Here is a 56815-nt window from a genome sequence, read left to right on the forward strand (position 1 = left end):
TGCTCAAGCAGGTGAAGGCCGATGCCAAGGGCAATGTCGACCTGGCCTGCGACAAGTTCGCCGTGGCTGTGGGCGCGGGCATTCTCAAGGTCATCCCGGGGCGCATCTCCACTGAGGTGGACGCGCGCCTGTCGTTCGATGAGCCGGCCCTGCTGAACAAGGCGCGCCAGCTGATTGCCCTGTACGAAGACGCAGGGGTATCGAAAGACCGCGTGCTGATCAAGCTGGCCTCCACCTGGGAAGGCATCCGCGCCGCCGAGAAGCTGGAAAAAGAAGGCATCCAGACCAATCTGACCTTGCTGTTCTCCTTCGCCCAGGCCCAGGCTTGCGCCGATGCCGGGGTGTTCCTGATTTCGCCGTTCGTGGGCCGCATCTACGACTGGTACAAGAAGAGTACCGGCCAGGAATACGTCGGCGCCGAGGACCCGGGCGTGCAGTCGGTCACGCGTATCTACAACTATTACAAGGCCAATGGCTACGACACAGTGGTCATGGGCGCCAGCTTCCGCAATCTCGGCCAGATCGAACAACTGGCTGGCTGCGATCGCCTGACCATCAGCCCGGACCTGCTGGACAAACTCGGCAGCGACCAGGGCGAACTGCCACGCATCCTGAAACCAGGCAATGTCGGCGAGGCCAAGCAGGTGCTGAACGAAAGCCAGTTCCGCTGGGCGATGAACGAGGATGCCATGGGCACCGAGAAGCTGGCTGAAGGTATTCGCCAGTTCGCCCGGGATCAGGAAAAACTCGAGAAGTTGATGGCTGAAAAAGCCTGATACATCTAAGGTTTGCCAGGCGGGCGGGAAATGTTCAGCATTTTCCGCCCGTTGTGTTTCTGCGGGCTGTGAACGCGTTCTGACTCCAAAGGCAAAATGACCTCATCCCCACTGCCCCTCGTACTCGCAGGCCCCGTACTGCGCCGCCTCGAACCGCAAAGGCTGGCCATCTGGCTGGTCGGCAGCCAACCTCTGCAACCCGAATTCAACGTCGACGGCACCGCCAAAGTCGATTGCCAGATCGTTGCAGTTGGCCAGCACGCCTTCATCCACCTGCTGGACATCCACTTCGCCGAGCCCCTGCCGCGCAACGTCGCCGTCGAATACGACCTGCTGATCAATGGCCAGGGCATTGCCGACTGGGCCCCGCACCTGCTTTACCCCGGCAGCCAACGCCCCAGCCTGGTGCTGCGCGAGAGCCTTGACCACCTGCTGCATGGGTCCTGCCGCAAACCCCATCACCCGGCCGCCGATGGCCTGCTCTGCGCCGACCGCCTGCTGCTGGCCTGCCAGCACCCGCAGGAACGCCCCGCCGCCCTGTTGATGACGGGCGATCAGGTTTACGCCGATGACGTCGCCGGCCCGATGCTGCGCGCCATTCATTCGCTGATCGAGCGCCTGGGGCTGTTCGACGAAGCACTGGACGGCGCGGTGGTCAGCGACAGCCAGGCGCTCTACCGCCATCCAGCCAGCTACTACCATCGCGCCGACCTGCTGCCTGCCCAGGCAGGCAACGAAACCCTGCGTGAGCGCTTCTTCGGCGGCAAGCGCAAGCCGATCTTCTCTTCCAGCAATGCCGACAACCACTTGGTGACCTTCGCCGAAGTCATGGCCATGTACCTGCTGGTGTGGTCGCCGCAGCCCTGGCGCATGATTGACCTGCACATGCCCGCAGGCCTGAACCCTCAGCACCAGCAGCGCTACCACGAGGAACTGCCGCTGATCGAGGCCTTCGCTGCCAACCTGGGCCAAGTGGCGCGGGTAATGGCCCACCTGCCCTGCCTGATGATCTTCGACGACCACGACATCACCGACGACTGGAACCTCTCGGCGCAGTGGGAGCAAACCGCCTACGGCCACCCGTTCTCGCGGCGGATCATCGGCAATGCGCTGCTCGGCTACCTGCTGTGCCAGGCCTGGGGCAATGACCCGGATACCTGCAACGGACTGGTCGGGCAGTGCCGGGCACTGCCCCGGCAGCAGGACCCGCTGATTGACGAGCTGCTGCGCTTCCAGGGCTGGCAGTACAGCCTGCCCAGCGAGCCACCGCTGCTGGTGCTGGACACCCGCACGCGCCGCTGGCGCAGCGAACGTGACCTGGGCAAGCCGTCTGGCCTGCTCGACTGGGAAGCGCTGTGCGAGCTGCAGCAGGCGCTGCTGGACCACCCTTCGGCAATCATCGTTTCACCGGCACCGATCTTCGGCGTCAAGCTGATCGAGAGCGTGCAGAAGGTGTTCAGCTGGCTGGGTTACCCATTGCTGGTGGATGCCGAGAACTGGATGGCCCACCGTGGCGCGGCCCAGGTCATCCTGAACATCTTCCGCCATTCGCGCACGCCGGGGCATTACGTGGTCCTGTCGGGTGATGTGCACTATTCGTTCGTCTACGAGGTGCTGATCCGCCATCGCCAGCGTAGCCCGCACCTCTGGCAGGTGACCAGCAGCGGCATCAAGAACGAGTTCCCACGGCGCCTGCTGGACGTGCTGGACCGGCTCAACCGCTGGCTGTACTCACCACGCTCACCGCTGAACTGGTTTACCAAGCGCAGGCAGATGGAGGTAGTACCACGTACGCCCAGCCGCAGCAGGGCTGGGGAGCGGCTCTGGAATGGGGCGGGATTGGGGCAGGTGTTCTTCGATGAACAGGGGCGGCCGGCGCGCGTGCTTCAACTGAGTGCGGATGGCGGTGAAGCGACTGAGTTTGCCCAGCGAGGGTGACAGGCCTTGTGAGTGGTGGAGGCCTTGCTGGCCTCTTCGCGGCTAAAGCCGCTCCTACAGGAATGGTGGGCCTGTAGGAGCGGCTTTAGCCGCGAAGAGGCCGGAACAGGCTGAGGGTCAGGTCCGCTCCAGCGCATTCACCAGGTCATGGAAGGCTTCGCGGTTGGAGTCGTTCAGCCCCATGAGAATCTTGTGCGCCTCCAGCACCTTGGAGCGCACCACATCCTCGTTCTGATCCTGCGATGGCAGGTCAGTCAGGCACTCAGGGCGTGGTACCGGGCGGTCGACGATGTTGAACACCTGGTCAAAGCCCATGGATTGCAGCAGGCGCGAAATATCCGGGTTGGTGGTGACCACGGTCGGCAACAGGCCCACCTTCTGCCGCGACAGGATCGACAGCTTGGCCAGCAGGCCCAGGGTGGTGCTGTCGATGCTTTCGGTTTCAGTCAGGTCGATGACAATGGTCGAGAAGTTCAGCGCGGTGAAAATCTTCTCGATCGTCGCATCCAGTGCCGAACACAGGGTCAAGCGCACTTCACCGACGAATTTCAGTACAAAGGTACCGCTCTGCTCGGCGAACTGGATTCTACCGGTACTCATTGAAGGTTCCTGCTCAACACCAATAGGGCGATATCATCCGGCATCTCCCCAAGCGTAGCCAATCCGAATCGTTGGCGCAGCCCATCCAGGCTACCACCCGCCGCCTTGACGATATCCGGCAAGGCAGCTTCTTTATCTTTGAGCGTGTGCCCCGGCAAAAGGTCCAGAATGCCATCGGACATCAGGCTCAGGCTGAACTGCGGCGGCAGCTCGATCACCAGGTCCTGGTAGCTCGCTTCGTCGAACAACCCCACCGGCAGGCCCCGGCCCTCAAGGTAGCGGGCCTCGCCTGGGGTATACAGCACCGGCAGCGGCAGATGGCCGCCCACGGCGTACGTCAGCAGGCCGGTTTCTTCGTCGATCACGCCACCCACCATGGTCACGTGCTTGCCCAGCTTGCAGTTGATCAGCCCGCGGTTGATGTGGCTGAGCACTTCCGAAGGCTTGAATTCACGCAACTTGCTGCTGCGCTTGAATTCGAACAACAGCCGCGTGGTCATGAACTTCAGCAACACCGTGACGAACGCCGAAGACGCGCCGTGCCCAGAGACATCAGCCAGATAGAAGGCAATGCGCCGCTCATCCACACGGAAGTAGTCGGCAAAGTCGCCCGACAGGTACAGCGAGGGGATGATCTGGTGCTCGAAGGTGAACTCACCGAGCTTCCACGGGCTTTCCGGCAGCATGTTCATCTGCACCTGGCGACCAGCGGTCTGATCCTCCTGCAGCAAGTGCAGGCTGGCCTCCAGTTCGCGGTTGGCCGCTTCCAGCTTGTCGCGGTAACGCTGGTTTTCCAGCACCAGGCGCGAGCGGTCGAGCGCCCGACGCACAGAGTGTTCAAGTACGGCCAAGTCTTCCAGAGGCTTGATCAGGTAATCAGCGGCACCCAGGCGCAAGGCCTCGACCGCATCGCTCATCACGCCGGCACCGGACACCACGATCACTGGCAACTGCGGCGCGCGCTCACTGATCTGGCGGATCAGTTCGAGGCCGCCCATCTGCGGCATGCGCAGATCGCAGATCACGAGGTCGGGCTGGTGTTCTTCGAAGACCTGGAGCCCCTGCTGGCCATTACTGGCCTGGAGGACGCTGAAGCCACTGTCTTCCAGATAGGCGGCGAGGCTCGCACGGACCACGTCGTCATCATCGATGATCAGCAGCGTTGCACTGATTTTCTGCATGTGGGCGAACGGCGCCGATTTGGGGTGGTGCAGGGGCGTCTGCAAGGCTGACATCCAACTGCTGGAATACTCTGTGGTAACGCTCTACTTGAGTTGTAGGCCAATAACTCGGGCCAGGCAACCGGCAGAGGCAACTCGTAAGGCGCAGACGGTACTCCCATCCGCCAGGCGTTTCAAGCATACGTCGGTCGAGTTCGCTGCTCTTTACAGGGCAAATCACCGAGAGTTATAAAAATGCCAACCAGTACAACCTATTGGGAAGGATGCAGCATGCCTCAGACGCCCTCCAATCACAGCGAGAAACGCGATTTCATCCGCATGCGCATCGACACCGAGGTCAGCCTGCTGCATGAGGGGCAGGTGATCGCCGCGGTGTGCCTGGACCTTTCCAGCGGCGGCATGCAGGTGCAGGCGCCGCAGCAATTCAAGGTCGGTGACCACCTGGAGGTGCGGATCGACTCTGATCACCCGGCACTCAGGGGCCTGCATGCCAGTACCGAGGTGGTGTGGATCGCCGACCAGCCCGCCGGGCAGCAGAAGTTGGGCCTGCGTATCCTGGCCATGCATTGAGCTGTTACAAAAACGGCGACCCTAAGGTCGCCGTTTTTTTTGCCTGCAACGATCAGAAGTCGTCTTCGACTTCGCCGTCATTCACCTTGAACTCGCGGTTCTGCAGGTAGGCATTGCGGATGAAGATGTACTTGTCACCCTGAATCAGCTTCTCGGCCGGCAACAGGCTGGCCCGTGTGTCGACCACGTTCAGGGCGAAGATCGAGTTACGCACCGGCACATCGTTGATGTAGCGGTAGGGTTCGGTGTAGCTGTCCGGGTACTTGGCCAGGCCGTCACGCACAGTACTTGGGCCGAGCAGCGGGATCACGACGTACGGACCGCTTGGTACGCCCCAGTGGCCGAGGGTCTGGCCGAAGTCTTCGTCGTTGCGCTGCAGGCCCATCTTGGTGCCGACATCGAAGAAGCCGCCAAGGCCGAACACGGTGTTGACGATCAACCGCGCAGTATCCACGCCTGCCGCATGGGGTTTGAGCTGCAGCACGTTATTGGCAAGGTTGGTCACATCGCCGACGTTGTTGAACATATTGTGGATGCCATCCTGCAAGAACTGCGGAGTAACCCACTGATAGCCCTTGGCCAATGGCTTCAGACCATAGGTGTCGATCGTATCGTTGAAACGGAAGATCGGACGGTTGACCGCTTCCCAAGGATCCTCCTCGGTGGCGGCATGGGTGGCTGCCACGGGCGCCAGCAGCAGGCTGGCGCAGACAAAGGCCTGGGTGACTCGTTCGATCACACCGGCACCGATCCTACGCATAGATGTTTCTCCATCGAATTTCTCGGCCGCAAGCGCAACGGATGCGCTGCTGTACGGCGGCATTATAGAGGCTTGCACGCTGATAATCAGCTTTACACATTTTTACTCAATAATTTGTGAACAACTGTTGCTCGTCACAGCACGGTAACAATCGTCCAATAGTCTGCGGACTATTTCAGGGACGTTACCATGCTCGCTGCACCTGCCATTACCGCTGTGCTGTTCGGCCTGCGCGGTTGCCTGGTCCAGGCCACCGACGGCAGCCCCCTGCCCGCCCCTGGCGCCCTGGATACGCTGGCCGGCCTGCGCCACGCGCAGGTGCCGTGCATCTGGCTGGACGACCTGAGCAGCCTGCAGAGCAGGCGCCTGGCCAGCGTGCTGCCGGACTGGCTGCCGGGGCACTCGGTCAACGGCGTGCGCTGGCCGGCGCCGAACGCATGCTGGCAGGCGCTGATGAGCCTGGACAGCGAACGGCTGGAAGGTTGCGTGCTGGTCAGCGGTGAGCCGAAACTGTTGCAATCAGGCCTCAATGCCGGCCTGTGGACGGTGGGCCTGGCTGGCTGCAGCCCCTCGTGCAACCTCAGCTCTGCGCAATGGCAGGCCATGACCCAGCAAGAGCAGGACCTGGCCCGTGGCAAAGCCACACTGGCCCTGTTCAGCCTGGGTGTACATTCAGTGATCGACCACCTCGAAGAGCTGGACACCTGCCTTGCGGACATCGCCCTGCGCTGCAGCAAGGGCGAAAAACCCTGATACAGCCCCATTGATGCGGATCATGCAAAGCACCAGCGAGTGGATTACGCTAGAGACAGGCGAGAACCTTTGCCGCTTCGCTGAGGTCCATGCCTTTGCCAAGCCATTGATGGAGAACAGCCAATGCCTGCCCGCGAATTGCAAGAGCGCTTGAACAGCCTGCGCGAGCAACTGGACCGCAACGTACCGCTTTCGGATGAAGAACTGGCCGCACTGCATGAAGAGGCCAGGCAGATCGAAGCGCAGTTGAAGCTCGAGGAAGCCACACCGGACAACAACGTGGTCGACGGGGTGAACCTGGCGATCGAACGTTTCGAAGCCGACCACCCGGATTTGACCGCCACTTTGCGCAGCATTGCCAACTCGCTGCACAGCATGGGGATATGAAACAGCCGGGGCCGCTTTGCGGCCCCAACTGCACAGAAATTATTGCCGAATCAGTCGCAGGTTCGCCGGGCTGATCGCGCCGGTACTGCGGTACGGGTTGATGTCCAGCCCGCCGCGACGCACATAGCGCGCATACACGGTCAGGTGCTCAGGCTGCAGCAGGTTCTTCAAGTCCAGGTAGATCCGCTCCACGCACTGCTCATGGAAGTCGGCATGCTGGCGGAAGCTGATCAGGTAAGTCAGCAGGCTGGCATGGTCCAGCGCCCTGCCCTTGTACTCCACCACCACGCTGCCCCAGTCCGGCTGGCCGGTCACCGGGCAGTTGGATTTGAGCAGGTGGCTGTGCACGGTCTCTTCGACAATACGCTCTGGGTCGCAGCTCAGCAGTTCCGGTTGCGGCTGCTCGTAGTTGTCGATCGCCACGTCCAGCGCATCAATGCACTGCCCAGGCAAGGCAACCACGCCCTGCGCCTCTACTTCCGCCAGGGTACGCACCTGCACACCCACCGGCTTGCCAGCCGCGGCCGACAGGTCTTTCACCAGGCATGCCTGCAGCTCGCCGATCGAGGCGAACACGGTCTGGTTCAACGAGTTGAGGTAGAGCTTGAACGACTTCGATTCGATGATGTTCGGCGAATCGGCCGCAATGGCGAATTCACCGATAGCCACGACCGGCTTGCCCGAAGGCAGCAGCCACGACAGTTCGAAGCAATTCCAGAAGTCCACGCCCTGCCATGGCAGGGTCTGGGCGGTCACACCCAGCTCCGCCCACTTGGCCGTGCGCGGTATCGGGAACAACAGCGAAGGCGTGTAGGTGGCAATGTATTCGCTGGACTTGCCCAGCGGGGAATGTTCGGCGGCGGGATGCATGGAAACTGACCTGAAGGTTCGAAATTGCCCCTAGTCTACCGGTTTTGCACCCCGCCTTGCAGGCCCGGTTACTCGATGGTCAGCACCCCGACCATACCGGCCTGGTAGTGCCCCGGTACATTGCAGGCGAACTCGATGGGTGCCGACTTGCGGAAGGTCCAGGTCAGCTCGGCGCGCTGGCCAGGCTGTACCAGCACGGTGTTGCCGGCATCGTGGCCATGGGCACCGTGGTCCATCGGTTTGGCAGGCGCATGGCCCATCTGCGAATGGTCCATGCCCTCATGCTGCATGGCGGCGTTGTACATCTTGCCCTGCATGGCGATCATCTCTTTCTGGTGCTCGGCATGCATGGCCTTGTCACCCAGGTTGAACTCATGGGGCAGCTTGCCTTCGTTGATGACCACGAAGCGCACGGTCTCGCCCGCCTTTACGTGCAGGCTGGTGGGCTCGAAGGCGATGTCTTTGAGCACCACTTCGACGGTGCGGCTGGCCTTGGCAGCCGGGGCCGGCTCGCCAAATGCGAAGGTTTTCGCTTCGCCTGCCAGGGTGGGCAGGCTGACCAGGGCCAGGGCGGCGGTGATGAACAGGTGTTTCATGATGACTCCGAAGATCACAGCGGGATGAGACCACTCTAGGAAGGTGCGGCTGGCGCTTGGCTGACAGGAAGATTACAACTTTGTCAGCTTGGGCGAGGCTCGAGTTAGTCACGTATCATTTCAGCCATCCCATCATCCCTGTGGGAGCGGGTTTACCCGCGAATGCTCTAGTGAACGCACCGACGCATTCGCGGGTAAACCCGCTCCTACAGGGAACCGCGTCAACCCTCTGATTGTGGATTGAGCATGAAACTGCTGATCGTCGAAGACCAGGCCCGCACCGGCCAGTACCTCAGCCAGGGCCTGAGCGAAGCCGGCTTCGCCACCGAGCTGGCCAGCGACGGCGAAACCGGCCAGTTCCTGGCCCTGACCGGCGACCACGACTTGCTGATCCTCGACGTGATGCTGCCCGGGCGTGACGGCTGGCAGATCCTGCAGGCCGTGCGCACTGCCGGGCTGGACACTCCGGTGCTGTTCCTCACCGCCCGCGACGCCGTCGAGGACCGCGTGCACGGCCTGGAACTGGGGGCCGATGATTACCTGGTCAAGCCGTTCGCCTTCTCCGAGCTGCTGGCCCGGGTGCGCAGCCTGCTGCGCCGCGGTGCCAGCCCCAACCAGGACACCACCTTGACCCTGGCCGACCTGCGCCTGGACCTGATCCGCCGCCGCGCCGAACGGGCCGGCACGCGCATCGACCTGACCGCCAAGGAGTTCGCCCTGCTCGAACTGCTGCTGCGCCGCCAGGGCGAGGTACTGCCCAAATCGCTGATTGCTTCGCAAGTGTGGGACATGAACTTCGACAGCGACACCAACGTCATCGAAGTGGCGGTGCGTCGCCTGCGCCTGAAGATCGACGACCCGCATCCGAACAAGCTGATCCACACCGTGCGCGGCATGGGCTACGTGCTCGAAGAGCGCCACGACTGATGCGCAGGCTTTCCCTCGGCACGCGCCTGGCCCTGTTGTTTGCCGCCTGTACCGCCGCCGTGTCGCTGGGCGCGGGGCTGCTGTTCAACCGTGCCAGCGAGCAGCATTTCGTCGAATTGGACCAGCAACTGCTGGAGTCGCGCCTTTCTCTGTTTCGCAGCCAGCTCGCCGGCCTGAAGAGCCCCGAGCAACTGCAAGCCCGCTTGCCAGCCCTGCGCAACGAACTGAGCCACCAGGCTGACCTGGCACTGCGCATTGATGGCCCGGACGGTGCGAACTGGTTCGCCAGCCGCGACGGCCTGCCTGGTACACCGCCGGCATCCGCGCTGACAACCCTGCACGCAGACGGCGTCGATTACCGCAGCCTGGCCGCAGCGCCAGACAACCACACCGCTGCGCGGCTGACGCTGTTTCTCGACATCACCCATCACCAGCACTTCCTTCAAGGCATGCAGCGCCTGATCTGGCTCACGGTCGGGCTGTCGGCCCTGGCCACTGCCTTGCTCGGCGCCTGGGCCGCGCGCAGCGGCCTGCGCCCCTTGCGCCAGATGGGCCGGGTGGCCGCCAGCGTGTCGGCGCGCTCACTGACCACGCGCCTGCCGGTGGCGCAGATGCCTGAAGAGCTGGCGGAACTGGCCACTACCGTCAACGCCATGCTGCAACGCCTGGACGACGCCTTCCAGCGCCTGTCGGCATTCTCCGCCGACATCGCCCACGAACTGCGCACGCCGCTGTCCAACCTGCTGACCCACACCCAGGTTACCCTCACCCGTCCGCGCAGCCTGGAGGAATACCGCGAGGCACTGCATGGCAACCTCGAGGAACTACAGTGGATGGCGCAAATGATCAACGACATGCTGTTCCTGGCCAAGGCCGACCACGGCCTGCTGGTGCCGGGGCAGACGGCGCTGGCCTTGCACGATGAAGTGGATGCATTGCTGGAGTACTACGCGCCGCTGGCCGAGGACAATGAAGTGCAGCTGCTGCGCGAGGGCCAGGCGATGTTGCAGGGCGACCGGCATATGCTGCGCCGGGCCCTGTCGAACCTGCTCGACAATGCCCTGCGCTTCACGCCGGCAGGTGGGCAGATACGGGTGACGCTGGAGCCAGGCTTGCGGATTTGCGTGGCCAATACCGGGGCGGCAATTGAAGCGGCGGCACTACCGCGGCTGTTCGATCGTTTCTATCGGGTGGACCCGGCGCGGCGGGAAGGTAGCAGCGAGCATGCGGGGCTGGGGCTGGCGATTACCCGGTCGATCGTGCAGGCCCATGGAGGGAGCATTCGGGCGCAGAGCCAGGATGGCTGGACAAGGTTTGTAATCGAACTACCTGAAACTCGGTGAAATGGGGGCTGCTGCGCAGCCCTTTCGCGACACAAGGCCGCTCCCACAGGAGTATCTCAATCCTGACGATATCGGTAATCCTGTAGGAGCGGCCTTGTGTCGCGAAAGGGGCGCAAAGCGCCCCCGGAATCTCAAACAAACATCAAACTGCCAGGCCTATCGCCGGCTGCACCTGCGACGCCCGATAAGCCGGGTAGATGGTCGCCAGGAAGCTCATCACCAGCCCCGCCGCGCAAATCATCAACACATCCCCGCCCTGCAATTCGGACGGCAAGCTGCTGATGAAGTACACATCTGAAGTGAAGATGTGTTGCCCGCTCACCCGCTCCAGCCAGCCGACGATCTGACTGACATTGAGCGCAGCGATCACCCCCAGCACACCGCCGATCAAAGTGCCGACAATGCCGATCAGGCTACCCTGGACCATGAACGTGCCCATGATCTGTGCCGGCGTGGCGCCCAGGGTACGCAGGATGGCAATGTCCGACCCCTTGTCGTTCACCACCATCACCAATGTGGCGATGATGTTGAACGCCGCCACCGCGATGATCATCAGCAGCAACAGGCCAATCATGGTCTTTTCCATCTTCATCGCGCTGAACAGGCTGCCCTGGGTGTGCGACCAGTCATCGGCGCGATAGCCATCGCCCAGGCCGGCCGCGATGGCCTTGGATACCTGCGGCGCGGCATACAGGTCATGCAGCTTAAGGCGCACGCCCTGCACCTGGCCTGGCGCCCAGCGCTGCATTTCACCGGCGTCGGCGACGTGCATGTAGGCCTGCGAGCCATCCAGCTCGGCGCCGACCTTGAAGATGCCGACCACGGTCAGGCGCTGCATGCGCGGGGTGATGCCACCGGGTTCCTTGCTGATTTCCGGCACGATCAGGGTCAGCTTGTCGCCGGTATTGAGACGGAAGCGGCGCGCGGTGAGCTCGCCGATGACCACGCCATATTCACCTGGCTGCAGGTCCTGCAGGCGGCCCTGAACGATATGCTGGCCAACGATGGACACCTTGCCCTCTTCGGCCGGGTCGATGCCGCTGACCTGGATCGGCTGCATTGCGCCTTTGTACGAGAGCATGCCTTCCATCTCGGTGATCGGCGCCGCGGCCATCACTGCCGGATTCTGCAACGCAGCGTCGGCGGCCTTGTGCCAGTCGTCCAGCGGCTGCACGCCAAGGATCGAGGCATGGGGGACCAGGCCGAGAATGCGTGAGCTCATTTCGCGCTGGAAGCCGTTCATCACCGACAGCACCACGATCATCGCCAGCACGCCCAGCGACAGGCCGATCATCGAGGTCATCGAGATGAACGAGATGAAGTGGTTGCGGCGCTTGGCCCGGGTGTAGCGCGCGCCAATGAAGATGGGCAAGGGTCTGAACATGTAGGAAACACCCAATTAAAACGGGAAAACGGGGCGACGCTGCCACCCCGTGCACTCGCTCAGATCGCCACCAGGTGGCCGTCGTCGAGCTTCAATACGCGGTCCATCTGGCGCGCCAGGTTGAGGTCGTGGGTCACCACCAGGAAGGCGGTGCGCGACGCACTGGACAACTCCTGCATCAGTTCCTGGATGCCTTGGGCGGTATGGTGGTCGAGGTTGCCGGTCGGCTCGTCGAGCATCACAAGGCCGGGGCGGTTGACCAGAGCCCGGGCGATTGCCACACGCTGGCGCTCGCCGCCGGACAATTCAGCCGGCTTGTGGTGCAGGCGATGGCCCAGGCCAACCCGCTTGAGCAGTGCCTCGGCACGCTCACGGGCCTCCGGGATGGCGGTGCGGCCGATCAGCAGCGGCATGCACACGTTCTCCATCGCGGTGAACTCTGGCAGCAGGTGGTGGAACTGGTAAACGAAGCCCAGCTCGCGGTTGCGCAGCAGGCCGCGGGCACGCTCGCCAAGGGCCGACAGCTCCTCGCCGGCCAGCCACACGCTGCCCTGGGTCGGGCGGTCGAGGCCACCGAGCAGGTTGAGCAAGGTACTTTTACCAGAGCCGGAGCTACCGACGATGGCCACGCGCTCACCGGCGTGCAGCTCCAGGTTGAGCCCGGACAGCACCTGCACCGACTCCGGGCCCTCGTCGTAGGACTTGCCCAGGTTGCGGCAACTCAGAACGGCTTTATCACTCATGCGCGACTCACTCATAACGTAGCGCCTCTGCAGGCTGGGTGCGGGCCGCACGCCAGGCCGGGTACAGGGTGGCGAAGAAACTCAGGACCAGCGCCGCACCGCAGACCATGTACACGTCCTGGGCCTGGATCTGCGACGGCAGGTAATCGATGAAATACACGTCGGCGTTGAGGAACTTGTGCCCGATCAGCTTCTCGATGCCGGCGATCACCGCACTGACGTTCAGCGCAGCGACGATCCCGACCACGGCGCCGATCAGCGTGCCGATTACCCCGATCACCGTGCCCTGGACCATGAAGATCAGCATGATCTGCCCGGGCGTGGCGCCCAGGGTACGGAGGATGGCGATGTCACCGCGCTTGTCGTTGACCACCATCACCAGGGTAGAAATGATATTGAACGCCGCCACCGCCACGATCAGCAGCAACAGCAGGCCGATCATGGCCTTCTCCATGCGGATTGCCTGGTACAGGTTGCCGTGGGTACGGGTCCAGTCGCGGCTGTAGTATTCCTGGTCGCCCAGCTGCTGGGCGATGCTCCAGGCCACTCGCGGCGCCTGGAACAAGTCGTCGAACTTCAGGCGCAGGCCCTGCACCTGGTCCGGCTTCCAGCGGTGCAGGCGGGACAGGTCGGTGATGTTGGTCAGGCCCAGGTAGCCGTCGATCTCGCCGGCGCCAACGTGGAAGGTGCCGACCACGGTGAAGCGCTTCATGCGCGGGAACATGCCGGCCGGGGTCACGCTGACCTCGGGGGCGACGAAGGTCAGCTTGTCGCCGATGGTCACGCCCAGCTTGGCTGCGGCCTTGTCGCCGATCATGATGCCCCACTCGCCCGGCGCCAGCTTGTCGAGGCTGCCCTGCTGGATGAAGTTGTCGATGATCGACACCTCGCGCTCGCGCGCCGGGTCGATGCCGTTGAGCAACACCTTCTGCACCTTGCCGTCATGGGTCAGCAGGCCCTGCATCTGCGTGTACGGGGCGACCGCCAGCACCTGCGGATTCTGCTTTACTTGTTGGGCAAGGGCAGACCAGTCGTTGATCGGCTGGCCGCTCTCCAGCGTGGCGTGAGGGATCATGCCCAGCACGCGGGTACGCATCTCGTGGTCGAAACCGTTCATGACCGAGAGCACCACGATCATCACCACCACGCCCAGGGCGAGGCCGATCATCGAAGTCAGGGAAATGAACGAGACGAAGTGGTTACGGCGCTTGGCACGGGTGTAACGCGTACCGATGAATGCGAAAAGAGGTCTGAACATGTCGGGGCTTGTTCGGATGAAAGGGAACGTCCTTGTGGCGAGGCGCCTACGGCGGCTTTACACTCGGACCACCGCCGCAACCATGGGTTCGCCATGACGACATTAGACGAAGAAGATCGCCGCGAATACTACCGCATCGAAGATCGGATCGCACTGGAAATCAGCCCCCTCAGCGCGGCCGAAGCCCTTGAGGCAGAACTGTTGCAGGATGATTCACCGCTGTTCAACCTGCTCAGCGAGCTGCACCTGTCCGACTTCGAGTCGCAGCACCTGCTGCGCCAGCTGAGTGAGAAAGACCGCACCCTGGCAGCCTTCCTGCGGGCGCAGAACAAACGCCTGGACCTGCTCAGCGCCGTGGTCGCGCAAACCCTGCTCGGTGAAATCGGCCAGCCACAGCGGGTGATCATCTCCGAAGGTGGCATCGAATTCGCGCAACGCCAGCAGATCGCCCCAGGCACCCGGGTGAAGGTGAAGATGGTGCTGATGCCACGCGCCCACGGCCTGCTGCTGCGCGGCAAGGTCACCCACTGCGACCCGCGCCCGGGCGGCGAATTCGAGGTCGGCACGGAATTCACCGACATGACCGATGCCCAACGGCAACTGCTGGCCCGTTACATCCTGCAACGCCAACAGCAGCAACGGCGCCAGCAGCTGGAACAAGACGGCCCCGCCTCCTGAGCCCTACCACCCTGATTTGAAGGAACGAACGTGACCCTGATCTATGGCCACCGCGGCGCCAAGGGCGAAGCCCCCGAAAATACCCTGAAGAGTTTTCAGCAGTGCCTGTCCCACGGCGTGAACCGCTGCGAACTGGACCTGCACCTGTCGGCCGACAACGAGCTGATGGTGATCCACGACCCTACCCTCAAGCGCACCACCGGCCGGCGCGGCAAGGTGGTCGAGCACCCGGCCGCCGACCTGATCCGCATTGATGCCCGCAAGGGCGGCCCCGGGCACGTGCAGCCCTGCCCCATTCCGAAGCTGGAAGAACTGTTCGAGAAGTGCGCCTTCGAGCATTGGCAACTGGAGGTCAAGAGCGCCTCGCGCACCCGTGCCGCCACCACCGTGCTGGCGATTCGCGAACTGGCGCAACAGTACGGCCTGCTGGACAAGGTGACCATCACTTCGAGCTCACGCGAAGTGCTGGGCGCTGCCCTGGAGCTGGTACCGGATGTGAAGCGTGGGCTGGTTGCCGAATACGCCTGGCTCGACCCGTTGAAGGTCGCGCAGAACTACGACTGCGAGCTGCTGGCGTTGAACTGGACACTGTGCACCCCCGAGCGCCTGCTCAAGGCGCAGGGCCAGGGGTTGCATGTGTCGGTGTGGACGGTCAACGAACCGGCACTGATGCGCCGGCTCGCTGACTTTGGCGTGGACAGCCTGATTACAGACTTTCCCGGTTTGGCCAAGACCACCCTCGGGTAGGGCTGAAATCGGTCTCCCCGACCGGCTCAGGCCACCGGCCGGAGCCGCTTAAAAAAGCCGGTTCAGGCCGTCGTAGGCAGCTACCCGATAGGCTTCGGCCATGGTCGGGTAGTTGAATGTGGTGTTGACGAAGTACTTCAGATTGTTCTGCTCGCCCGGCTGGTTCATGATCGCCTGGCCGATGTGAACGATTTCCGAAGCCTGGTAGCCGAAGCAGTGCACGCCGAGGATTTCCAGGGTTTCGCGGTGGAACAGGATCTTCAGCATGCCCTGTGGCTCGCCAGCGATCTGCGCGCGCGCCATGCTCTTGAAGAACGCCTTGCCCACTTCGTACGGCACCTTGGCCTGGGTCAGCTCCTGCTCGTTCTTGCCGATCGAGCTGATCTCCGGAATGGTGTAGATGCCGGTCGGCACATCGTTGACGAAGCGCCAGCTGCCGTTGTCGACGATGCTGCCAGCGGCCGAACGGCCCTGGTCATGGGCGGCACTGGCCAGGCTCGGCCAGCCGATCACGTCACCGGCACCGTAGATGTTCGGCACGGTCGTGCGGTAGGCCTCGTCGACCTCGATCTGGCCACGGCTGTTGACCTTGATGCCGATATTTTCCAGGCCCAGCTTGTCGGTGTTGCCGGTACGGCCGTTACACCACAGCAAGGCGTCGGCCTTGATCTTCTTGCCCGACTTCAGGTGCAGGATCACACCATTGTCCAGGCCCTCGACCCGCTCGTACTCCTCGTTGTGGCGTACGGTGATGTTGTTGTTGCTGAAGTGGTAGCTCAGCGCCTGGGAAATTTCCGAATCCAGGAAGCTCAGCAGCTGGCCGCGGTTGTCGACCAGTTCTACCAGCACGCCCAGGCCGCTGAAGATCGAGGCGTACTCACAACCGATAACGCCAGCGCCGTAGACGATCAGTTTGCGCGGGGTGTGGCTGAGGCTGAGGATGGTGTCGCTGTCGTAGACGCGCGGGTGGTGGAAGTCGATGTCGGCCGGGCGGTAAGGGCGCGAGCCGGTGGCGATGATGATGTGCTTGGCATTGAGTTTTTCGACCACGCCATTGGGGCAGACCACTTCGACGGTCTGCTCGTCGGCGAAGCTGCCGGTGCCGACGAACACATCGACGCGGTTACGGGCGTAGTAGCCGGTACGCGAGGCGACCTGCTTGGCGATGACCTTCTCGGCACTCTTGAGCACGTCCGGGAAGGAGAACCAGCGCGGCTCGCCGATGGCACGGAACATCGGGTTGGTGTTGAACTGCATGATCTGCCGCACCGAATGACGCAGCGCCTTGGACGGGATGGTGCCCAGGTGAGTGCAGTTGCCGCCGACCTGACGGCGGCTGTCGACCATTGCCACCTTGCGCCCCGCTTTGGCGGCGTTCATTGCCGCGCCTTCACCGGCCGGGCCGGAACCCAGCACCACTACGTCGTAGTTGTAGACAGCCATGCGTACTCCTTCAGAACTGGCCCGGGGTTACGGTTACCCGCGGGACTCGATCATGTCGCCGGGGCGCCATGAGAAAATTCGGGTGCAGTCTAATCAAGCGTGAACGCCGCGCACATTAACCCTTGGTCGCGTCGTAGGCCAATTTTGCCTGCACTACATGTCATTCACCGATCCCTGGAGGCGATCATCCCTGCCAACGCTTTCAATCGCCTTTCACCGCCCGTTCGAATGCGGGGGTAGCTCGGGAGACGAAGCCAGCCTCGGCCCGAGTCACCAAAACCGCAGCCAGATCATGGGCCACGGCAAAATCCCAGCCGCGCTCCGGCCCCAGGATCAGCAACAAGGTCGAATAACCATCAGCCTGCAGCGCCGAGGCATCGAGCACGGTGACCGCGGCCAGGTCGTGGTCGACCGGGCGCCCCAGGCGGGCATCGAAGGTATGTGAATAGCGCCGGCCATTCTCCTCGAAATAGTGGCGATAGTCACCCGAGGTCGATACCCCCAGGCCATTGACCGGGATGATCTGGCGGGCGATCTGGCGGTCTTCGCGGGGCAGCTCCAAGGCGATGCGCCAGGGGCTGCCGTCGGGCTTGCGGCCTACGGCCTTGAGCTCGCCGGTGGCTTCAGCGACAAAACTGGCCACCTCCATGGCGCGCAGGCGTTCGGCGATCAGGTCGACCGCGTGGCCGGCAGCGATGCTGTTGAAGTCCAGTTGCACTGGGGCATCCTTGCACAGCGCCTGGCCGTCGATGCGCAGGTGGCGGTAGCCGACGCGCTGGCGAGCCTGGGCCAGCGCCTGTGGGTCGGGCACGTGCTCGTGACGGGCCTGCGGGCCGAAGCCCCAGAGGTCAAGCAGGGGCTCGACGGTAAGGTCGTAGGCGCCATCGCTGAGTGCGGCCAGGTGCTGGCCGAAGGCGACCAGTTCGAGCATATCGGGCGGCAAGGCCATGCACTGGTTGGGGGGCAGCCGGTTGAACTGGCTGACAGTGGAGTCGCCGCGGTAGGTCGAGTAATGCTGATCGATGCCGTTGAGAAGGGTCTCGACCGCCGCCTGGACCTGGGCCGGTGCCGGGCCGCCGGGTTCGCGGACGTACTGGACACTGTAGCTGCTGCCCATGGTCGGGCCGCCCAGGCGTTCCAAGGTCGGGCCTTGGTTGCAGGCAGTGAGAAGCATCAGGATGATCAGTAAGGCTGTGCGCAATCGGGATTTCTCGGTTCTGCATACCTGCAAAGTCATTGTAGGAGCGGCCTTGTGTCGCGAAAGGGGCGCACAGCGGCCCCAGGATTCCAGTGTCACATCCGAAAATGCCGGGGCTGCTGCGCAGCCCATTCGCGACACAAGGCCGCGCCTACAATGACCGCGCCAGCACGGAAAATGCCAGGCAAAAAAAACGGGAACCCGAAGGTTCCCGTTTTTTCATGCGCTTACAAGCGGATCAGCGTGGAAACGCTGGCGGGTTCACACCCGACATCTCTTCCATCACGCGAACCACCTGGCAGCTGTAACCGAATTCGTTGTCGTACCAGACGTACAGAACAACGCGGTTGTCGTTGGCAATGGTCGCCTCGGCATCCACCACACCGGCGTGGCGGGAACCTACGAAGTCGGTCGAAACCACTTCCTGCGAGCTGACGTAGTCGATCTGCTTGTGCAGCTCCGAGTGCATGGCGGTCTGGCGCAGGTACTCGTTGATTTCGTCACGGCTGGTTGGCTTCTCAAGGTTCAGGTTGAGAATGGCCATCGAAACGTTCGGCGTCGGAACGCGAATGGCGTTACCGGTCAGCTTGCCTTTCAGCACTGGCAGCGCCTTGGCGGCAGCAGTGGCGGCGCCGGTTTCGGTGATGACCATGTTCAGCGGCGCGGCACGACCACGGCGGCTGCCCTTGTGGAAGTTGTCGATCAGGTTCTGGTCGTTGGTGAACGAGTGAACGGTCTCGACGTGACCATTGACGATGCCGTACTGGTCGTTGATGGCCTTGAGCACCGGCACGATGGCGTTGGTGGTGCAGGAAGCTGCCGAGATGATCTTGTCATCGGCAGTGATGTCACCGTGGTTGATGCCGTGCACGATGTTCTTCAGCGCGCCCTTGCCAGGTGCGGTGAGGATCACGCGGGCAGCGCCCGGGCAGGCCAGGTGCTGGCCCAGGCCGTCGGCGTCACGCCATACGCCGGTGTTGTCGACGATCAGCGCGTTGTCGATGCCGTACTGGGTGTAGTCGACTTCACTCGGGCTCTTGGCGTAGATGATCTGGATCAGGTTGCCGTTGGCGGTGAGGGTGTTGTTGGCTTCGTCGATGGTGATGGTGCCATCGAACGGGCCATGCACCGAGTCACGGCGCAGCAGGCTGGCACGCTTGACCAGGTCGTTCTCGGCGCCTTTGCGCACGACGATGGCGCGCAGGCGCAGGCCGTCGCCACCACCAGTCTTCTCGATCAGGATGCGCGCCAGCAGGCGGCCGATGCGGCCGAAGCCGTACAGGACGACATCGGTACCCTTGCGGGCCGAAGCGTTCTGCTGGCCAACCACGTCGGCCAGCTCTTCACGGACGAACTGCTCGGCGGTGCGGCCGTTGCCTTCCTGCTTGAACTTGTTTGCCAGCTTGCCCAGGTCGACCGAAGCGGCGCCCAGTTTCAGCTCGCTCATGGCTTTGAGCAGGGGGAATGTCTCGTGTACGGACAGTTCGGTCTCGTCGGTCTGACGGTGACGCGCAAAGCGATGGGCTTTGAGGATCGAGATAACCGAACGGTTGATCAGGCTACGGCCATAAATCGAGCTCACCACATTGTTGTTGCGGTAGAGCTGACCGATAAGCGGGATCATCGCTTCAGCCAGAGCTTCACGATCGATCCACTCACCAAGACACTGGTCGGGCTTCTGAGTCACGGGAACCTTCCACATGTAGGGACAGAAAAAAGGGGCTACATTATGACGCCCCTGCGCGTAACCGGCAATGAGCGCCTGTCGCCGATGGCAAAGCCCGCTGTTCATGGCCTGTCGAGCCTGACAGCAGGCACTGTCACCGGTACAATCGACGTCTTTGCCGCAACGCTTGGAGTGCAATCTCCCGTGTCAGTTCTGCGCCTTCCGCAAATGTCGGCCACGGCCGGCAAACAAACCTGGGGCAACCTGCCCGGTGCCGCCCTCAGCCTGGCCATCGCCGAGGCTGCCAGCAGCGCAGGCCGCTTCACCCTGCTGCTGACCGCCGACAGCCAGGCGGCCGATCGTCTGGAACAGGAGCTTCGCTTCTTTGCCCCGGGCCTGCCGGTGCTGCCGTTTCCCGATTGGGAAACCCTGCCCTACGACCTGTTCTCGCCGCACCAGGACATCATTTCCCAGCGCATCGCCAGCCTCTACCGGCTGCCGGAGCTGAGCCATGGCATTCTTGTGGTGCCGATCACCACTGCCCTGCACCGCCTGGCACCGACGCGCTTCCTGCTCGGCAGCAGCCTGGTGCTTGACGTGGGCCAGACCATCGACGTCGAGCAGATGCGCACGCGCCTGGAAGCCACAGGCTACCGCTGCGTCGACACGGTCTACGAGCATGGTGAATTCGCCGTGCGCGGCGCACTGATCGACCTGTTCCCGATGGGCAGCAAGCTGCCTTATCGCATCGACCTGTTCGATGACGAGATCGAAACCCTGCGCACCTTCGACCCGGAGACCCAGCGTTCGATCGACAAGGTCGACTCGATCCGCCTGCTGCCGGCGCGCGAGTTCCCCATGCAGAAGGAAGAGGTGACCCGCTTCAAGGCGCGCTTCCGCGAGCGTTTCGATGTCGACTTCCGCCGCAGCGCGATCTTCCAGGACCTGGCCAGCGGCATCATCCCCGCTGGCATCGAGTACTACCTGCCGCTGTTCTTCGAAGAAACCTCGACCCTGTTCGACTACCTGCCCGCCAACACCCAGGTGTTCTCGCTGCCAGGTGTCGAACACGCTGCCGAGCACTTCTGGAACGACGTGCGCGGGCGCTATGAAGAGCGCCGTGGCGACCTGACCCGCCCATTGCTGCCGCCAGCCGAACTGTTCCTGCCCGTGGAAGACTGCTTCGCCCAGCTCAAGCAATGGCCACGGGTGGTGGTCAGCGCCGACGAAATAGAAGCCGGCGCCGGTCGTGAGCGCTTCCCCGCACGTGCCCTGCCCAACCTGGCCATCGAAGCCAAGGCCAATCAGCCGCTGGCAGCGCTGGCCGAATTCCTCGACCAGTTCAGCGGCCGCGTGCTGTTCACCGCCGAATCGGCGGGCCGCCGCGAGGTGCTGCTGGAGCTGCTCGAACGCCTCAAGCTGCGCCCGCAGACGGTCGACAGCTGGGCTGACTTCATCACCGGCCGCGAACGCCTGGCGATCACCATCGCCCCGCTGGACGACGGCCTGCTGCTGGACGACCCGGCCATCGCCCTGGTTGCCGAGAGCCCGCTGTTCGGCCAGCGCGTGATGCAGCGCCGGCGCCGTGAAAAACGCGGCGAGGCAGCCAACGACGCGGTCATCAAGAACCTCACCGAGCTGCGTGAAGGCGCGCCGGTGGTGCATATCGACCATGGCGTGGGCCGCTACCTGGGCCTGGCCACCCTGGAAATCGAAGGCCAGGCTGCCGAGTTCCTCACCCTGGAATACGCCGAAGGCGCCAAGCTCTATGTGCCGGTGGCCAACCTGCACCTGATCGCCCGCTACACCGGCAGCGATGACGCCCTGGCGCCACTGCACCGGCTGGGCTCCGAAGCCTGGCAGAAAGCCAAGCGCAAGGCCGCCGAACAGGTCCGCGACGTGGCGGCCGAGTTGCTCGACATCTATGCCCGGCGCGCGGCGCGCAAGGGCTATGCCTTTGCCGACCCGGCTGCCGATTACGCCACCTTCAGCGCAGGTTTCCCGTTCGAGGAAACACCTGACCAACAAGCGGCCATCGAGGCGGTGCGAGTCGACATGCTGGCGCCCAAGCCAATGGACCGCCTGGTATGCGGCGACGTCGGCTTCGGCAAGACCGAAGTGGCCATGCGCGCCGCCTTCATCGCCGTGCACAGCGGCCGCCAGGTGGCAGTGCTGGTACCGACCACCCTGCTCGCCCAACAGCACTACAACAGCTTCCGCGACCGCTTCGCCGAATGGCCGGTGAAGGTCGAGGTGATGAGCCGCTTCAAGTCGGCCAAGGAAGTGGCCGCCGCCGCCGCGGACCTTGCCGAAGGCAAAATCGACATCCTCATCGGCACCCACAAGCTGCTGCAGGATGACGTGCGCTTCAAGGACCTGGGCCTGGCGATCATCGACGAGGAACACCGCTTTGGCGTGCGCCAGAAGGAGCAGCTCAAAGCCTTGCGCAGCGAAGTGGACATCCTCACCCTGACCGCTACGCCAATCCCGCGCACGCTGAACATGGCGGTGGCGGGCATGCGCGACCTGTCGATCATTGCCACCCCACCGGCGCGTCGCCTGTCGGTGCGCACCTTCGTCATGGAGCAGAACAAGAGCACGGTCAAGGAAGCACTGCTGCGTGAGCTGTTGCGCGGCGGCCAGGTGTACTACCTGCACAACGACGTGAAAACCATCGAGAAGTGCGCCGCAGAACTGGCCGAACTGGTCCCGGAAGCGCGTATCGGCATCGGCCACGGGCAGATGCGCGAGCGCGAACTGGAACAGGTGATGAGCGACTTCTACCACAAGCGCTTCAACGTACTGATCGCCTCGACCATCATCGAGACCGGCATCGACGTGCCAAGTGCCAACACCATCGTCATCGAGCGCGCCGACAAGTTCGGCCTGGCCCAGTTGCACCAGTTGCGTGGCCGTGTCGGGCGCAGCCACCACCAGGCATACGCCTACCTGTTGACACCGCAGCGGCAGAAGATCAGCGCTGACGCCGAAAAACGCCTGGAGGCCATCGCCAACACCCAGGACCTGGGTGCCGGCTTCGTGCTGGCCACCAATGACCTGGAGATCCGCGGTGCCGGCGAGCTGCTTGGCGAAGGCCAGAGCGGGCAGATCCAGGCCGTAGGCTTCACCCTGTACATGGAAATGCTCGAGCGCGCGGTCAAGGCTATCCGCAAAGGTACCCAGCCTAACCTCGAGCAGCCGCTGGGCGGCGGCCCGGAGATCAACCTGCGCCTGCCGGCACTGATCCCCGAGGACTACCTGCCCGACGTCCACGCGCGCCTGATCCTCTACAAGCGCATCGCCTCGGCGGCCGATGAAGAAGGCCTCAAGGACCTGCAAGTAGAGATGATTGATCGCTTCGGCCTGCTGCCCGAGCCGACCAAGAACCTGATGCGCCTGACCCAGCTCAAGCTGCAGGCAGAAACGCTCGGCATCAAGAAAGTCGACGCCGGCCCCAACGGCGGCAAGCTCGAATTCGAGGCCGAGACCCCAGTCGACCCACTGACCCTGATCAAGCTGATCCAGGGCCAGCCCAAACGTTACAAGTTCGAAGGCGCAACGCAGTTCCGTTTCCTGGTACCGATGGAACGCCCCGAAGAACGCTTCAATACCCTGGAGGCGCTGTTCGAGCGCCTGACCCCACAGCCTGCCTAAGGAAGATCCATGCGTGCCATCCGTTGCCTGACCCTGCTGCTCGCGCTGTTCGCGCCAGCCGCCTTCGCCGAAGGTATGTATCAGGTAGAAATGCTTCTGGTGCGGCAGAACAGCGTGCCCGCCTTCACCAGCCCGTTCGCCCCGGAAGACTGGAGCGCGGGCGCCCCACGCCTGGACAAAGGCGCCGAACGCCCACTGGCGCTGCAGGACGAGGCCACCCGGCTGGAGGCCACCGCCGACTACACCGTGCTGCTGCACAAGGCCTGGCAGCAACCGGTCGGCAGCGAGCCGAGCCTCATCGCGCTGGGTTCAGGTGCAGAGCAATTCGGGCACTTCCCGATCGAAGGCAACCTGAGCATCACCGAAGGTCGCTTCATCGCCGTGGCCGCCAACTTCTGGGTCAACCAGCTCGACAGCAACGGCAACGTTCTGCAAAGCGAGCAGTTCAAGCAGAGCAACAGCAACATGAAAAGCGGCCAACTGACCTTCCTCGATGGCGGCCACCTGGCACTGCTGCTCAAGGTCACCGCACCGGGCACCCCGAAGATGCCAGTGATGGACCCGGAGATGATGGAGCAGTGATGTGAGCGACAGCGATGCGCGGCAACTGCTGAGGGCTCACCCAGGCTGGGTCGAGCATATCCAGAGCGGTGCACTGAACCGTGGACGCGACTACGCCAGGCAAGGGCGCACGCAAGTCCTGTCGATCCATGACAAGCACATCGAAGCCACCTGCCTCGGCTCGTCCGGTGAGCACTACCAACAGGAAATCCAGTTGGTAGTGACCGGCAGCGAACTGCGGGTGTTCGGGCGCTGCAGCTGCCCGGTTGGCCACAATTGCAAGCATTGCGTCGCCGTGTTGCTGAATGTGCAGCATGGCGAAGGCAGGGCCGAGGCGCCGAGTGCGCAAAACGACGCCCTTTCACCAGCGCTTGATCAATGGGTCGAAAGCCTTCAAGCCACTGGCCAGCCTCCCGCAGATCCCGGGCCGGCGCGCAAAGGCCCGGCCTTGCATTATCAGGTTCATGCAGGCCAACAGCATTGCACGCTGGAGGCGGTCAAAGGCACGCGCCAAGCTGACGGAACATTAAAGTTCGGCAAGATCACTTCGATGCCTGAACTGATCTATTACCCGCCCCGCTACGTGACAGATAACGACGCCCGCCTGCTGCGCCTGATTGATGCCAGCAGCCGGGCAATGCGCCCCGTCGTGGATCTGCAAGGCAAGCAAGGTGCAGAAATACTCGGCTTCGCACTGGCGACCGGGCGCCTGCACGTCGAAGCCGACCCTGAGCCTTTGATCGAAGGGCCGGAGCTGCAAGGCGAGTTCCGCTGGCTCAGGCTGGAGGACGGCAGCTACCGTGGCGCCTGGTTCCATGGCGATCACTCGCAACTGCTGACATTGCCCTTGGAGCCGATGCATTACATCAACCGTGCCACCCATCAACTGGGCAAGCTACGCCATGACCTGGACCCTTTCATCGCCAGTCAGCTCGCACGCGCGCCCGTCGTTCCGGAACATCTGGTCGTACCCTTGAGCCACCGCTTGAACGCCTTGAACCGCCAAGTCCCCACACCCACTTCAGTCAGCACTGAACACATCGATGACACGCAACCCAAAGGGCACCTGACACTGGGCAGCCTGGAATTCAGCGCCTACATGCCCAAGACCGGCCGCATGCAGCGCCAGATGCAGCATCGTGCCGCGCTGTCGTTTGACTACGACGGGATGCTTGCCACTGGCAATGACGACAAGCCCCTGGCCCGCCTGGTTGGCAGCACCAGCCAGCGTATCTGCCGCCAGCCCCAGGCCGAACAGGCACTGCGCAAGGTGCTGCGCGACCTCGGTTTCAAGCCCGCCACCCGGCAGAGCAAGGCCCTGCCCGACAGCGCCGGCGATATGCTCCAGCTGCCCGACGACGAGGCCTGGCTGCGCTTCGCCCGCGATGGTCTGCCACGCTTGCGCGAAGCCGGGTGGGACATCGACATTCACCGCGACTTCGCCTTCAACCTGCAAGAGGTGGACGACTGGTACGCCAGCATTGACGAAGCCCCCGGGCATGAATGGTTCGACCTGGAGCTGGGCATCGTGGTCGAAGGCCAGCGCCACAGCCTGCTGCCGATCGTGCTGCAACTGCTGCGCAGCAACCCTGAATTGCTGCGCCCCAGCGAGCTTGCGCGGCGCAGCGATGACGAGCACCTGCTGATCGACCTCAACCGCGGCAGGCTCGACAGCCCGGCGCTGCGCGTCGCCCTGCCCTACGGCCGCATCAAGGCGGTGATGGGCACCCTCGGCGAGCTCTACCTGCACGAGGACGTGGTTGGCCCTACCCTGCGCATGGACCGTGCCGACGCCGCGCGCCTGAACGACATCGAGCACCTGCCGCTGCACTGGGAGGGCGGCGCCCACGTGCGCGACCTCGGCCGGCGCCTGCGCGATGCCCGCGACCTGCAGGTCGAAGTGCCGAGCGGGCTCAACGCCACCCTGCGCCCTTACCAGCAGCAAGGCCTGAACTGGCTGCAGGCCCTGCGCGAAATGGGCACCGGCGGCATCCTTGGCGATGACATGGGCCTGGGCAAGACCCTGCAGGCCCTGGCCCACCTGCTGCTGGAAAAACAATCCGGGCGCCTGACCGGCCCGGCACTGGCGGTGATGCCCACCAGCCTGGTGCCCAACTGGCTCGACGAAGCCCAACGCTTCGCACCCGGCCTGCGCGTGCTGGCCCTGCACGGCCCGGGCCGCAGCAAGCACTTTGCCAAGCTGCACGAATACGACCTGGTGCTCACCACCTATGCCCTGGTACCGCGCGACCTGGAACACCTGCGCGCGCAAACCTGGCATGTGCTGGTGCTGGACGAGGCACAGAACATCAAGAGCAGCACCAGCAAGGCCGCCCTCGCCGTTTGCGAACTGCAGGCCAATCAACGCCTGTGCCTGACCGGCACGCCGATGGAAAACAACCTGGGCGAGCTGTGGTCGATCTTCCACTTCCTCATGCCTGGCTGGCTGGGAGACGTGAAACGCTTCAACCAGGATTACCGTACCCCGATCGAACGCCACGCCGACAGCGAGCGCCTGGCCCACCTGGTCAGCCGGGTGCGCCCGTTCCTGCTGCGCCGCACCAAGGAACAGGTTGCCACCGAGCTGCCGGCCAAGACCGAAATGGTGCACTGGGTCGAACTCAGCGATGCCCAACGCGATACCTACGAAGCGGTACGGGTGGCCATGGACAAGAAGGTCCGCGACGAAATCGCCCGCAATGGCGCGGCGCGCAGCCAGATCGTGATCCTCGACGCCCTGCTCAAGCTGCGCCAGGTGTGCTGCGACCTGCGCCTGGTCAAAGGGGTCGAGACCAAAGGCAACCAGGCCGACAAGGGCAAGCTCGGCGCGCTGCTGGAGATGCTCGAAGAGCTGCTCAGCGAGGGGCGCCGGGTCCTGCTGTTCTCTCAGTTCACCTCGATGCTGACGCTGATCGAGCAGGAGCTGGAAAAACGCAAGATCCGCTACAGCCTGCTCACCGGCGACACCCGCGACCGGCGCACGCCGGTGCAACAGTTTCAGCAGGGCGACAGCGAGGTGTTCCTGATCAGCCTCAAGGCTGGCGGTGTAGGGCTGAACCTGACGGCAGCCGACACCGTTATCCACTTCGACCCGTGGTGGAACCCGGCCAGCGAGAACCAGGCAACCGACCGCGCCTACCGGATTGGCCAGGACAAGCCAGTATTCGTGTTCAAGCTGATTACCCGGGGGACGGTAGAAGAGAAGATTCAGGCATTGCAGCAGGAGAAAGCCGCGCTGGCAGCAAGCCTGCTTGATGGCGGGCAGGCGGGGCAGTGGCGGCTTGACGATGAAGAAATCGATGCGCTGTTTGCCCCCTTGCCTGGCAAGCGGGGGCGGTGATTGCATCGGGTGTATGGCTTTAGAGTTTGACGCCTGTGATATCGGGCGCCGCCCGCGCGGCGCATCGCGGATAAATCCGCTCCTACATTTGTTGCAACGTGCCCATGCCTGACAGGCCATGGTTGTCAGCCGGTTTGCACGGCTCAAGACATGCGCCAAGGCTGGCAACCATGGCCTGTCAGGTTCGGCACGTTGCAACAAATGTAGGAGCGGATTTATCCGCGATGCGCCGCGCGGGCGGCGCTCGATGTCAGCAGCCCCAGATAACTCAATCCCTACGCTTCAGCTCAATCAACCAACTGTGCTTCTTTCAACGCCCCCAGGGCCTCCAGCCAACGCGGCTGCTGCCGGTAATCCGTCCTGGCAAAGCCACGCCCCCGCATCCGCGCAATCCGCGGCGAAGGCTTGACCTTCAGGCGCTGCGCCGCAGTCAGCGCCAGCTCCGCCGCAGCCCGGTCATTGCACACCAGGCCCATGTCGCAACCGGCACTCAGCGCCGCCTCGATGCGATTGGCAGCATCGCCGACCACATGCGCACCAGCCATGGACAGGTCGTCACTGAAGATCACCCCATCGAAGCCCAGTTCGCCACGCAGGATGTCCTGCAGCCAGCGCCGTGAGAACCCGGCCGGCTGGTTGTCGACCTGCGGGTAGATGACATGCGCCGGCATCACCGCCGCCAGCTGCCCGCTCAGACGTGAGAATGGCACCAGGTCCGCCTGGCGAAGTTGCTCGAGACTGCGCTCGTCGGTAGGAATCGCCACATGCGAGTCCGCTTCGGCCCAGCCGTGCCCCGGGAAGTGCTTGCCGCAGGCCGCCATGCCCGCAGCATTCATGCCCCGGATAAAGGCCCCGGCCAACTGCGTGGCGCGCTGCGGGTCGCCCTCGAAGGCGCGGCTGCCTACCACCGCGCTGCGCTGGTGATCGAGGTCGAGCACCGGAGCGAAGCTGAGGTCCAAGCCGACTGCCAGCACTTCGCTAGCCATCAGCCAGCCGCACTGCTCCGCCAAGTACTCGGCATTGGCATTGTCGGCAATGGCGCGCATCGCCGGCAGGCGCACGAAGCCCTGGCGCAGGCGCTGCACCCGCCCGCCCTCCTGGTCGACTGCAAGGATCAAGTCGGGGCGGATGGCCCGGATCGAGGCGCACAGCTCGCGCACCTGGCGCGGGCTGTCGATGTTGCGGGCAAAAATGATCAGGCCGGCCACTTCCGGCTGGCGCAGAAGCTGGCGATCCTCGGCAGTCAGCCATTTACCGGCGATATCCACCATCAGGGAGCCTTGCAGGCTGGCGGTCATAGGCAATCCTTCATTGCAGATTCAGTGAAGCCCACTGGGGGCAAGCGGCCTCGTCGATGCGCACCGGGCAATGAGCCGGCACACGCTCGAACAGGACAAGCAGATCGGTGTTACGCAAACGTATGCAGCCATGGGACAGCGGCACGCCCAAGGGTTCCGTGTCGGGCGTGCCGTGCAGGTAGATGAAACGGCGAAAGGTGTCAACGCCACCCAGGCGATTGATGCCCGGCTCGCAGCCGCTGAGCCACAGGATACGGGAGAGGATCCAGTCACGCCCAGGGTGCTGCTCATGCAGCGCGGGCGACCACACCTCGCCCGTCCAGCGCCGGCCTTGCAGCACGGCATTCATCGGCAAGCCAGCGCCAATCCGCGCACGCACCTGGTGCAGCCCACGTGGCGTGCAACCCGAGCCGTTGCGCTCACCTGCGCCATTGCGAGCGGTGGATACCGCGAAACGCACGCACAAATGCCCCCGGGCAAAGCCGTAGAGGCGCTGGTCGGCAAGGGAGATGTGCAGGAAATCGAGGTCAGGCATGGGCGCTAGCTTAGCCGAAGCGCCTTGCCCCGCCCAGCCTTCAGGCCTTGGCGGTGGCGCTACCGGCCTTGCTGCGCGGGCGCAGCTGGGCGCTGGCCATGGCGTTGTCGGTGACGCCGCTGTCGGCGCGCATGCCGGCGGCCAGGAACGGCACCATCAGGCGCATGACCTGCTCGATCGAGGTGTTGATACCGAAATCCGTCTCGGCAATGGCGCGCAGCGCCTTGATGCCGGACATGCTGAACGCCGCAGCACCCAGCATGAAGTGCACGCGCCAGAACAGCTCCAGCGGCGGAATGCGCGGTGCGGCTTCATTGACCAGCAGCATGTAGCGGCGGAACACCTTGCCGTACATGTCCTCGAGATAGCGCCGCAGGTGGCCCTGGCTCTGGCTGAAGGCCAGGCCCAACAGGCGCATGAAGATCGACAGGTCGTTGTTGCTGCGCGGCTGCACGACCAACGCCTGCTCCACCAGCATTTCCAACAGTTCTTCGAGGCTGGGCTTTTGCTCGGGCTTGGCCTGACGCCGTTCCAGCTCACGTTCGAGGCTTGCGCAGAACGGCCCGAGGAAGCGCGAAAAGACCGCCTGGATCAGGGCCTTCTTCGAACCGAAATGATAGTTGACCGCTGCGAGGTTGACCCCGGCCTTGCTGGTAATCAGCCGCAATGAGGTTTCCGCAAAGCCTCTTTCCGCGAACAGCTGCTCGGCAGCATCGAGAATGCGTTCAACGGTTTCAGATTGGGCCATCACAACTCCGCCAGACAGAGACAAACAGGTGTTTGAAACATACGTTTCAGGCCTGCATCTGTCAAGGCTCGGTGACTGGGCGGTCGCCATTTAAAAGGGGCTAGCTGGAAGCTGCAAGCCACAAGAGGGTTGGCAGCTGCTTTTTCTTGCCGCTTGAAGCTTGCAGCCACCGCAGTACTGTATATAATTCCAGTCACTGTATAAAAAGACAGAGCGCCTGCCATGTTGAAACTGACGCCACGCCAAGCCGAGATCCTGGCTTTCATCAAACGCTGCCTCGAAGACAACGGCTTCCCACCGACACGTGCGGAAATCGCTCAAGAGCTGGGTTTCAAATCGCCGAACGCCGCCGAGGAGCACCTGAAGGCCCTCGCCCGCAAAGGTGCGATTGAAATGACCCCGGGCGCATCCCGTGGCATCCGCATCCCCGGCCTTGAAGCCAAGGCCGAAGAAAACGGCCTGCCGATCATCGGCCGGGTCGCCGCTGGCGCACCGATCCTCGCCGAGCAGCACATCGAGCAATCCTGCAACATCAACCCGGCCTTCTTCCACCCCCGCGCCGACTATTTGTTACGTGTGCACGGCATGAGCATGAAGGATGTCGGCATCTTCGACGGCGACCTGCTGGCAGTGCATACCTGTCGCGAGGCCCGCAACGGCCAGATCGTCGTCGCCCGCATTGGCGATGAAGTGACCGTCAAACGCTTCAAGCGTGAAGGCAGCAAGGTCTGGCTGATCGCTGAAAACCCCGAGTTCGCCCCCATCGAAGTCGACCTGAAAGAACAGGACATGGTGATCGAGGGTTTGAGTGTCGGCGTTATTCGCCGCTGATCCAGGAGGCGTCATGCAGCAGTCCATCCAAGCACATCAGCAGGTCCAGCTTCCACTGTTCGAAGCATTCCTCGCCCAGCCGGTACTGCCAGGCCTGAAGGCCAGCGAGCAGGCACGCAAAGGCATCCATCCGGAGCTGTTCAGCGAACTGTCCCTGCGTGGCGCCCCCGAACATTGCCAAAGCCTGCTGGCTCCGGTCCTGCGCGAGTTGAGTGAAGAGCAGGAAGCCCGCTGGCTGACCCTGATCGCCCCGCCTGCCAGCCTGACCCAGGCCTGGCTGCGCGATGCAGGGCTCAACCGCGAACGGATCCTGTTGCTGCATCCCCGCAGCAATCAGAGCGCACTGCAACTGGCCTGTGAAGCACTGCGCCTGGGCCTGAGCCACACCGTGGTCAGCTGGCTGGGCAGCGTCAACGCTACCTCCCGCCAACAACTGGTACGCGCAGCCAGTGCCGGAAATGCACAAAGCCTGAACATCCGCCTCGGCTGATGTCCAGGCTTTGCCTATGAAGCAGTGCAAGCCGACGCTTTAGTGCAGCACGCGCGGCCCTTCGTCGCGCTCCAGCTCACCATCCACCAGGCGACCTGCCATCTGCACACCAACGCTCAGCATGGCCTTGGCGACTTCGACATGTTGACCCTGCAGGAACGCCTTCGCGTCTTCCGAGAAATCCAGGGTTACCAGGGAGCCTTCATCCTCGGCGCGACGCAGCTCGATACGGCCATCAGGCAACTCGACAATTTCCAGAAACGACGTAGACATATAGGGCAGTTCTCCACGAAAGGCCGTTAGTGTACCAGCCACTGCAGCTGTCAGCACTCACTCAACGCGTCGCGGAAACGTCTCACCAAGCCTTTGAGGTTATTGCGCCAGCTTTCCAGCTCTTCCTTCGACAACGCAGGATGCTCAGGCTCATCAAGGTTGACGGCCTGAATCAGGGGTTGGGTGACGTCGGTTTTTGGCGTTTTTTTCGCGACCGGTGGTCGGAACAAATCGGCATAAGCAACAAGCAGTTGCGCCAACCAAGTTTCGCGCTGGCGAACCAGCTCGAGCATTTCCGCAACTTCAGGAATGGCGATGGTGTTCAGCGCATCATCGGCGAGCGCCTGCTCGACTGAAGCCACCACGGGCAGGCGGTAGAAGCCACCTATTTCATGACACAGCCCCAGCAGCGCACCGTACAGGTGAAACAGCGCCGACTCTCGCTCGGCCTGGACCAAGCCTTGAGCATTCATGGCCTGGCTCTGTTCGGCCTTGGCCATCGACTCGAGGGCAAGGCCTGCGAAGAACAGTTTCTGGTTGGTGCGAGTGTAGAGTTCCTGGGCCATTTCGAATGACCTCCCATAGGCTGCAAGGCGGATGACTGCATCATAAATGATTAGGGCCGCTTTGCCGCCCCTTCGCGGGCAAGCCCGCCCCCACAGGCATAGCACCAGCCCGCAAGGCGGTGCCGTACTTGTGGGAGCGGGCTTGCCCGCGAAGGGGCGCAAAGCGGCCCCAATTAAAGCACTGAGGGGTCAGCGCTTGTCTTCAACCTTCCACGCACCACCGTCGTAGAACGCTTTCCAGCCAGTCGGCTTGCCATCGACCTCAGACTGCACGTACTGCTCCTTGGTCTTGCGGCTGTAACGAATCACCGCTGGGCGCCCTTCCGGGTCTTTCTGTGGTGCATCGCACAGGAAGTGGTACTTCGGATCGATTTCATGCTTGTGCGGCACGATTTCCAGCACGAGCGGCGCACGGGTTTCGCGGTTTTTCGGGAACTGGCTGGCAGCCAGGAACAGCCCGGAAGCGCCATCACGCAGTACGTAGGTGTCGTCGACCTTCTCGCACTTGAGCTCCGGCATCTCCACCTTGTCCATCTTCGGTGGCGCCGCCTCACCGCTCTTGAGCAGCTTGCGGGTGTTCTTGCACGCTGGGTTGGTGCAACCGAAGAACTTGCCGAAACGGCCCGTCTTGAGCTGCATTTCGCTGCCGCACTTGTCGCACTCCAGGCTCGGCCCTTCGTAGCCCTTGATGCGGTAGCTGCCCTCTTCGATCTCGTAGCCAGCGCAATCCGGGTTATTACCGCAGATGTGTAGCTTGTGCTTCTCGTCCAACAGGTAGGCATCCATCGCCGTGGCACAGATCGGGCAGCGATGCTTGCCCAGCAGCACGCGCGACTCCGACTCACCCTCGTCGTCCGCGGCAATTTCATCGCCCGGCACCAGGTTCACGGTGGCCTTGCAGCGTTCTTTCGGCGGCAGGCTGTAACCCGAGCAACCGAGGAACACACCGGTGGAAGCGGTGCGGATCATCATCGGCCGGCCACATTCCTTGCACGGAATGTTGGTCATGGTCGGCTGGTTGGCACGCATGCCGTTTTCGGCAGACTCGGCGGTCAGCAGCTTCTTGCTGAAGTCACCGTAGAACTCATCCAGTACGTTTTTCCAGTCGCGCTCGCCCTGGGCCACGTCGTCGAGGTTCTCCTCCATGTCGGCAGTGAAGCCGTAGTCCATCAGGTTGGAGAAGCTCTCCGACAGACGCTCGGTAACGATGTCGCCCATCTTCTCGGAGTAGAAGCGGCGATTGTGCAGGGTGACGTAACCGCGGTCCTGGATGGTGGAAATGATCGCCGCATAAGTCGACGGGCGGCCGATGCCGCGCTTTTCCATTTCCTTGACCAAGCTGGCTTCGGTGAAGCGCGCTGGCGGCTTGGTGAAGTGCTGGCTCGGGTCGAGCTGAATCAGCTTGAGCGCTTCGCCCTGGGCCATTTCCGGCAGCACATCGTCTTCGCCCGGCTTGCTCTGTTGCGGCAGTACACGGGTGTAACCGTCGAACTTGAGGATGCGGCCCTTGGCACGCAGCTCGAAGTCGCCAGCGGCCACGGTGACACTGGTGGACAGGTATTGCGCTGGCGGCATCTGGCAGGCCAGGAACTGGCGCCAGATCAGCTCGTACAGACGCTCAGCGTCCCGCTCCATACCGCTGAGCTTGGTCGGGTGCGTGCTGACGTCGGAGGGGCGAATCGCCTCGTGCGCTTCCTGGGCACCTTCCTTGCTGCCATATACCAACGGGGCTTCCGGCAGGTACTGCTTGCCGAACTCGCGCTCGATGTAGCTGCGCGCCATGTCCAGGGCATCGGCCGACAGGTTGGTCGAGTCGGTACGCATGTAAGTGATGTAACCCGCTTCGTACAGGCGCTGGGCCATCATCATGGTCTTCTTCACCCCGAAGCCCAGGCGATTGCTCGCGGCCTGTTGCAAGGTGGAGGTGATGAACGGGGCCGACGGCTTGCTGCTGGTCGGGCGATCTTCGCGCTTGATCACGCTGTAGCTGGAAGCCTTGAGCTTCTCCAGCGCGGCCATGGCCTGGGCTTCGTTCAGCGGCTTGAACGCCTCGCCCTTCTCGCGCGACACCTCGAAACGTACCTTGGCGTTTTTGGCGGTACCGAGGTCAGCGTGCACTTCCCAGTACTCTTCCGGTACGAAGGCACGGATCTCGCGCTCACGCTCGACCACCAGCTTTACCGCCACCGACTGCACACGGCCGGCAGACAGGCCACGGGCGATCTTGGCCCACAGCAGCGGCGAGACCATGTAGCCCACCACGCGATCCAGGAAGCGTCGCGCCTGCTGGGCGTTGACCCGGTCGATGTCCAGCTCGCCAGGCTGCGAGAACGCTTCCTGGATCGCCTTCTTGGTAATTTCGTTGAACACCACGCGCTTGTAGCGGGTGTCGTCACCACCAATGGCTTCGCGCAGGTGCCAGGCAATGGCTTCCCCCTCGCGATCCAAGTCGGTTGCGAGATAGATGGTGTCGGCATCCTTGGCCAGGCGGCGCAGCTCTTCGATCACCTTTTCCTTGCCGGGAAGGATCTCGTACTTGGCCTTCCAGCCGTGTTCGGGGTCGACGCCCATGCGCGCCACCAGCTGGCGGCGAGCCTTCTCTTTCGGCGACAGCGCCGGAGCCTCACCCGCAGCGGCCTTGCCACGCTTGGCGGCCGGCTCTTTGCTTGCGCTGGCCGAACCGCTGGTGGGGAGGTCTCGGATATGGCCGATACTCGACTTCACCACGTACTGGTTGCCCAGGTACTTGTTGATGGTCTTGGCCTTGGCCGGGGATTCCACAATGACCAGCGATTTGCCCATGGATCGGAGTATTCCTGAATCTGAAGATGAAAAACGCGTCAGGTGCCGGACGCGGCACCGCTATATATAGTGGCGAAACAGAGAGGTCAAGCGTGGTCGATCACGCTTGCGACTTGCCAGACAGCTCAGGCAGCCCTTCTTCGGCCTTGACCAAAGCAAAGCGCGGCACCTGCTCGCCGTCAACCTCGACGGACTCCTGGAACATCGCAAGCGGCCTCACCCAGAAGCTGTAATCACCATACAGGCATTGGTAGAAGACCATCCACTCTTCGTTCTCGGAGTGCCGTGCAACACTGAAGACACGGTACTCAGGCCCTTTGTAATGCCGGTATACGCCTGGTTGTATCCGCATGTCGCCCTTCCTCTTGAAACAAACTCTGTAAAAAACAAAAACCGGGGCACAAGGCCCCGGCTGCTGTCCCACTACGCGATCAGACGCGTTCGAAGACAGTGGTGATACCTTGGCCAAGGCCGACGCACATGGTCGCCACCCCCAGGGTGCCGCCATTTTGCTTCATGACGTTGAGCAGGGTGCCGGAAATACGTGCACCGGAGCAACCGAACGGGTGGCCCAAAGCGATGGCGCCGCCGTGCAGGTTAACCTTCTCATCCATCTTGTCGAGCACTTTCAAGTCTTTGAGCACTGGCAGGGCCTGTGCGGCGAAGGCTTCGTTGAGCTCGATGAAGTCGATATCGGCCATGGTCAGGCCGGCGCGCTTGAGGGCTTTCTGGGTCGATGGCACCGGGCCGTAGCCCATGATTGCCGGGTCGACACCGGCTACCGCCATCGAACGGATTACCGCCAGTGGCTGGATGCCCAGGTCCATGGCGCGCTGGCCGGACATGACGATCATGCACGAAGCACCGTCGGTGATCTGCGACGAAGTACCGGCAGTCACGGTGCCGCCTTTCGGGTTGAATGCCGGCTTCAGCGACGCCAGGCCCTCGAGGGTGGTTTCCGGGCGAATGGTCTCGTCGAAATCAAAGACCTTCAGGAAACCATTCTCGTCATAGCCCTGCATCGGGATGATCTCGTCCTTGAACTTGCCTTCGACCGTCGCCTTGTGGGCGAGCTGGTGCGAACGCAGGCCGAACAGATCCTGCTGCTCACGGCTGATGCCATGCATCTTGCCCAGCATCTCGGCAGTCAGGCCCATCATCCCGGAGGCCTTGGCAGCGTACAGCGACATGTGCGGGTTAGGGTCGACGCCATGCATCATGCTGACGTGGCCCATGTGCTCGACGCCGCCGACCACGAACACGTCACCGTTGCCGGTCATGATTGCCTGGGCGGCGGTGTGCAGCGCGCTCATCGACGAACCGCACAGGCGGCTGACGGTCTGGGCGGCCGAAGTGTGTGGAATCTGGGTCATCAGCGACGCCATGCGGGCGATGTTCCAGCCCTGCTCCAGGGTCTGGTTGACGCAGCCCCAGATCACGTCTTCGACTTCTTTCGGGTCGACCTTGCCGTTGCGTTCCAGCAGCTTGCTGATCAGGTGCGCGGACATGTCTTCGGCGCGGGTGTTGCGGTGCATGCCACCCTTGGAGCGGCCCATGGGGGTGCGACCGAAGTCGACAATCACCACGTCTCTTGGATTCAGGCTCATATCAAATCTCTCGCTCTAGCTCGTTGACCACTCAGTTGAAGAAGCGCTGGCCGTTCTTGGCCATTTCACGCAGCTTCGCGGTCGGGTGGTACAGCGGCCCCAGGTCGGCGTACTGGTCGGCCAGGGCAACGAATTCGGCCACACCGATCGAGTCGATGTAGCGCAGCGCACCACCCCGGAATGGAGGGAACCCAATGCCATAGACCAGGCCCATGTCAGCTTCAGCAGCGGTTTCGACGATGCCGTCTTCCAGGCAACGCACGGTTTCCAGGCACAGGGGCACCATCATCCAGTTGATGATGTCTTCGTCGGTCACTTCACGCTGCTCGAAGACGATCGGCTTGAGCACATCCAGCACGGTGGCATCGAAGACTTTCTTCGGCTTGCCGCGCTTGTCAGTCTCGTAGGCGTAGAAGCCCTTGCCGTTCTTCTGGCCCAGGCGGTTGGCCTCGTACAGGGCGTCGACGGCCGAGCGGCGCTCGTCCTTCATGCGGTCCGGGAAGCCTTCGGCCATCACGTCGCGGCCGTGGTGGCCGGTGTCGATGCCGACCACGTCCATCAGGTAGGCCGGGCCCATCGGCCAGCCGAACTTCTCCATGACCTTGTCGATGCGCACGAAGTCGACACCAGCGCTGACCAGCTTGGCGAAACCGCCGAAGTACGGGAACAGCACACGGTTGACCAGGAAGCCCGGGCAGTCGTTGACCACGATCGGGTTCTTGCCCATCTTCTTGGCGTAGGCCACGGTGGTGGCGACAGCCACTTCACTGGACTTCTCGCCACGGATCACTTCCACCAGCGGCATCATGTGCACAGGGTTGAAGAAGTGCATGCCGACGAAGTTTTCCGGGCGCTTGAGCGCCTTGGCCAGCAGGTTGATGGAAATGGTCGAGGTGTTGGACGCGAGGATCGCATCTTCTTTCACCTGGCCTTCCACTTCGGCCAGCACGGCCTGCTTGACCTTCGGGTTCTCGACCACGGCTTCGACGACGATGTCGACGTTGGCGAAGTCGCCATACGACAGGGTCGGGCGAATAGCGTTGAGCGCCTCGGCCATTTTCGCCGGGGTCAGGCGGCCTTTCTCGACACGGTTGCCGAGCAGCTTGGAGGCCTCGTTCAGGCCCAGCTGGATGGCTTCCTCGCGAATGTCCTTCATCAGGATCGGGGTGCCCTTGACCGCCGACTGGTAGGCGATGCCGCCCCCCATGATGCCGGCGCCGAGCACGGCAGCCTGCTTCACGTCGTGGGCGATCTCGTCATGCGCCTTGGCCTTGCGCTTGAGTTCCTGGTCATTCAGGAACAGGCCGATCAGGCTCTCGGCTACCGAGGTCTTGGCCAGCTTGGCAAAACCTGCGGCTTCGACTTCCAGAGCCTTGTCGCGACCGAAGTTGGCGGCCTTCTGGATGCTCTTGATGGCTTCGACCGGCGCCGGGTAGTTCGGGCCGGCCTGGCCAGCGACGAAGCCCTTGGCGGTCTCGAAGGCCATCATCTGCTCGATGGCGTTGAGCTTCAGCTTTTCCAGCTTGGGCTGGCGCTTGGCCTTGTAGTCCAGCTCGCCGCTGATGGCGCGCTTGATCAGGTCCAGGGCACCGGCCTGCAGCAGCTCAGGGGCTACCACGGCATCGACGGCGCCGACTTTCAGGGCGTCTTCGGCACGGTTTTCCTTGCCGGCGGCAATCCACTCGATGGCGTTGTCCGAGCCGATCAGGCGCGGCAGGCGCACGGTGCCGCCGAAGCCTGGGTAGATGCCCAGCTTGACTTCAGGCAGGCCGATCTTGGCGCTGGTGGACATGACCCGGTAGTCGGCTGCCAGGCACATTTCCAGGCCGCCACCCAGGGCGATGCCGTTGATGGCCGCCACGGTCGGCACTTCGAGGTCTTCGAAGGCATTGAAGATGCGGTTGGCTTCCAGGTTGCCGGCAACCAGCTCGGCTTCGGGCAGCTTGAAATTGTCGACGAATTCGGTGATGTCGGCGCCGACGATGAATACATCCTTGCCACTGCTGACGATCACGCCTTTCACCGAGGCGTCGGCCTTGATGGCGTCGACAGCCTGGCGCAGCTCTTCCAGGGTCAGGCGATTGAACTTGTTGACGGACTCACCCTTGAGGTCGAACTTCAGTTCGACGATGCCGCTTTCAAGAGCCTTAACCGTGATGGCTTTACCTTCGTAAATCATCAACTGATCTCCACGATATGGAAGCTGAACTGTACACGCCGATCGCTGGTGGAAAAGCAGGCCTTGCCGCCCTTGCCCCAGGCACACCCGTCGGCGCGATAGTCGGGATTCTGTATGAGCGGTATGACATACAAACGCTCAATTCATACGCCCGTTTGATTTGGGTATGCACACATTCTCCGAAAAGATCGGCGTTGTCAAATGCTCCCGAACGGGGTGAAAACGCGACTTTCCAGTCATTTTGTATCGCCGGAGGGCAAAAGATGATGACAGTGATCGCCGATCATTCATGTCAGCGATTGACCACCAGGAAACGGCCGGCGCTGCATTTTTTTCATGCAACCGGCCAGGGAATGGCTACACTGCGACTGGATTCAAGAATTTCCCGGCCTGCCTGGCCTTTTCTGCGCTGCAGAAACGACAAAGCGGCAACCTGGTAGCTACCGGGTTGCCGCTTTGTCGTTATGGACGATCAAGCGAGGGTGTCGAAGGCGTGGGCAATATCCTGCAGTACAGATTCATCACCGCGCTCGCTCCAGTACAGGGCGATCATGCGCTTGTCGGCCTCGACCTTGTACACGGTCTCTGGCAAGCGCGCGAACACTTCGTTCAGGCGCGGCTCCTCGCACGCCTCCTTCCACTGGTTCCACCACACGCCGGGGCTGACCTGCCAGTAGCACCAGCTGTCCTCATGCCCCCGACGGCGGCCGCGATGGTACTGCGGGCACGGGCTGGGCGGCTCCGTCTGCATCCAGTGCGGCCATTGCTGAGGTGCCAACTGCATGGCCAGGCCCATGCGCCGCGCCTCCAGGCGCAGGTTCATCTGCTGCCCCTGCTTGCGCGACAGCCGCAACCAGGAAAGCGGACTGAGAATCAGCGCAAGGATTGACACCACCAGCCATACCGTCATATCTGTAGATTCCATAAAGCGTTGCAAATGAGCGGGTTACTCAGTATTCACGGATGACCTGCCGGAAAGCGACCATACTTCTACTATCGCGATTGTCAGGAGTTCAGCTCATGTCCTACGAACATCTTCTGGTCGCTGTCGACCTTACCGAAGAATGCGACCCGGTGATCAAGCGCGCCATGAAGCTCGCCGAACCCACTGGCGCCAAGGTCTCGCTGGTGCATATCGTCGAACCAATGGCCATGGCCTTTGGCGGCGATGTGCCGATGGACCTGTCGCAACTGCAACAGCAACAGTTCGACCAGGCCAAGGAGCGCATGGATCGCCTGTTCAACAAGTACCCCGACATCAACCGTGGCGATTCGCACCTGACCTACGGCCAGCCGCGCCAGGAAATTCACCAACTGGCCAAGGAGCAGAAGTGCGATCTGATCGTAGTCGGCAGCCATGGCCGGCACGGCCTGGCATTGCTGCTGGGCTCCACTGCCAATGACGTGCTGCACGGGGCGCCGTGCGATGTGCTGGCGGTGCGGCTGCTAAAGAAAGAATGATGTAGCCTATATCGGCCTATTCGCGGGCTTGCCCGCGAATAGGCCTGTGAGGGCCAATCAGCCCTCCAGCTCAGCCCACCGCTCTACCAACGCATCCAGCTCACCCTGCAGCTTCTCGATCTTGGCCAGCACTGCCGAAGTCTCGGCAATTGGCCGCTGATAGAAGCCAGCAGCGTTCACCTCTTCCTGCGCCTGGGCCATGCGCTGCTCGACCTCGTCGATCTGCCCCGGGAGCATTTCCAGCTCGCGCTGCAGCTTGTAGCTGAGCTTCTTCTTCGAAGCATCCGCCACCGGCGCCGCTGGCACAGGCGCTGCCACCTCCACGGGTTTCTCGACCACGGCACTGTTGAGCTCGGACTTGCCACCCTTGCTCTCGGTCACGCCCAGCAGCTTCGCCGAACCACCCTGGCGGATCCAGTCCTCATAGCCGCCGACGTACTCGCGCACCTTGCCCTCACCTTCGAACACCAGTGTGCTGGTGACGACGTTGTCGAGGAAGGCCCGGTCGTGGCTGACCATCAGCACGGTACCTTTGTAGTTGGACAGCACCTCTTCGAGCAGCTCGAGGGTTTCCACATCCAGGTCGTTGGTCGGTTCGTCGAGCACCAGCAGGTTGGCCGGCTTGCTGAACAGCTTGGCCAGCAGCAGGCGCGCACGCTCGCCCCCAGACAGCGCCTTTACCGGCGTGCGCGCACGCTGCGGGCTGAACAGGAAATCACCAAGGTAGCTCAGCACATGGCGGTTCTGGCCATCGATTTCGATGAAGTCACGGCCTTCGGCGAGGTTGTCGATGACGGTCTTTTCCAGGTCGAGCTGGTGACGCATCTGGTCGAAGTAGGCCACTTCCAGCTTGGTACCGCGTTCGACCTTGCCTGCCGTGGGCTCCAGGTCACCGAGCATCATCTTGAGCAGGGTAGTCTTGCCGGTGCCGTTGGCACCCAGCAGGCCGATACGGTCCTGGCGCTGCAGGACCATGGAGAAGTCCTTCACCAGCAGCGGGCCATCGGCGTGATGGAAGCTGACGTTCTCCAGCACCATCACCTGCTTGCCGGACTTGTCCGCTGCCTCGATCTGGATGTTCGCCTTGCCCTGGCGCTCGCGGCGTTCGCCACGCTCCACGCGCAGGGCCTTGAGTGCACGCACGCGGCCTTCGTTACGGGTACGACGGGCCTTGATGCCCTGGCGGATCCATACCTCTTCCTGGGCCAGGCGCTTGTCGAACAAGGCGTTGGCAGTCTCTTCGGCGGCCAGCGCGGCCTCCTTGTGCACCAGGAAGCTGGCGTAGTCGCCGTTCCAGTCGATCAGGCCGCCGCGGTCAAGCTCAAGGATGCGCGTGGCGAGGTTCTGCAGGAAGGAACGGTCGTGGGTGATGAACAGCACGGCGCCGTTGAAGCCGCGCAGGGCCTCTTCGAGCCAGGCGATGGCACCGATGTCCAGGTGGTTGGTCGGCTCGTCGAGCAGCAGCAGATCAGGTTCCGACACCAGGGCCTGGGCCAGCAGCACGCGGCGGCGCCAGCCACCGGAAAGCTCGGCCAGGGTCTTGTCGGCAGGCAGCTGCAAGCGGCTCAGGGTGCTTTCCACCACCTGCTGCAGACGCCAGCCATCGCGGGCCTCCAGCTCGTGCTGGACGTGCATGAGCTTTTCCAGATCTTCGTCGCCCTGGATGTTCTGGCTCAGGTGATGGAACTCGGCCAGCAACTCGCCGACACCATCCAGGCCAGCAGCGACCACGTCGAACACCGTGCGCTCGTCGGCGACCGGCAGCTCCTGCGGCAACTCACCGATCTTCAGGCCAGGGGCGCGCCAGATCTCGCCGTCGTCGCCCTTCTGCTCGCCCTTGACCAGGCGCAGCATGCTCGACTTGCCGGTACCGTTGCGGCCGATGATGCACACCCGCTCGCCACGGGCGATCTGCCAGGACACTTTGTCCAGCAGCGGCATCGCGCCGAATGCGAGGGACACATCGCTGAATTTGAGCAGGGTCATGTTCGTCTCCAGAAAGCGGGCGCGCATTCTACCTGACTTGGCCCTTTCCGGCATTAAGTTGACTACCACACAGAGGCTTGGCGACGCCCGGTCGGTGTTAACGCCTGGTTACAAGCACAGCGCTATCACCCGCCGCCGGCAAACGGCTAAGCTAAGGCAATCAGATTTCAACAGTGCTGGCTTCGCCGTCACTTCCCCATGGTTCAACTGCCCGGACGTATCATGCGCAGCCGCCTGTTACAGATTGCTTCCTGCCTGCTGCTTACCGCCGCCACCGCCAGTGCGGCGCAGGCCATCGACCTTACCCAGCAACGCCAGTACTACGACGAGGCCAAGCGTGCGCTGGCCAAGGGCGACAAAGGCCCTTACCTGCGCTACAGCCAGGCTCTGCGCGACTACCCGCTCACGCCGTACCTTGCATACGACGAACTCACCGCGCGCCTGAAGAGCGCCAGCAACGAGGAAATCGAAGGTTTCCTGGCCAAGCATGGCGACCTGCCCCAGGCCAACTGGATGAAATTGCGCTGGCTGCGCTGGCTGGCCGAACGTGGCGAGTGGAACACCTTCGTCAAGTACTACGACCCCAAGCTCAACTTCACCGAACTGGACTGCCTCAATGGCCAGTACCAGTTGAGCCACGGCCAGCGTGCCGAGGGCTTCGCCAGCGCCGAAAAACTGTGGAACGTCGGCAAGTCGCAGCCGGCTGCCTGCGACACCCTGTTCGGCATGTGGGCCGCAGAGGGCCAACTGACCGAAGCCAAGCGCTGGAACCGCGCCAAGCTCGCGGCCCAGGCGCGCAATTACGCGCTGGCCAACAACATGGTGCAGGGCCTGACCACACTGGGGCCACAGGGCCGCTTGCTGATCGACGTGGCGCAAAAGCCCGAACTGCTCAACCAGCCCTCGCGCTTTACCCCGGCAAACGAGGCCATGTCTGATGTGGTCAGCCTTGGCCTGCGCCGGCTGGCCAGGCAGGATCCCGATCGGGCCATGGAGATGCTCGACGACTACGCCCAACGCATGCACTTCTCGCGCGACGAGAAGGTCGCCATCGCCCGCGAGATCGGCCTGACCCTGGCACGCCGTTACGACCCGCGTGCCCTTGACCTGATGACCCGTTACGACCCCGAGCTGCGCGACAACACGGTCAGCGAATGGCGCCTGCGCCTGTTGCTGCGCCTGGGCCGCTGGGAAGACGCCTACGAGCTGACCAAACGCCTGCCACAGGACCTGGCCAGCAGCAACCGCTGGAAATACTGGCAAGCCCGCAGCCTGGAACTGGCCCAGCCGAACAACCCGCAGGTGCCGTTGCTGTACAAGAACGTGGCACGCGAGCGTGACTTCTACGGTTTCCTCGCGGCTGACCGGGCAAAAACGCCTTACCAGCTGAACAACAAGCCACTGTTGCTGAGCCCGCAACTGGTCAACAAGGTGCGCAATACCCCGGGCATCCAGCGCGCCCTGGAGTTTCACGCCCGCGGCCAGGTTGTTGAAGGTCGCCGCGAGTGGTACCACGTAAGTCGTCACTTCACCCGTGACGAGATGGTCGCCCAGGCACGCCTGGCCTACGACATGCATTGGTACTTCCCGGCCATCCGCACCATCAGCCAGGCGCAATACTGGGACGACCTGGATATCCGCTTCCCGATGGCCTACCGCGACACCCTGGTGCGTGAGGCCAAGGTGCGTGGGCTGCATTCGAGCTGGGTGTTTGCCATCACCCGGCAGGAAAGCGCCTTCATGGAGGATGCCCGTTCCAGCGTTGGTGCCAGCGGCCTGATGCAGGTAATGCCCGCCACCGCCAAGGAGACCGCACGCAAGTTCAGCATCCCACTGGCATCGCCGCAGCAGATGTTCAACCCGGAGAAGAACATTCAGGTCGGTGCGGCCTACCTGAGCCAGGTGCACGGCCAGTTCAATGGCAACCGCGTGCTGGCATCTGCGGCCTACAACGCCGGCCCGGGGCGCGTGCGGCAGTGGCTCAAAGGCGCCAAGCACCTGAGCTTCGACGTGTGGGTGGAATCGATTCCGTTCGACGAGACGCGCCAGTATGTGCAGAACGTGCTGTCGTATTCGGTGATCTACGGGCAAAAGCTCAATGTGCCGCAGCCTCTGGTGGACTGGCATGAGCGGTACTTCGATGACATGTGATTTCCGCTGAGGCCAAACTGGCCTCTTCGCGGGTAAACCTGCTCCCATAGGTACTGCATAGGTTCTCAACGCTATGGAGTACCTGTGGGAGCGGGTTTACCCGCGAAGGGGCCGGTACAGGTTATTCCAGCACTTCGACTTCCATCCCGACCTCAAGCCAACCCGTGCCATCCACGGCCAGGTTCTGCCCGAACAGAATATCCCCCTCCCGCTCGCGGAAGGTCTTAAGGGTCGTCAACGGCTCGCGGTCGACACTGCGCTCCCCGGTCGCCGGGTCGAGCGTGGTGAAAATGCACCTCACACTCGGCTTGAGCACACGAAATTCCAGCTCACCAATGCGAATCCGCTTCCAGCCATCCTCGGCAAACGGCAGAGCCCCTTGCACCACCAGGTTCGGTCGAAAGCGCAGCATTTCCATGGGCCGGCCGACCCTGCGGCTCAAATCATCCAGTGAGCCCTGACCGATCAGCAACAACGGAAAGCCATCCGGGAAAGCGGCACGATCACTGTTCAGGCCATAACCATTGGGCAGGTATCGCGCCCGCTGCTCCGGGCAATGCACAAGGCGCACCGCCTTGCCGAGCCACTGCGACAACCAGGCGGCAACCTCGTCGCCGGCGTCCGGCACGCGCAAGGTATCGCGCCAGACGGTTACGCCGCGCAGCGCATCGTCAGCACCCGGCACCGCCACGCGCAACGGGCTTTGCCCAGGCAGCTCCAGCAGCAACTCGCCAGCCTCGCCCTCGCTGGCCTTCAACTGGCCCAGCTGTGGCCAGGCCCGCTGAGTGAGGAAGCGTCCGTTCTCTTCCTCGACCACCATCCAGCGCCGATCGCCCTGCAACCCTAGAGGGCCCACCGGCGAGCCCTGCAGGCATTGCGCCTGCCCCGACTTCACCGGGTACCGATACAACTCACTGAGAAACATCCCTGCCCGCCTCGTGCCTTGTCAAAAGCCAAGCTTATACCTGGCCGGCGGCGCGATCACGCGTTGCTGGTATCCAGCAGCAGGCGCTGCTTGACCACATCGACCAGGCGATCGGGCTGGAACTTGGAGAGGAAGTTGTCGCAACCGACCTTCTTCACCATCGATTCATTGAAGCTGCCCGACAAGGAAGTGTGCAGCACCACGTAAAGCTTGCGCAGTCGCGCATCGCTGCGAATCTCGGTGGTCAACCGATAGCCGTCCATTTCTGGCATTTCCGCATCGGTGAAGACCATCAGCAATTTCTCGCAAACATCCTCGCCCGCATCGGCCCAGCCCTTGAGCAGGCGCAAGGCCTTCAGACCATCACTGGCCACATGCAGCTTCACCCCAAGTTGCGACAGGGTATCGCGCAGCTGTGCCAGGGCCACGCTGGAGTCGTCCACCAGCAGCACCTCACGGCCACGCGCACGCGCCAGCACCGGGTCGGCAAGCTTGTCGCCGGAGACCCGGGCGTTATACGGCACGATTTCGGCCAGCACCTTCTCCACATCGATCACTTCGACCAGCTTGTCATCCACTTTAGTGATGGCGGTCAGGTAATGCTGGCGCCCGGCACTGGAGGGCGGCGGCATGATGGCTTCCCAGTTCATGTTGACGATGCGATCGACGCCACCGACCAGAAACGCCTGCACCGAGCGGTTGTACTCGGTGACGATGATGGTGCTGTCCGGCCCCGGCTGCAGCGGGCGCATGCCGATTGCCTGGGACAGGTCGATCACCGGCAGGGTTTGCCCACGCAGGTTGACCACGCCACAGACGAACGCATGGCGCTGCGGCATCAGGGTCAGCTTGGGCAGTTGCAGCACTTCCTGCACCTTGAATACGTTGATCGCAAATAGCTGGCGGCCAGCCAGGCGGAACATCAGGATTTCCAGACGGTTCTCACCCACCAGTTGCGTGCGTTGGTCTACCGTGTCGAGAATGCCAGCCATTGGAAAACCCCCAGGGTTGTGTCGAAAAATAGGTAATGATCCGTCCTGTATCGGCCCTTTGCTGCGCATCTTGACCCTCGTGCAAAAATGCCCTGCAGGGCAATTGATATCACATTAGCATCATGCTTTACTGCGACACGCTCTGCTTGGATCCACTCTGGGGCAACCTGTCGCACCCTAGGCACCCTCAGGGAAACCCCTAGGAGCAATCAGGTGCAACCTGATGTTCGCGATATCCTTTAGCCATTAATGTGACGCCATTCTCACTGCATGAATGGAGTCAGGCTTTTGCTAGCGATCGACATGGCGTGGCCATCCCCTACTCCAGCCCAACGCGCCGGAGTGCCATGATGGACAGCAGCGTCTCTAAAATCGACACCCTGCAGGACTTCCTGCTGGATGCCCAGGTCTTGCTGACCCAGTCCCAGGAATGCCTGCAGCATCTGGAACTGATCGCCAATGATCCGGACGCCTGCCATTGCCTGAACAAAGCCCTCGAAACCCTGGCCCGACGCGCCAGCGGCCTGGGCCTGCTTGAAGTTGCCCACTATGCAAGTGTCCTCCACCAGTTGATCACCCCGGCGTGCCAGCGGCAGCACCTGGGCAGCGAAGCCTTGGCCACGCTCAACGCCTGCCTGACCCTGCTGGCCTGGCAACTGGAGCTGATCGACGTGCACACTGGCCGCCTCGCCCTCGACACCTGCGAGCAGGTGACGCTACTGGGCGAACTGGCAGCCACTTTGGATCAGCCATTGCCGCAAACGTGTGCGTCTTGCAACGACAGCGGCAACACTTGCATGCACCCGCATTCTACGGCGCCAGCCAGGCCTCCAGTCAGCCGCCCCGCTCAGCGCCATTGACCGGCTCGGTTCAAGGCAACCAAGCACACGATCCAAGCCGCAAAAAGACCGAACTAGTGGAGTACTGCACTATTTCGACCCCTTGCACTTGAGCGGTCTCTTGCAAGTTGAACTCGCGGCGGCCATCACCCGGCCAAGTAATGGCATTTTGACACCCCCAACCCTGCCGAGCCCCCTCTACCGAGCCCGGAAATGCTGATGTATCGAAGCATTGCCCAGCCGCGACCAACTCGAACCGAAGTGTTAATATGCGCGCAAACAAATGCCGGCCGGCCCTCTATCTGTCGCTTGAAACCGCGCTCGTCATTTGTTGCCAGCACGAGGCCAGAGCCTCTGCCAAGCCCTGTGCACGGCCCCCATCAGCAAGACTTCAGTGGCTTCTCAATCCTATGTTCCCACGCTTGAAGATATCTCTGCGCCGCCGTTCACGCGCCACCTTGCTGCGCTGGGCGACGGCACTGCTGTGCGTGGTATCCCTGCTTGCCAACCTGGTCATTTTCGCAGGCGGGGATGGCATGCCAGCGAGCCTGTTGCTGTTACAACTGGTGGCCACGCTTGGCGTCTGCTGGCACCTCAGCAACGGTGCCAAGTCGATCAGCCTGCGCCCGGCGGAGCTGGCCGGGCGTATGCTCAAGGTCCAGGAAAGCGAGCGTCAGCACCTGAGCCGTGAACTGCATGACGACATCGGTCAGCTGCTCACCGCCGCCAAGATGCAACTGGAATGGCTGCAGCGCCGGGTACCGGGCGACTTGCAGGAACACTGTGGCAGCTTGCGCAGCACCCTCGAAGACACCCTGAGCAAAGTGCGCGACGTTTCCGCCATCCTCAACCCACGGCAGCTGGCCAGCCTGGGCCTGGAAGCCAGCCTGCGGGCACACCTGGTGCGCACCCTGGCAAACACCGACGTGCACTGGAGCCTGGAATGCCATCAGCGCCTGGGTGGCATTACCGAGGAAGTTGCCATGGCGGCGTTTCGCATCACCCAGGAGGCGGTCACCAACATGCTGCGCCATGCCCGCGCACGCAACCTGACCATCCGCCTGCAGCGCAGCGCAGCAGGGCTTGCCCTGACGATCCAGGATGACGGCCAGGGTTTCTTCCCTGCCGCCAACCCTGCCGAAGCCGGCCAGCGCGGCATGGCTGGCATGCAGGAACGCGCCACTGCCCTCAATGGCAGCCTGGCGGTCACCAGCCAACTCGGCCTGGGCACGACGATCGACGTGCTGTTCCCTTGGCCACCCCGTACCCATGAACGCGCCAGGACTACCGCTTCCTCATGACCTGTAGATTGCTGCTGGTGGATGACCACTCGCTGATCCGTGCCGGGGTCCGCGCCCTGGTATCCGATATCCCTGGTTATACCGTGATCGGCGAGGCCGATGACGGCGGCCAGTTGCTCGAGCAGGTTCGCCAACTGGCACCGGACATCGTCCTGCTGGACATCTCCATGCGCTCGACCAGCGGCCTCGATGCCCTTACTCAGTTGCGCGCCACAGGCAACACCTGCAGGGTGCTGATCCTGTCCATGCACACCGACCCGGACCTGATCATGCGGGCTCTGGAAAATGGCGCCCATGGCTACCTGCTCAAGGATGCGACGGCAACCGAACTGGAGCAGGCCCTGGCCGCGCTGCGCAATGGCGAGCGCTACCTCAGCCCGGCCATCGCCCATACCGTGATCAACCAGGCACTGATGCGCGCACAGCAGGGCAAACAGCCTGGCGTCGACCGCCACAACCTCACCGCACGGCAACTGGAGATCCTGCGCCTGATCGTGCGCGGCAAGTCCACCCGCGAAATCGCCGCTGGCCTGGGGCTGTCGATCAAGACCGTGGAGACCCACCGTTCGCAGATCATGAAGCGCCTGCAGATCTACGACGTGGCCGGCCTGGTGCTGTTCGCCGTGCGCGAGAAAATCATCAGCCTGGACGACTGATCAGCGGCGAATTCAGCGGCAGGTGCAGGTTCAGTGCCGCGGGTACTGCGGCAAAGCGCAGGCTGTCAGCCTGCAGGGGCTCGCCATCGAGGTTGATGTCCAACCCCTGCGAACACGTGATCTCGACCCACGGCAAACGTGCCCGCACGAACAACCCCTCACCCGCCAGCAAATCACGCAGCGCGCCGACCATTTCCTGGGGCGCCGGCAGGATGGCGATATCGAGCAGGCCATCATCGACTTGCGCATCCGGGCACAGCACTTGCCCGCCTCCAGCCTGGCGACCGTTGCCGATCCCCAGCGCCAGCAGGTCACCCTGCCAGTCAAAGCCCGGCCCCGACAGCTCGACCGAAGCGGCCTGCAGCTCGCTGAAGCGCGACAGCCCGGTGAACAGGTAGGCTGCAGCGCCGAGCATTTTCTTCAGGTCTTCAGACGTGCTGGCGGTAACCTGGCTGCCGAAACCGCCGGTAGCCATGTTCAGGAACAATTGGTCGCCCACCTGGCCCAGGTCAATCGGCCGTGGCGGTAGCTCCAGCAATGCCAGTGCCTCGGCAGGCTCCAGTGAAATACCCGCAGCCCTGGCAAAATCATTGGCCGTTCCCAGCGGCAGCAACGCCAGGCTGGCTTCGCTGCGAGCCTGCCCCATGGCTTCGGCGACATCACGCAAGGTGCCGTCACCGCCACCCGCGATCACGTGGCCATAGCCTGCCGCCAGCGCTTCACCAACCAGCCGCCGGGCATCGCCGCCCTCCCAGGTCACCCGCACATCCAGCGTCCAGTCACGCTCGCGCATGGCGCTCACGGCCTGGCGCACCGCTTCGTTCATGGCCTGTTTGCCATGCAGGATCAAGATTGCCTTGCGCTTTGGCATCGTGCGTCTCCGTAGGGGTCGTACCGTCCAGATCTCGACCACAAACATCGCTGGAATGCTGCATTACGCAGGCAAATCCGCTGTGGATTGCGCGCGAACCCTAAGCATGGTCGAACAAAAAACAGCCAGATTCACATAAATATCATTGAAAGCTTTTCTCATCAGGCGCATCATCGACAAATATTTGGCCTTCATGGACGAAGCTGTAGTGAAAAGTCGGTTTTTTGACTTTTCCGCCAAAACCGTGACAGGTCGCGAAGTTCCCCTTCACTGCGCTGTAACCAGCGCCTAGAGTCGAGGCTGTGAAATGAGCGTTCTGATCCCCTGCATCATCGCTGGCGGTGCCGGCACCCGCCTGTGGCCGGTTTCTCGCGAAGCCATGCCCAAACCCTTCATGCGCTTGCCCGATGGCCAGAGCCTGCTGCAGAAAACCTTCGCCCGCGCTGCGGCGCTACCGGGTGTCGAACGGGTACTGACAGTGACCAACCGGGAAGTGTTCTTCCGCACCCAGGACGAGTACCGCCAGGTCAACCCCGACAACCTCGCCCTTGACTACCTGCTGGAAACCAACGGTCGCAATACCGCCCCCGCCATCGCCGCAGCCGCACTGCACTGTGCCCGCCATTACGGCCACGACAGCGTGCTGCTGGTGTTGCCGGCCGATCACCTGATCCAGGACACCGAGGCCTTCGCCAGCGCCGTCGAGCAGGCTCGGCAACTGGCCAACGATGGCTGGCTTGCCACCTTCGGCCTGCTGCCCAGCCGCGCCGAAACCGGCTTCGGCTACATCGAGCAAGGCCAGGCCATCGGCAAGCATGCGCATCAGGTGAGCTGCTTCGTGGAGAAACCCGATGCCCTCACTGCCCGCGACTACCTCGAAGGCGGCCGCCACCTGTGGAATGCCGGCATGTTCTGCCTGCGCGTGGGCACCGTGCTCGCCGAGCTGCAGGCGCATGCACCAGAACTGCTCGCCTGCGTGACCTGCTGCCTGGAGCAGAGCGCGACCAAGGAAGGCGACAAGGCGCTGCAGGTGGAGCTGGACCCGGACAGTTTTGCCCTGGCCGAGGACATCTCCATCGACTACGCCCTGATGGAACGTTCCGACAAGGTTGCCGTGGTGCCCTGCGAGCTGGGCTGGAGCGACATCGGCAGCTGGGAGGCGGTACGCGAACTGCGCCACACCGACGATGACGGCAACCACTGCAACGGTGAAGCCGTGCTGCACGACGTGACCAACTGCTACATCGACTCGCCAAAGCGCCTGGTCGGAGCCGTCGGCCTGGACAACCTGATCGTCATCGACACCCCTGACGCCTTGCTGATCGCCGACGCTGCGCGCAGCCAGGAGGTCAAGGTGATTGCCCAGCAGCTCAAGCTTCAGGGCCATGAAGCCTACCGCCTGCACCGCACCGTCACTCGCCCCTGGGGCATGTACACCGTGCTCGAGGAAGGCCCGCGCTTCAAGATCAAGCGGATCATGGTACGCCCTGGCGAATCGCTGTCGCTGCAGATGCACCACCACCGCAGCGAGCACTGGATCATCGTCAGCGGCATGGCCTGCGTGACCAACGGCGAAGAGGAATTTTTGCTCGACACCAACGAGTCGACCTTCATCAAACCCGGCCGCACTCACCGCCTGACCAACCCAGGCGTAATCGATCTGGTGATGATCGAAGTACAAAGTGGCGAGTACCTGGGCGAAGACGACATCGTGCGCTTTACTGATATTTATGGACGCGTCCCGGCGGCAGCCATCGGCTGAAGGCTGGCGGACGCGTTTTTTGTCCGCAGCCTTTCAGTGAGGTTTCCGGTTCATGCGCATTCTCTGGACACTGCCCTACCTGCCCTGGCCCACCACCAGTGGCAGCAAGACCCGGCAATACCACCTGCTGCGCGCCCTCGCGCAGCAGGGCCACCGGATCACCTTGCTGGTGCAGTCGAAGATACCCTTGTGCGATGCCGCCCGCGAAGCCCTCGAACCCTTGCTCGAACGCCTGATCGTGCTACCCCGGCGCCCGCTGCACAGCCCGCTCAACCTGTTCGCCTCGCCGATCATCGACTACCCGATGCGGGCCATCATCAATGGCCTCGCTCCCGGCTTGCGGCACCAGTTCGAACAGTTGCTGGACGAAGCCTGGGACGTTATCCAGATAGAGCACAGCTATAGCTTCCAGCCTTTTGAAAAAGCGCTGCAAGCACGCCAACTGCCCTACATGCTCAGCGAACATAACCTGGAATCGGTGACCGGTGCCGCCTGTCATGACCGCCTGCCGCTGTGGTTGCGCCCGCTCAACGCTTTCGACCGTTGGCGTTATCGCCGTTGGGAGCAGCGCGTGCTGCGCCAGCCCAGCGAAGTGGTGGCCGTGAGCCCGCATGATGCCGAGCTGATCAGCCAGGTCAGCGGCCGTCCGGTCAACGTAGTGGTCAATGGCGTCGATTGCGACTACTACCAGAACGTCAGCCCGGCCCTTCACAGCCAGCGCCTGCTGTTCGTCGGCAACTTCGAGTACGCCGCCAATGTCGAGGCCATCGAATGGGCCCTGGAAGAGATCCTGCCCCAGGTGTGGATGAGCAACCCGGCGGTACGCCTGGCCATCGCCGGGCATGCCTTGCCGACCATCTGGAAATTGCACTGGAACGACCCGCGTATCGAATGGGTTGGTTATCGCCCTGACCTGCGCGAACTGCAACGCCGGTCCGCGCTGTTCTTCGCACCCTTGCGCTATGCCGGTGGCTCCAAGGTGAAGATCCTCGAAGCCATGGCCGCCGGGTTGCCGGTGATCAGCACTGGCAAAGGCGTATCAGGCCTGGCCGCCAACAACGGCGAACATTACCTGGGCAGTGATGACGGCGACCAGTTGGCGCTGCTGGTCACGCAACTGCTCAACCAGCCGTGGCGCATGTGCCAGCTGAGCGAGGCCGGCCGCCAGTTTGCCCGCAATCGCCACGACTGGAGCGTGGCCGCCCAGCAGCTGGAGATGGTACACATGCGCCTCGCCCAGTCGGCACCGGCCGACGCCACGCATGGCGGAGGCGCCTGGCTTGGGCGCTCAGCCGAGTAGTTCGCTCAGCGGTATGAAGGGCACGCTGTCACCCGGTTTCGGCGTACTGCCTTCGCGCACCTCCACCAGCCCCTCGGCCCAGGCGGCGCTGCGCAGCACGCCGGAGCTCTGGTTCTTGTAGATGCGCACCTGGCCATTGTCGATACGCGCGCGCAGGTACTCGCGGCGGGTGCCGGCCTTGGTCCATTCGAACCCGGCAGGAACGTCGAAACGTAATGGCGTGACATCGGCCACGCCCTGGCGGCGCAGCAGGTAAGGTCGGGTCAGAAGGCCGAACGTGACCAGGGTCGATGCCGGGTTGCCGGGCAGGCCGATCACCGGCACGCCGCGATAATGCCCAAATGTCAGCGGCTTGCCAGGCTTGATGGCCAGCTTCCACAAGGCCAGCTCGCCCGCTTCGCGCAGTGCGGCGCCAAGGTAGTCGGCCTCGCCTACGGAAACACCACCGGTGGACAGGATCAGGTCGACATCACCCAGGCCGCCCAGGCATTCACGGGTACGTTGCAGGTCATCGGGGAGAATGCCCATGTCGCGTACTTCGCAACCCAACCGTTGCAGCCAGCTGACCAGCAGGCGCCGGTTGCTGTTGTAGATTTGCCCCGGGCCCAGTGGCAGGCCGGGCTCGACCAGCTCATCACCGGTGGACAGCACCGCCACACGCACTCGCCGCACCACCTGTAACTGCGCATGCCCGAGGGTCGCCGCCAGGCCCAACTCGATGGGCCCCAGCCGCGTACCAGCGACCATCACCTGCTCGCCCTTGCGGGTTTCCTGGCCCTGCGGGCGAACGTTCTGATCACGCGTCAGCGCTTCGAGGAAGCGTACCCGGCCATCTTCCAGCACCTCGGTGTTTTCCTGCATCTCGACGCAGTCGGCACCCGCCGGCATCGGCGCACCCGTGAAGATCCGTGCACAAGTGCCGGGCTGCAGGGGCTCGGGAGCATGCCCGGCGAAAATCCGCTGGCTGACAGGCAAAGGCTCGCCCTGCAGATCGGCCAGGCGCACGGCATAACCGTCCATGGCGCTGTTTGGCCACGGCGGCAGGTCGAGCGTGGCCACCAGCTCAGTGGCCAGCACGCGGCCTTCGGCTTCGGCCAGCGAGACGCTCTCGGTTTCCTTGATCGGCGCGGCTTCGGCCAGTGCCAGCAGGCGTTCCAGGGCTTCTTCCACCGGCATCAGTGGCCGGTTAGCCGGCGCCTCAGCCACGGCTGTCACAGGCCGCTGCCTGCTTCAGGTGAGCGACGAAATTGCACGGCCGATGGCGGGCGTCCAGCTGTTCGGCGAGGATGCCGTCCCAACCGGTGCGCACGGCATTGGTCGAGCCCGGCAGGCAGCACACCAAGGTGCCATTGGCCAGGCCGGCCAGGGCGCGCGACTGTACGGTGGAGGTGCCGATATCGGCCACGGAAATCTGCCGGAACAGTTCGCCGAAGCCCTCGACCTGCTTGTCCAGCAGGCAGGCGACAGCCTCCGGCGTGCTGTCACGGCCGGTAAAGCCGGTACCACCTGTGATCAGCACGACCTGCACGCTGTCATCGGCGATCCAGGTGGCGACCTGGGCGCGGATCTTGTACAGGTCGTCCTTGAGCAGCACGCGCGCGGCCAGTTTGTGGCCAGCGTCGGTCAGTCGGTCGACGAAGGTCTGGCCGGAAGTATCGGTTTCGAAGGTGCGGGTGTCGCTGACCGTGAGCACGGCAATGTTCAGCGCCACGAAGGGGGTATCTGCCTTGGCTTTCATGGGTGTCCGTCACAGGGATAAGAGGATGGCCGCTGTTATATCACAGCCGGCCCGGGCGACAGTGCAAGCAGGCACAGGTCAATACGCCGGGCTTGCGACTATGCTGGAATGAAAAGGAACTTGCGTGGACGCCCCGCGTCATAAAGAAAACTTGCACCATTGCACTGGAGAAAGACGATGATTCAACGGACCCTTCCCGCCTTCCTGCTCGCCTTGGGCCTTGGCGCCCTTGCCGGCTGTGCATCACCGACCGTGATCACCCTGAACGACGGCCGCGAAATCCAGGCAGTGGACACCCCATCCTTTGACGAGGACTCCGGTTTCTACGAATTCGAACAGCTCGACGGCAAGCGCACACGCCTGAACAAGGACCAGATCCGCACCGTCAAAGAGCTCTGATCTCGCTGTTTTTTTGGCATAAGCCCTTTAAACAACAAGGGCTTGCACCCGAAAAATCTATGCAGTAGGATTTTGTTCATCGGAGTGTAGCGCAGCCAGGTAGCGCGTCTCGTTCGGGACGAGAAGGCCGCAGGTTCGAATCCTGTCTCTCCGACCAGAGTCCAGTTCAAAAAGCCCGCCTTGTGCGGGCTTTTTGTTGTGCTCTGGAAAGTGCACGGGCAAATCAGTCTACCGCTGTCACCTGCTCAGCCTGCACCGGCACATGGAGCAACTGCAGGCGCGAACTGCTCCACTCACGGGTGCGGTTGGTCAATTCGATGTCGTTGTTCAGCTTCTGCCCGTAGCTCGGCACGATTTCCTTCAGACGCGCTTGCCACTCTGGCGTCTTGACGCGGTCCTTGAAGGTCTTTTCCAGCACGGTCAGCATGATCGGCGCGGCCGTCGAGGCGCCCGGCGAAGCCCCCAGCAGCGCGGCGATGCTGCCATCCTGCGCAGCCACCACCTCGGTACCAAATTGCAGAATGCCACCGAGTACCGGGTCTTTCTTGATCACCTGCACGCGCTGGCCAGCCTGCAGCAGCTTCCAGTCCTCGTTCCTGGCGTTGGGGAAATACTCGCGCAGGGCGTGCATGCGGTCGTCGAAACTGAGCATCAGCTGGCCCATCAGGTAAGTGCTGAGGTCGAGGTTGTCGACCCCGGCATTCACCATCGGCAGGATGTTGTGGCTGGTCAGCGAGGCGAACATGTCCAGCAACGAACCGTGCTTGAGGTACTTGGTGGAGAAAGTCGCGAACGGGCCGAACAGCAACACTTCACGGCCATCGATCACGCGGGTGTCCAGGTGCGGTACCGACATCGGTGGCGCACCGACCGAAGCCTTGCCATACAGCTTGGCCTTGTGGCGGGCGACGATGTCCGGGTTATCGGTCATCAGGAACTGGCCACCGACCGGGAAGCCCGCATAACCGTCCGCCTCAGGTATGCCCGACTTCTGCAGCAGCTTCAGCGCGCCGCCACCGGCCCCGATGAACACGAACCGGGCATTGACGCTGGCCTCCTTGCCACCTTGGGCAAGGTCAGCCACTACCACCTTCCAGCTGCCATCGGCGTTACGCACGATGTCGCGCACCTCATGGCTCAGGTGCAGCTTGACGTTGGGGTTGCGGGTCATCGAGGCAAACAGCTGGCGGGTGATCTCGCCGAAGTTCACGTCGGTACCGATGGCCATGCGTGTGGCGGCCACTTTCTGCTGCGGGTCACGGCCCTCCATCACCAGTGGCACCCACTTGCGGATCTGCTCGTGGTCTTCACTGATCTCCATGCCGCGGAACAGTGGGCTGTGCTGCAGGGCCGCAACGCGCTTGTGCAGGAAGGCGATGTTTTCGTCCCCCCAGACGAAGCTCATGTGTGGCACGTTGTTGATGAACGATTTGGGGTTGTTGAGCACGCCCTGTTCGACCTGGTAAGCCCAGAACTGCTTGGAAATCTCGAACTGCTCATTGACCCCGACGGCCTTGCTGATGTCGATGCTGCCGTCCTTGCCTTCGCTGGTGTAGTTCAGCTCGCAGAACGCCGAGTGGCCGGTACCGGCATTGTTCCAGGCATTGGAGCTTTCTTCGGCAACCTGGTCCATGCGCTCGTACACGCCGACCTTCCAGTTCGGCTCCAGCTCGGTGAGGTAAGTCCCCAAGCTCGCACTCATGATGCCGCCGCCGATCAGCAGCACATCGAC

At 62.9% G+C, this 56815-nt stretch carries 50 protein-coding genes and 1 tRNA gene (2 of these 51 cut by a window edge); 23 read left to right on the forward strand and 28 right to left on the reverse strand.

The features are described 5' to 3' along the window. Nucleotides 1-776 carry the 3' portion of a transaldolase gene (gene tal / locus APH27_RS02970; RefSeq protein WP_060483938.1) on the forward strand. The gene continues 151 nt to the left of window position 1, outside the view, so only the last 776 of its 927 coding nucleotides appear in the window; its start codon lies beyond the left edge, outside the window; its stop codon occupies nt 774-776. Between the two features lie 96 nt (nt 777-872). Continuing rightward, complete coding sequence (locus APH27_RS02975) at nt 873-2714, forward strand: alkaline phosphatase D family protein (RefSeq protein WP_060483939.1); 1842 nt, start codon at nt 873-875, stop codon at nt 2712-2714. 117 nt (nt 2715-2831) lie between these two features. Here the strand turns inward: APH27_RS02975 and rssC are convergent, their stop codons facing one another. Together rssC and rssB are read right to left on the reverse strand one after the other, a co-directional pair. Further along, nucleotides 2832-3314: an anti-sigma factor antagonist RssC gene (rssC, locus tag APH27_RS02980; protein ID WP_027919583.1), complete on the reverse strand. Its 483-nt coding sequence runs from the start codon at nt 3312-3314 to the stop codon at nt 2832-2834. Continuing rightward, on the reverse strand, nt 3311-4495 hold the full coding sequence (rssB, locus tag APH27_RS02985) for a two-component system response regulator RssB (RefSeq protein WP_060483984.1): 1185 nt from the start codon (nt 4493-4495) through the stop codon (nt 3311-3313). The genes rssC and rssB overlap by 4 nt, the downstream gene beginning before the upstream one ends. A 270-nt stretch (nt 4496-4765) precedes the next feature. Between rssB and APH27_RS02990 the strand changes: the two genes are divergently transcribed. Next, complete coding sequence (locus APH27_RS02990) at nt 4766-5065, forward strand: PilZ domain-containing protein (RefSeq protein WP_027919581.1); 300 nt, start codon at nt 4766-4768, stop codon at nt 5063-5065. Between the two features lie 52 nt (nt 5066-5117). Here the strand turns inward: APH27_RS02990 and APH27_RS02995 are convergent, their stop codons facing one another. After that, nucleotides 5118-5825 carry a VacJ family lipoprotein gene (locus tag APH27_RS02995; RefSeq protein WP_027919580.1) on the reverse strand — a complete coding sequence of 236 codons (708 nt, stop codon included), beginning with the start codon at nt 5823-5825 and terminating at the stop codon, nt 5118-5120. A gap of 189 nt (nt 5826-6014) precedes the next feature. On the opposite strand from APH27_RS02995, the gene APH27_RS03000 reads away from it, so the two are divergent. Both APH27_RS03000 and APH27_RS03005 read left to right on the forward strand, forming a co-directional pair. After that, on the forward strand, nt 6015-6578 hold the full coding sequence (locus APH27_RS03000) for a hypothetical protein (RefSeq protein ID WP_027919579.1): 564 nt from the start codon (nt 6015-6017) through the stop codon (nt 6576-6578). A gap of 123 nt (nt 6579-6701) precedes the next feature. Continuing rightward, nucleotides 6702-6965, forward strand: a complete 264-nt coding sequence (locus APH27_RS03005; protein WP_027919578.1) for a DUF4404 family protein — start codon at nt 6702-6704, stop codon at nt 6963-6965. A gap of 39 nt (nt 6966-7004) precedes the next feature. Here APH27_RS03005 and queF read toward each other — a convergent pair whose 3' ends face one another. After that, nucleotides 7005-7835 (reverse strand): NADPH-dependent 7-cyano-7-deazaguanine reductase QueF, encoded by an 831-nt coding sequence (gene queF, locus APH27_RS03010; RefSeq protein ID WP_060483940.1) that lies wholly within the window; start codon nt 7833-7835, stop codon nt 7005-7007. A 68-nt stretch (nt 7836-7903) separates the two neighbouring features. Then, complete coding sequence (locus APH27_RS03015; protein ID WP_060483941.1) at nt 7904-8431, reverse strand: plastocyanin/azurin family copper-binding protein; 528 nt, start codon at nt 8429-8431, stop codon at nt 7904-7906. 246 nt (nt 8432-8677) lie between these two features. Here APH27_RS03015 and cinR point away from each other — a divergent pair, with 246 nt between their 5' ends. Both cinR and APH27_RS03025 read left to right on the forward strand, forming a co-directional pair. Further along, complete coding sequence (gene cinR, locus APH27_RS03020; RefSeq protein ID WP_027919575.1) at nt 8678-9358, forward strand: two-component system response regulator CinR; 681 nt, start codon at nt 8678-8680, stop codon at nt 9356-9358. Continuing rightward, a complete protein-coding gene (locus APH27_RS03025) occupies nt 9358-10701 on the forward strand; it encodes a heavy metal sensor histidine kinase (RefSeq protein WP_177326709.1) in 1344 nt (447 codons plus the stop codon). The genes cinR and APH27_RS03025 overlap by 1 nt, the downstream gene beginning before the upstream one ends. Nucleotides 10702-10843: 142 nt before the next feature. Here the strand turns inward: APH27_RS03025 and APH27_RS03030 are convergent, their stop codons facing one another. Genes APH27_RS03030 through APH27_RS03040 form a run of 3 tightly spaced genes read right to left on the reverse strand, consistent with a single transcriptional unit; the run spans nt 10844 to nt 14086 of the window. Then, nucleotides 10844-12085: a lipoprotein-releasing ABC transporter permease subunit gene (locus APH27_RS03030; RefSeq protein WP_060483942.1), complete on the reverse strand. Its 1242-nt coding sequence runs from the start codon at nt 12083-12085 to the stop codon at nt 10844-10846. A 59-nt stretch (nt 12086-12144) separates the two neighbouring features. Then, the gene (lolD, locus tag APH27_RS03035; protein ID WP_176506135.1) at nt 12145-12828 is read right to left on the reverse strand and encodes a lipoprotein-releasing ABC transporter ATP-binding protein LolD; all 684 of its coding nucleotides are present in this window, start codon (nt 12826-12828) and stop codon (nt 12145-12147) included. A 7-nt stretch (nt 12829-12835) separates the two neighbouring features. Then, nucleotides 12836-14086, reverse strand: a complete 1251-nt coding sequence (locus APH27_RS03040; protein ID WP_027919571.1) for a lipoprotein-releasing ABC transporter permease subunit — start codon at nt 14084-14086, stop codon at nt 12836-12838. A gap of 93 nt (nt 14087-14179) precedes the next feature. Here APH27_RS03040 and APH27_RS03045 point away from each other — a divergent pair, with 93 nt between their 5' ends. Beyond that, nucleotides 14180-14764 carry a PilZ domain-containing protein gene (locus tag APH27_RS03045; RefSeq protein ID WP_027919570.1) on the forward strand — a complete coding sequence of 195 codons (585 nt, stop codon included), beginning with the start codon at nt 14180-14182 and terminating at the stop codon, nt 14762-14764. A 30-nt stretch (nt 14765-14794) separates the two neighbouring features. Further along, complete coding sequence (locus APH27_RS03050) at nt 14795-15511, forward strand: glycerophosphodiester phosphodiesterase (protein ID WP_027919569.1); 717 nt, start codon at nt 14795-14797, stop codon at nt 15509-15511. A gap of 48 nt (nt 15512-15559) precedes the next feature. On the opposite strand, the gene sthA is transcribed toward APH27_RS03050, so the two are convergent. The 3 genes from sthA to APH27_RS03065 all read right to left on the reverse strand — a co-directional run bounded on the left by sthA (nt 15560) and on the right by APH27_RS03065 (nt 19854). Then, nucleotides 15560-16954, reverse strand: a complete 1395-nt coding sequence (gene sthA / locus APH27_RS03055) for a Si-specific NAD(P)(+) transhydrogenase (protein WP_060483943.1) — start codon at nt 16952-16954, stop codon at nt 15560-15562. A gap of 202 nt (nt 16955-17156) precedes the next feature. After that, the gene (locus APH27_RS03060) at nt 17157-18155 is read right to left on the reverse strand and encodes an FAD:protein FMN transferase (RefSeq protein WP_060483944.1); all 999 of its coding nucleotides are present in this window, start codon (nt 18153-18155) and stop codon (nt 17157-17159) included. Between the two features lie 235 nt (nt 18156-18390). Continuing rightward, entirely contained in the window at nt 18391-19854 is a 1464-nt protein-coding gene (locus APH27_RS03065; protein ID WP_060483945.1) for a glyceraldehyde-3-phosphate dehydrogenase, read from the reverse strand. 168 nt (nt 19855-20022) lie between these two features. Between APH27_RS03065 and mfd the strand changes: the two genes are divergently transcribed. The 3 genes from mfd to APH27_RS25560 are packed head-to-tail and all read left to right on the forward strand — an operon-like array spanning nt 20023 to nt 27373. Continuing rightward, nucleotides 20023-23472, forward strand: a complete 3450-nt coding sequence (gene mfd, locus APH27_RS03070; RefSeq protein WP_060483946.1) for a transcription-repair coupling factor — start codon at nt 20023-20025, stop codon at nt 23470-23472. Nucleotides 23473-23481: 9 nt separating this feature from the next. Continuing rightward, the gene (locus APH27_RS03075; protein WP_060483947.1) at nt 23482-24054 is read left to right on the forward strand and encodes a CsiV family protein; all 573 of its coding nucleotides are present in this window, start codon (nt 23482-23484) and stop codon (nt 24052-24054) included. Between the two features lies 1 nt (nt 24055). Then, on the forward strand, nt 24056-27373 hold the full coding sequence (locus APH27_RS25560) for a DEAD/DEAH box helicase (protein WP_082434970.1): 3318 nt from the start codon (nt 24056-24058) through the stop codon (nt 27371-27373). Nucleotides 27374-27660: 287 nt separating this feature from the next. Here the strand turns inward: APH27_RS25560 and nagZ are convergent, their stop codons facing one another. The 3 genes from nagZ to APH27_RS03095 are packed head-to-tail and all read right to left on the reverse strand — an operon-like array spanning nt 27661 to nt 29954. Continuing rightward, entirely contained in the window at nt 27661-28659 is a 999-nt protein-coding gene (gene nagZ, locus APH27_RS03085; RefSeq protein ID WP_177326715.1) for a beta-N-acetylhexosaminidase, read from the reverse strand. A 22-nt stretch (nt 28660-28681) separates the two neighbouring features. Next, the gene (locus APH27_RS03090) at nt 28682-29206 is read right to left on the reverse strand and encodes a L,D-transpeptidase (RefSeq protein ID WP_060483948.1); all 525 of its coding nucleotides are present in this window, start codon (nt 29204-29206) and stop codon (nt 28682-28684) included. Nucleotides 29207-29246: 40 nt separating this feature from the next. After that, nucleotides 29247-29954 carry a TetR/AcrR family transcriptional regulator gene (locus APH27_RS03095; RefSeq protein WP_027919560.1) on the reverse strand — a complete coding sequence of 236 codons (708 nt, stop codon included), beginning with the start codon at nt 29952-29954 and terminating at the stop codon, nt 29247-29249. 222 nt (nt 29955-30176) lie between these two features. On the opposite strand from APH27_RS03095, the gene lexA reads away from it, so the two are divergent. Beyond that, entirely contained in the window at nt 30177-30785 is a 609-nt protein-coding gene (gene lexA, locus APH27_RS03100) for a transcriptional repressor LexA (RefSeq protein ID WP_027919559.1), read from the forward strand. 13 nt (nt 30786-30798) lie between these two features. After that, nucleotides 30799-31275: an SOS-induced cell division inhibitor SulA gene (gene sulA, locus APH27_RS03105; protein WP_027919558.1), complete on the forward strand. Its 477-nt coding sequence runs from the start codon at nt 30799-30801 to the stop codon at nt 31273-31275. 39 nt (nt 31276-31314) lie between these two features. On the opposite strand, the gene APH27_RS03110 is transcribed toward sulA, so the two are convergent. The 7 genes from APH27_RS03110 to APH27_RS03140 form a co-directional block, all read right to left on the reverse strand. Beyond that, nucleotides 31315-31548 (reverse strand): hypothetical protein, encoded by a 234-nt coding sequence (locus tag APH27_RS03110; RefSeq protein ID WP_027919557.1) that lies wholly within the window; start codon nt 31546-31548, stop codon nt 31315-31317. A gap of 50 nt (nt 31549-31598) precedes the next feature. Continuing rightward, nucleotides 31599-32114: a DUF6586 family protein gene (locus APH27_RS03115; protein ID WP_027919556.1), complete on the reverse strand. Its 516-nt coding sequence runs from the start codon at nt 32112-32114 to the stop codon at nt 31599-31601. Nucleotides 32115-32303: 189 nt separating this feature from the next. After that, on the reverse strand, nt 32304-34916 hold the full coding sequence (gene topA, locus APH27_RS03120) for a type I DNA topoisomerase (protein ID WP_060483949.1): 2613 nt from the start codon (nt 34914-34916) through the stop codon (nt 32304-32306). A 100-nt stretch (nt 34917-35016) separates the two neighbouring features. Further along, nucleotides 35017-35268: a DUF1653 domain-containing protein gene (locus APH27_RS03125; protein ID WP_027919554.1), complete on the reverse strand. Its 252-nt coding sequence runs from the start codon at nt 35266-35268 to the stop codon at nt 35017-35019. A gap of 79 nt (nt 35269-35347) precedes the next feature. Next, the gene (gene fadA / locus APH27_RS03130) at nt 35348-36523 is read right to left on the reverse strand and encodes an acetyl-CoA C-acyltransferase FadA (protein ID WP_027919553.1); all 1176 of its coding nucleotides are present in this window, start codon (nt 36521-36523) and stop codon (nt 35348-35350) included. A gap of 31 nt (nt 36524-36554) precedes the next feature. After that, complete coding sequence (fadB, locus tag APH27_RS03135; RefSeq protein ID WP_027919552.1) at nt 36555-38702, reverse strand: fatty acid oxidation complex subunit alpha FadB; 2148 nt, start codon at nt 38700-38702, stop codon at nt 36555-36557. Between the two features lie 472 nt (nt 38703-39174). Continuing rightward, nucleotides 39175-39612, reverse strand: a complete 438-nt coding sequence (locus APH27_RS03140) for a hypothetical protein (RefSeq protein ID WP_027919551.1) — start codon at nt 39610-39612, stop codon at nt 39175-39177. A 110-nt stretch (nt 39613-39722) separates the two neighbouring features. Between APH27_RS03140 and APH27_RS03145 the strand changes: the two genes are divergently transcribed. After that, nucleotides 39723-40163: a universal stress protein gene (locus APH27_RS03145; RefSeq protein ID WP_060483950.1), complete on the forward strand. Its 441-nt coding sequence runs from the start codon at nt 39723-39725 to the stop codon at nt 40161-40163. A 57-nt stretch (nt 40164-40220) separates the two neighbouring features. Here APH27_RS03145 and APH27_RS03150 read toward each other — a convergent pair whose 3' ends face one another. Beyond that, on the reverse strand, nt 40221-42149 hold the full coding sequence (locus APH27_RS03150; protein WP_060483951.1) for an ATP-binding cassette domain-containing protein: 1929 nt from the start codon (nt 42147-42149) through the stop codon (nt 40221-40223). A gap of 222 nt (nt 42150-42371) precedes the next feature. Between APH27_RS03150 and APH27_RS03155 the strand changes: the two genes are divergently transcribed. Next, nucleotides 42372-44300, forward strand: a complete 1929-nt coding sequence (locus tag APH27_RS03155; protein WP_027919548.1) for a transglycosylase SLT domain-containing protein — start codon at nt 42372-42374, stop codon at nt 44298-44300. 121 nt (nt 44301-44421) lie between these two features. Here the strand turns inward: APH27_RS03155 and APH27_RS03160 are convergent, their stop codons facing one another. Continuing rightward, nucleotides 44422-45225 carry an MOSC domain-containing protein gene (locus tag APH27_RS03160; RefSeq protein WP_060483952.1) on the reverse strand — a complete coding sequence of 268 codons (804 nt, stop codon included), beginning with the start codon at nt 45223-45225 and terminating at the stop codon, nt 44422-44424. A 56-nt stretch (nt 45226-45281) separates the two neighbouring features. Further along, on the reverse strand, nt 45282-46217 hold the full coding sequence (locus APH27_RS03165) for a chemotaxis protein CheV (protein WP_027919546.1): 936 nt from the start codon (nt 46215-46217) through the stop codon (nt 45282-45284). Nucleotides 46218-46567: 350 nt separating this feature from the next. On the opposite strand from APH27_RS03165, the gene APH27_RS03170 reads away from it, so the two are divergent. The 3 genes from APH27_RS03170 to APH27_RS03180 all read left to right on the forward strand — a co-directional run bounded on the left by APH27_RS03170 (nt 46568) and on the right by APH27_RS03180 (nt 49013). Then, the gene (locus APH27_RS03170) at nt 46568-47077 is read left to right on the forward strand and encodes a hypothetical protein (protein WP_050437232.1); all 510 of its coding nucleotides are present in this window, start codon (nt 46568-46570) and stop codon (nt 47075-47077) included. Between the two features lie 389 nt (nt 47078-47466). Next, entirely contained in the window at nt 47467-48357 is an 891-nt protein-coding gene (locus APH27_RS03175) for a sensor histidine kinase (protein ID WP_027919545.1), read from the forward strand. Then, nucleotides 48354-49013, forward strand: a complete 660-nt coding sequence (locus tag APH27_RS03180; protein WP_060483953.1) for a response regulator transcription factor — start codon at nt 48354-48356, stop codon at nt 49011-49013. The genes APH27_RS03175 and APH27_RS03180 overlap by 4 nt, the downstream gene beginning before the upstream one ends. On the opposite strand, the gene yegS is transcribed toward APH27_RS03180, so the two are convergent. Next, complete coding sequence (gene yegS / locus APH27_RS03185; RefSeq protein ID WP_060483954.1) at nt 48997-49884, reverse strand: lipid kinase YegS; 888 nt, start codon at nt 49882-49884, stop codon at nt 48997-48999. The two genes, APH27_RS03180 and yegS, sit on opposite strands and share 17 nt — an antisense overlap. Nucleotides 49885-50191: 307 nt before the next feature. Between yegS and APH27_RS03190 the strand changes: the two genes are divergently transcribed. Further along, nucleotides 50192-51646, forward strand: a complete 1455-nt coding sequence (locus APH27_RS03190; RefSeq protein ID WP_060483955.1) for a mannose-1-phosphate guanylyltransferase/mannose-6-phosphate isomerase — start codon at nt 50192-50194, stop codon at nt 51644-51646. 52 nt (nt 51647-51698) lie between these two features. Continuing rightward, the gene (locus APH27_RS03195) at nt 51699-52946 is read left to right on the forward strand and encodes a glycosyltransferase family 4 protein (protein ID WP_060483956.1); all 1248 of its coding nucleotides are present in this window, start codon (nt 51699-51701) and stop codon (nt 52944-52946) included. On the opposite strand, the gene glp is transcribed toward APH27_RS03195, so the two are convergent. Beyond that, complete coding sequence (gene glp / locus APH27_RS03200; RefSeq protein ID WP_027919540.1) at nt 52935-54161, reverse strand: gephyrin-like molybdotransferase Glp; 1227 nt, start codon at nt 54159-54161, stop codon at nt 52935-52937. The two genes, APH27_RS03195 and glp, sit on opposite strands and share 12 nt — an antisense overlap. Beyond that, nucleotides 54145-54684, reverse strand: a complete 540-nt coding sequence (moaB, locus tag APH27_RS03205; protein ID WP_027919539.1) for a molybdenum cofactor biosynthesis protein B — start codon at nt 54682-54684, stop codon at nt 54145-54147. The genes glp and moaB overlap by 17 nt, the downstream gene beginning before the upstream one ends. A gap of 177 nt (nt 54685-54861) precedes the next feature. Between moaB and APH27_RS03210 the strand changes: the two genes are divergently transcribed. Beyond that, nucleotides 54862-55083 (forward strand): YgdI/YgdR family lipoprotein, encoded by a 222-nt coding sequence (locus tag APH27_RS03210; RefSeq protein WP_027596642.1) that lies wholly within the window; start codon nt 54862-54864, stop codon nt 55081-55083. An 80-nt stretch (nt 55084-55163) separates the two neighbouring features. After that, nucleotides 55164-55240, forward strand: a tRNA-Pro gene (locus tag APH27_RS03215). Nucleotides 55241-55306: 66 nt separating this feature from the next. Here APH27_RS03215 and mqo read toward each other — a convergent pair. After that, on the reverse strand, nt 55307-56815 hold the 3' portion of the coding sequence (gene mqo, locus APH27_RS03220) for a malate dehydrogenase (quinone) (RefSeq protein ID WP_060483957.1). The gene runs 75 nt beyond the window's last position; 1509 of the gene's 1584 nt are visible here — the last part of the coding sequence; its start codon lies off the right edge, out of view; it ends in the stop codon at nt 55307-55309.

This window comes from Pseudomonas sp. NBRC 111123 (genome assembly GCF_001320205.1).
Taxonomy (GTDB): Bacteria; Pseudomonadota; Gammaproteobacteria; order Pseudomonadales; family Pseudomonadaceae; genus Aquipseudomonas; species Aquipseudomonas putida_J.

Excerpts from the sequence above, each read along its gene's own strand:
- APH27_RS02975 (WP_060483939.1), top strand. The coding sequence starts at position 873 with ATGACCTCATCCCCACTGCCCCTCGTACTCGCAGGCCCCGTACTGCGC.
- rssC (WP_027919583.1), bottom strand. The coding sequence starts at position 3,314 with ATGAGTACCGGTAGAATCCAGTTCGCCGAGCAGAGCGGTACCTTTGTA.
- rssB (WP_060483984.1), bottom strand. The coding sequence starts at position 4,495 with ATGCAGAAAATCAGTGCAACGCTGCTGATCATCGATGATGACGACGTG.
- APH27_RS02990 (WP_027919581.1), top strand. The coding sequence starts at position 4,766 with ATGCCTCAGACGCCCTCCAATCACAGCGAGAAACGCGATTTCATCCGC.
- APH27_RS02995 (WP_027919580.1), bottom strand. The coding sequence starts at position 5,825 with ATGCGTAGGATCGGTGCCGGTGTGATCGAACGAGTCACCCAGGCCTTT.
- APH27_RS03000 (WP_027919579.1), top strand. The coding sequence starts at position 6,015 with ATGCTCGCTGCACCTGCCATTACCGCTGTGCTGTTCGGCCTGCGCGGT.
- APH27_RS03005 (WP_027919578.1), top strand. The coding sequence starts at position 6,702 with ATGCCTGCCCGCGAATTGCAAGAGCGCTTGAACAGCCTGCGCGAGCAA.
- queF (WP_060483940.1), bottom strand. The coding sequence starts at position 7,835 with ATGCATCCCGCCGCCGAACATTCCCCGCTGGGCAAGTCCAGCGAATAC.
- APH27_RS03015 (WP_060483941.1), bottom strand. The coding sequence starts at position 8,431 with ATGAAACACCTGTTCATCACCGCCGCCCTGGCCCTGGTCAGCCTGCCC.
- cinR (WP_027919575.1), top strand. The coding sequence starts at position 8,678 with ATGAAACTGCTGATCGTCGAAGACCAGGCCCGCACCGGCCAGTACCTC.
- APH27_RS03025 (WP_177326709.1), top strand. The coding sequence starts at position 9,358 with ATGCGCAGGCTTTCCCTCGGCACGCGCCTGGCCCTGTTGTTTGCCGCC.
- APH27_RS03030 (WP_060483942.1), bottom strand. The coding sequence starts at position 12,085 with ATGTTCAGACCCTTGCCCATCTTCATTGGCGCGCGCTACACCCGGGCC.
- lolD (WP_176506135.1), bottom strand. The coding sequence starts at position 12,828 with ATGAGTGATAAAGCCGTTCTGAGTTGCCGCAACCTGGGCAAGTCCTAC.
- APH27_RS03040 (WP_027919571.1), bottom strand. The coding sequence starts at position 14,086 with ATGTTCAGACCTCTTTTCGCATTCATCGGTACGCGTTACACCCGTGCC.
- APH27_RS03045 (WP_027919570.1), top strand. The coding sequence starts at position 14,180 with ATGACGACATTAGACGAAGAAGATCGCCGCGAATACTACCGCATCGAA.
- sthA (WP_060483943.1), bottom strand. The coding sequence starts at position 16,954 with ATGGCTGTCTACAACTACGACGTAGTGGTGCTGGGTTCCGGCCCGGCC.
- APH27_RS03065 (WP_060483945.1), bottom strand. The coding sequence starts at position 19,854 with ATGTGGAAGGTTCCCGTGACTCAGAAGCCCGACCAGTGTCTTGGTGAG.
- APH27_RS03075 (WP_060483947.1), top strand. The coding sequence starts at position 23,482 with ATGCGTGCCATCCGTTGCCTGACCCTGCTGCTCGCGCTGTTCGCGCCA.
- APH27_RS03090 (WP_060483948.1), bottom strand. The coding sequence starts at position 29,206 with ATGCCTGACCTCGATTTCCTGCACATCTCCCTTGCCGACCAGCGCCTC.
- APH27_RS03095 (WP_027919560.1), bottom strand. The coding sequence starts at position 29,954 with ATGGCCCAATCTGAAACCGTTGAACGCATTCTCGATGCTGCCGAGCAG.
- lexA (WP_027919559.1), top strand. The coding sequence starts at position 30,177 with ATGTTGAAACTGACGCCACGCCAAGCCGAGATCCTGGCTTTCATCAAA.
- sulA (WP_027919558.1), top strand. The coding sequence starts at position 30,799 with ATGCAGCAGTCCATCCAAGCACATCAGCAGGTCCAGCTTCCACTGTTC.
- APH27_RS03110 (WP_027919557.1), bottom strand. The coding sequence starts at position 31,548 with ATGTCTACGTCGTTTCTGGAAATTGTCGAGTTGCCTGATGGCCGTATC.
- APH27_RS03115 (WP_027919556.1), bottom strand. The coding sequence starts at position 32,114 with ATGGCCCAGGAACTCTACACTCGCACCAACCAGAAACTGTTCTTCGCA.
- topA (WP_060483949.1), bottom strand. The coding sequence starts at position 34,916 with ATGGGCAAATCGCTGGTCATTGTGGAATCCCCGGCCAAGGCCAAGACC.
- APH27_RS03125 (WP_027919554.1), bottom strand. The coding sequence starts at position 35,268 with ATGCGGATACAACCAGGCGTATACCGGCATTACAAAGGGCCTGAGTAC.
- fadA (WP_027919553.1), bottom strand. The coding sequence starts at position 36,523 with ATGAGCCTGAATCCAAGAGACGTGGTGATTGTCGACTTCGGTCGCACC.
- fadB (WP_027919552.1), bottom strand. The coding sequence starts at position 38,702 with ATGATTTACGAAGGTAAAGCCATCACGGTTAAGGCTCTTGAAAGCGGC.
- APH27_RS03140 (WP_027919551.1), bottom strand. The coding sequence starts at position 39,612 with ATGACGGTATGGCTGGTGGTGTCAATCCTTGCGCTGATTCTCAGTCCG.
- APH27_RS03145 (WP_060483950.1), top strand. The coding sequence starts at position 39,723 with ATGTCCTACGAACATCTTCTGGTCGCTGTCGACCTTACCGAAGAATGC.
- APH27_RS03150 (WP_060483951.1), bottom strand. The coding sequence starts at position 42,149 with ATGACCCTGCTCAAATTCAGCGATGTGTCCCTCGCATTCGGCGCGATG.
- APH27_RS03155 (WP_027919548.1), top strand. The coding sequence starts at position 42,372 with ATGCGCAGCCGCCTGTTACAGATTGCTTCCTGCCTGCTGCTTACCGCC.
- APH27_RS03160 (WP_060483952.1), bottom strand. The coding sequence starts at position 45,225 with ATGTTTCTCAGTGAGTTGTATCGGTACCCGGTGAAGTCGGGGCAGGCG.
- APH27_RS03165 (WP_027919546.1), bottom strand. The coding sequence starts at position 46,217 with ATGGCTGGCATTCTCGACACGGTAGACCAACGCACGCAACTGGTGGGT.
- APH27_RS03170 (WP_050437232.1), top strand. The coding sequence starts at position 46,568 with ATGGACAGCAGCGTCTCTAAAATCGACACCCTGCAGGACTTCCTGCTG.
- APH27_RS03175 (WP_027919545.1), top strand. The coding sequence starts at position 47,467 with ATGTTCCCACGCTTGAAGATATCTCTGCGCCGCCGTTCACGCGCCACC.
- APH27_RS03180 (WP_060483953.1), top strand. The coding sequence starts at position 48,354 with ATGACCTGTAGATTGCTGCTGGTGGATGACCACTCGCTGATCCGTGCC.
- yegS (WP_060483954.1), bottom strand. The coding sequence starts at position 49,884 with ATGCCAAAGCGCAAGGCAATCTTGATCCTGCATGGCAAACAGGCCATG.
- APH27_RS03190 (WP_060483955.1), top strand. The coding sequence starts at position 50,192 with ATGAGCGTTCTGATCCCCTGCATCATCGCTGGCGGTGCCGGCACCCGC.
- APH27_RS03195 (WP_060483956.1), top strand. The coding sequence starts at position 51,699 with ATGCGCATTCTCTGGACACTGCCCTACCTGCCCTGGCCCACCACCAGT.
- moaB (WP_027919539.1), bottom strand. The coding sequence starts at position 54,684 with ATGAAAGCCAAGGCAGATACCCCCTTCGTGGCGCTGAACATTGCCGTG.
- APH27_RS03210 (WP_027596642.1), top strand. The coding sequence starts at position 54,862 with ATGATTCAACGGACCCTTCCCGCCTTCCTGCTCGCCTTGGGCCTTGGC.